The 57,671-nt window shown below is 42.3% G+C and carries 45 protein-coding genes and 2 tRNA genes; 26 read left to right on the top strand and 21 right to left on the bottom strand.

All coding sequences use genetic code 11. The features are described 5' to 3' along the window. Nucleotides 1-255: 255 nt before the first annotated feature. The gene (locus JMW90_RS10155; protein ID WP_201563804.1) at nt 256-1,872 is read left to right on the top strand and encodes an efflux MFS transporter permease; all 1,617 of its coding nucleotides are present in this window, start codon (nt 256-258) and stop codon (nt 1,870-1,872) included. Nucleotides 1,873-1,973: 101 nt separating this feature from the next. Then, a complete protein-coding gene (locus JMW90_RS10150; protein WP_201563802.1) occupies nt 1,974-3,365 on the top strand; it encodes an HlyD family secretion protein in 1,392 nt (463 codons plus the stop codon). 119 nt (nt 3,366-3,484) lie between these two features. Here the strand turns inward: JMW90_RS10150 and pdxH are convergent, their stop codons facing one another. The 5 genes from pdxH to cysS form a co-directional block, all read right to left on the bottom strand. Further along, nucleotides 3,485-4,135 (bottom strand): pyridoxamine 5'-phosphate oxidase, encoded by a 651-nt coding sequence (gene pdxH / locus JMW90_RS10145; RefSeq protein WP_201563800.1) that lies wholly within the window; start codon nt 4,133-4,135, stop codon nt 3,485-3,487. Nucleotides 4,136-4,201: 66 nt separating this feature from the next. Continuing rightward, complete coding sequence (gene glmM, locus JMW90_RS10140; RefSeq protein WP_201563798.1) at nt 4,202-5,569, bottom strand: phosphoglucosamine mutase; 1,368 nt, start codon at nt 5,567-5,569, stop codon at nt 4,202-4,204. 250 nt (nt 5,570-5,819) lie between these two features. Then, a complete protein-coding gene (gene guaB / locus JMW90_RS10135) occupies nt 5,820-7,292 on the bottom strand; it encodes an IMP dehydrogenase (protein ID WP_201563796.1) in 1,473 nt (490 codons plus the stop codon). A gap of 402 nt (nt 7,293-7,694) precedes the next feature. Beyond that, complete coding sequence (locus tag JMW90_RS10130; protein ID WP_201563794.1) at nt 7,695-9,641, bottom strand: mechanosensitive ion channel family protein; 1,947 nt, start codon at nt 9,639-9,641, stop codon at nt 7,695-7,697. A gap of 123 nt (nt 9,642-9,764) precedes the next feature. Continuing rightward, nucleotides 9,765-11,231 (bottom strand): cysteine--tRNA ligase, encoded by a 1,467-nt coding sequence (gene cysS, locus JMW90_RS10125; RefSeq protein WP_201563792.1) that lies wholly within the window; start codon nt 11,229-11,231, stop codon nt 9,765-9,767. A 267-nt stretch (nt 11,232-11,498) separates the two neighbouring features. Between cysS and JMW90_RS10120 the strand changes: the two genes are divergently transcribed. After that, nucleotides 11,499-12,143 carry a cob(I)yrinic acid a,c-diamide adenosyltransferase gene (locus JMW90_RS10120; RefSeq protein ID WP_201563790.1) on the top strand — a complete coding sequence of 215 codons (645 nt, stop codon included), beginning with the start codon at nt 11,499-11,501 and terminating at the stop codon, nt 12,141-12,143. Between the two features lie 115 nt (nt 12,144-12,258). Here the strand turns inward: JMW90_RS10120 and JMW90_RS10115 are convergent, their stop codons facing one another. After that, a complete protein-coding gene (locus tag JMW90_RS10115) occupies nt 12,259-13,236 on the bottom strand; it encodes a hypothetical protein (protein ID WP_201563788.1) in 978 nt (325 codons plus the stop codon). Nucleotides 13,237-13,633: 397 nt separating this feature from the next. Between JMW90_RS10115 and JMW90_RS10110 the strand changes: the two genes are divergently transcribed. The 8 genes from JMW90_RS10110 to JMW90_RS10075 all read left to right on the top strand — a co-directional run bounded on the left by JMW90_RS10110 (nt 13,634) and on the right by JMW90_RS10075 (nt 23,928). Continuing rightward, complete coding sequence (locus tag JMW90_RS10110) at nt 13,634-14,362, top strand: glycerophosphodiester phosphodiesterase (RefSeq protein ID WP_201563786.1); 729 nt, start codon at nt 13,634-13,636, stop codon at nt 14,360-14,362. 449 nt (nt 14,363-14,811) lie between these two features. Beyond that, nucleotides 14,812-15,990, top strand: coding sequence for an acyl-CoA desaturase (locus tag JMW90_RS10105; RefSeq protein WP_201563842.1), 1,179 nt, complete (start codon nt 14,812-14,814; stop codon nt 15,988-15,990). A gap of 409 nt (nt 15,991-16,399) precedes the next feature. After that, the gene (locus tag JMW90_RS10100) at nt 16,400-17,866 is read left to right on the top strand and encodes a protein adenylyltransferase SelO (RefSeq protein ID WP_201563784.1); all 1,467 of its coding nucleotides are present in this window, start codon (nt 16,400-16,402) and stop codon (nt 17,864-17,866) included. Between the two features lie 320 nt (nt 17,867-18,186). After that, nucleotides 18,187-20,505 (top strand): NADP-dependent malic enzyme, encoded by a 2,319-nt coding sequence (locus tag JMW90_RS10095; RefSeq protein ID WP_201563782.1) that lies wholly within the window; start codon nt 18,187-18,189, stop codon nt 20,503-20,505. Nucleotides 20,506-20,663: 158 nt separating this feature from the next. After that, the gene (locus JMW90_RS10090) at nt 20,664-21,851 is read left to right on the top strand and encodes a tRNA nucleotidyltransferase/poly(A) polymerase-related protein (protein ID WP_201563780.1); all 1,188 of its coding nucleotides are present in this window, start codon (nt 20,664-20,666) and stop codon (nt 21,849-21,851) included. A gap of 59 nt (nt 21,852-21,910) precedes the next feature. Then, a complete protein-coding gene (locus JMW90_RS10085) occupies nt 21,911-22,714 on the top strand; it encodes a pteridine reductase (protein ID WP_227691935.1) in 804 nt (267 codons plus the stop codon). Nucleotides 22,715-22,796: 82 nt separating this feature from the next. Further along, nucleotides 22,797-22,873: transfer RNA gene (locus JMW90_RS10080), tRNA-Ile, on the top strand. 98 nt (nt 22,874-22,971) lie between these two features. After that, nucleotides 22,972-23,928: an IS256 family transposase, variant Zn-binding type gene (locus JMW90_RS10075; protein ID WP_420825322.1), complete on the top strand. Its 957-nt coding sequence runs from the start codon at nt 22,972-22,974 to the stop codon at nt 23,926-23,928. A 148-nt stretch (nt 23,929-24,076) separates the two neighbouring features. Here the strand turns inward: JMW90_RS10075 and JMW90_RS10070 are convergent, their stop codons facing one another. Next, entirely contained in the window at nt 24,077-25,759 is a 1,683-nt protein-coding gene (locus JMW90_RS10070) for an NAD-dependent malic enzyme (protein ID WP_201563776.1), read from the bottom strand. 897 nt (nt 25,760-26,656) lie between these two features. Here JMW90_RS10070 and bhcA point away from each other — a divergent pair. The 6 genes from bhcA to JMW90_RS10040 all read left to right on the top strand — a co-directional run bounded on the left by bhcA (nt 26,657) and on the right by JMW90_RS10040 (nt 35,643). Then, nucleotides 26,657-27,832 carry an L-aspartate--glyoxylate aminotransferase BhcA gene (bhcA, locus tag JMW90_RS10065; RefSeq protein ID WP_201563774.1) on the top strand — a complete coding sequence of 392 codons (1,176 nt, stop codon included), beginning with the start codon at nt 26,657-26,659 and terminating at the stop codon, nt 27,830-27,832. A gap of 213 nt (nt 27,833-28,045) precedes the next feature. Beyond that, the gene (bhcB, locus tag JMW90_RS10060) at nt 28,046-29,026 is read left to right on the top strand and encodes a beta-hydroxyaspartate dehydratase BhcB (RefSeq protein ID WP_201563772.1); all 981 of its coding nucleotides are present in this window, start codon (nt 28,046-28,048) and stop codon (nt 29,024-29,026) included. Between the two features lie 129 nt (nt 29,027-29,155). Next, nucleotides 29,156-30,307 carry a 3-hydroxy-D-aspartate aldolase BhcC gene (gene bhcC, locus JMW90_RS10055; protein ID WP_201563770.1) on the top strand — a complete coding sequence of 384 codons (1,152 nt, stop codon included), beginning with the start codon at nt 29,156-29,158 and terminating at the stop codon, nt 30,305-30,307. 145 nt (nt 30,308-30,452) lie between these two features. Further along, nucleotides 30,453-31,475, top strand: a complete 1,023-nt coding sequence (bhcD, locus tag JMW90_RS10050; RefSeq protein WP_201563768.1) for an iminosuccinate reductase BhcD — start codon at nt 30,453-30,455, stop codon at nt 31,473-31,475. 497 nt (nt 31,476-31,972) lie between these two features. Continuing rightward, nucleotides 31,973-34,141 carry an FAD-dependent oxidoreductase gene (locus JMW90_RS10045; protein WP_201563766.1) on the top strand — a complete coding sequence of 723 codons (2,169 nt, stop codon included), beginning with the start codon at nt 31,973-31,975 and terminating at the stop codon, nt 34,139-34,141. Nucleotides 34,142-34,824: 683 nt separating this feature from the next. Further along, nucleotides 34,825-35,643: a sterol desaturase family protein gene (locus JMW90_RS10040; protein WP_201563764.1), complete on the top strand. Its 819-nt coding sequence runs from the start codon at nt 34,825-34,827 to the stop codon at nt 35,641-35,643. A gap of 66 nt (nt 35,644-35,709) precedes the next feature. On the opposite strand, the gene JMW90_RS10035 is transcribed toward JMW90_RS10040, so the two are convergent. Then, entirely contained in the window at nt 35,710-36,318 is a 609-nt protein-coding gene (locus JMW90_RS10035) for a TetR/AcrR family transcriptional regulator (RefSeq protein ID WP_201563762.1), read from the bottom strand. A 201-nt stretch (nt 36,319-36,519) separates the two neighbouring features. On the opposite strand from JMW90_RS10035, the gene JMW90_RS10030 reads away from it, so the two are divergent. Together JMW90_RS10030 and JMW90_RS10025 are read left to right on the top strand one after the other, a co-directional pair. After that, a complete protein-coding gene (locus tag JMW90_RS10030; RefSeq protein WP_201563760.1) occupies nt 36,520-37,215 on the top strand; it encodes a haloacid dehalogenase type II in 696 nt (231 codons plus the stop codon). A gap of 191 nt (nt 37,216-37,406) precedes the next feature. Continuing rightward, a complete protein-coding gene (locus JMW90_RS10025) occupies nt 37,407-37,940 on the top strand; it encodes a DUF2058 domain-containing protein (protein ID WP_201563758.1) in 534 nt (177 codons plus the stop codon). 515 nt (nt 37,941-38,455) lie between these two features. Here the strand turns inward: JMW90_RS10025 and JMW90_RS10020 are convergent. Continuing rightward, on the bottom strand, nt 38,456-40,126 hold the full coding sequence (locus JMW90_RS10020) for an alpha-keto acid decarboxylase family protein (protein ID WP_201563756.1): 1,671 nt from the start codon (nt 40,124-40,126) through the stop codon (nt 38,456-38,458). A gap of 261 nt (nt 40,127-40,387) precedes the next feature. Here JMW90_RS10020 and JMW90_RS10015 point away from each other — a divergent pair. Continuing rightward, nucleotides 40,388-40,462 (top strand) — tRNA-Gly (locus JMW90_RS10015). A gap of 429 nt (nt 40,463-40,891) precedes the next feature. Here the strand turns inward: JMW90_RS10015 and JMW90_RS10010 are convergent. Next, nucleotides 40,892-41,116: a helix-turn-helix domain-containing protein gene (locus tag JMW90_RS10010; RefSeq protein ID WP_011513304.1), complete on the bottom strand. Its 225-nt coding sequence runs from the start codon at nt 41,114-41,116 to the stop codon at nt 40,892-40,894. Nucleotides 41,117-41,312: 196 nt separating this feature from the next. Here JMW90_RS10010 and JMW90_RS10005 point away from each other — a divergent pair, with 196 nt between their 5' ends. Further along, nucleotides 41,313-41,528, top strand: coding sequence for a hypothetical protein (locus tag JMW90_RS10005; RefSeq protein ID WP_011513303.1), 216 nt, complete (start codon nt 41,313-41,315; stop codon nt 41,526-41,528). 17 nt (nt 41,529-41,545) lie between these two features. Next, nucleotides 41,546-42,790: a site-specific integrase gene (locus JMW90_RS10000; RefSeq protein ID WP_201563754.1), complete on the top strand. Its 1,245-nt coding sequence runs from the start codon at nt 41,546-41,548 to the stop codon at nt 42,788-42,790. 66 nt (nt 42,791-42,856) lie between these two features. Here the strand turns inward: JMW90_RS10000 and JMW90_RS09995 are convergent. From JMW90_RS09995 to JMW90_RS09955, 9 genes are all read right to left on the bottom strand, one after another. After that, nucleotides 42,857-44,022, bottom strand: a protein-coding gene (locus JMW90_RS09995; protein WP_201563752.1) for an IS3 family transposase whose coding sequence is annotated in 2 segments (ribosomal slippage) — nt 42,857-43,764 and nt 43,764-44,022 — 1,167 coding nt in all. Because the reading frame shifts where the segments join, the coding sequence is not laid out codon by codon here. Between the two features lie 21 nt (nt 44,023-44,043). Then, entirely contained in the window at nt 44,044-44,211 is a 168-nt protein-coding gene (locus tag JMW90_RS09990; RefSeq protein ID WP_201563749.1) for a hypothetical protein, read from the bottom strand. Between the two features lie 77 nt (nt 44,212-44,288). Further along, nucleotides 44,289-45,527, bottom strand: coding sequence for a PDDEXK-like family protein (locus JMW90_RS09985; RefSeq protein ID WP_201563747.1), 1,239 nt, complete (start codon nt 45,525-45,527; stop codon nt 44,289-44,291). 21 nt (nt 45,528-45,548) lie between these two features. Then, on the bottom strand, nt 45,549-46,016 hold the full coding sequence (locus JMW90_RS09980; protein WP_201563745.1) for a DUF1810 domain-containing protein: 468 nt from the start codon (nt 46,014-46,016) through the stop codon (nt 45,549-45,551). An 81-nt stretch (nt 46,017-46,097) separates the two neighbouring features. Then, the gene (locus JMW90_RS09975; protein ID WP_011513288.1) at nt 46,098-47,099 is read right to left on the bottom strand and encodes a leucine-rich repeat domain-containing protein; all 1,002 of its coding nucleotides are present in this window, start codon (nt 47,097-47,099) and stop codon (nt 46,098-46,100) included. A gap of 74 nt (nt 47,100-47,173) precedes the next feature. Next, a complete protein-coding gene (locus JMW90_RS09970) occupies nt 47,174-48,262 on the bottom strand; it encodes a helix-turn-helix transcriptional regulator (protein ID WP_227691934.1) in 1,089 nt (362 codons plus the stop codon). 53 nt (nt 48,263-48,315) lie between these two features. Then, nucleotides 48,316-49,173 (bottom strand): PP2C family protein-serine/threonine phosphatase, encoded by an 858-nt coding sequence (locus JMW90_RS09965; protein ID WP_201563743.1) that lies wholly within the window; start codon nt 49,171-49,173, stop codon nt 48,316-48,318. Between the two features lie 123 nt (nt 49,174-49,296). Next, a complete protein-coding gene (locus tag JMW90_RS09960) occupies nt 49,297-49,881 on the bottom strand; it encodes a YqiA/YcfP family alpha/beta fold hydrolase (RefSeq protein WP_201563741.1) in 585 nt (194 codons plus the stop codon). A 46-nt stretch (nt 49,882-49,927) separates the two neighbouring features. Next, complete coding sequence (locus JMW90_RS09955; protein ID WP_201563739.1) at nt 49,928-50,860, bottom strand: hypothetical protein; 933 nt, start codon at nt 50,858-50,860, stop codon at nt 49,928-49,930. An 860-nt stretch (nt 50,861-51,720) separates the two neighbouring features. Here JMW90_RS09955 and JMW90_RS09950 point away from each other — a divergent pair. The 4 genes from JMW90_RS09950 to JMW90_RS09935 all read left to right on the top strand — a co-directional run bounded on the left by JMW90_RS09950 (nt 51,721) and on the right by JMW90_RS09935 (nt 56,045). Further along, complete coding sequence (locus JMW90_RS09950; RefSeq protein ID WP_201563737.1) at nt 51,721-52,770, top strand: TRAP transporter substrate-binding protein; 1,050 nt, start codon at nt 51,721-51,723, stop codon at nt 52,768-52,770. A gap of 17 nt (nt 52,771-52,787) precedes the next feature. Beyond that, nucleotides 52,788-53,315, top strand: coding sequence for a TRAP transporter small permease (locus JMW90_RS09945; protein ID WP_201563735.1), 528 nt, complete (start codon nt 52,788-52,790; stop codon nt 53,313-53,315). Then, entirely contained in the window at nt 53,312-54,601 is a 1,290-nt protein-coding gene (locus JMW90_RS09940) for a TRAP transporter large permease (protein ID WP_201563733.1), read from the top strand. Before JMW90_RS09945 ends, JMW90_RS09940 begins: the two co-directional genes overlap by 4 nt. A gap of 679 nt (nt 54,602-55,280) precedes the next feature. Then, nucleotides 55,281-56,045 carry an IclR family transcriptional regulator gene (locus JMW90_RS09935; RefSeq protein ID WP_201563731.1) on the top strand — a complete coding sequence of 255 codons (765 nt, stop codon included), beginning with the start codon at nt 55,281-55,283 and terminating at the stop codon, nt 56,043-56,045. 75 nt (nt 56,046-56,120) lie between these two features. Here JMW90_RS09935 and JMW90_RS09930 read toward each other — a convergent pair whose 3' ends face one another. Together JMW90_RS09930 and JMW90_RS09925 are read right to left on the bottom strand one after the other, a co-directional pair. Further along, complete coding sequence (locus JMW90_RS09930) at nt 56,121-57,359, bottom strand: CaiB/BaiF CoA transferase family protein (protein WP_201563729.1); 1,239 nt, start codon at nt 57,357-57,359, stop codon at nt 56,121-56,123. Nucleotides 57,360-57,513: 154 nt separating this feature from the next. Then, on the bottom strand, nt 57,514-57,671 hold a 158-nt coding region (locus JMW90_RS09925), incomplete at its 5' end, for an acyl-CoA dehydrogenase family protein (RefSeq protein ID WP_265089232.1).

The following is a 57,671-nucleotide window of genomic DNA, read 5'->3' as shown; positions in this document are numbered from 1 at the left end:
CACTGTAGCGTTTTTGAGATATTTTAACTATATATGGGGGCGACACGTCTCATGCTCTACAGTTAATAGACACAGATATTAAACCCTCAGCAAAAACCATGATAAAATGTCTCAAGCAGCTTTTAGGCGCTTCTTTTGGTTATATCACTCTATTACATAGCAGTAAGCTTAATGGATGCCACTCCAACTGTCGCAGGTCTCGTTTAGGAGCTGTTCTATGTTACTCAATTCCCCTATACAGATCGACCCCGCCTTATGAGTACCGACTATCAGTTTAAGCCTCATGAACAGCCGTTCATGCTGGGCTCCCCTGCCACACCCGACCATCCTACTTATCGAAAGGTATTTTACTTATTGATTGGTATTTTTATCGGTATTACTGCCAGTTTCCAAAACGGTCTACTGGTGGCTAATCTTTCTCAAATTCAAGGGGAAATGGGCTTAACACCTGTTGAAGGCGGCTGGATATCAGTCGCTTACAATATGACCAACGCTGGTGTCACTGTACTGCTATATAAAATTCGTCAACAATTTGGTATGTCGCTATTTAGCAAAATCACTTTATTTTTTTTGCTGTCAGCGACCAGTATGCAGTGGTTGGTCAGTAGTCATCTGCTCAGCTCAACCACCGGTATTGACATTGATCCTTATTATTTAGAGCTGATTGCCCGTGGTTTTAGTGGCGTGGTTGCCAGTGCTATGACGGTGTTGGCTATATTTTATTGTCTGCAAGGCATGCCAACAGCTCGGCGTATCAGCGGGCTGATCTTGGGCTTTGGATTGGTACAGTTTGGGGTACCTTTATCACGTATCATCTCGCCTTACCTAGCTGCTGACGGTCAACTTGAAGGTTTGTTTCTATTCCAAGTAGGCTTAGCATTGATATGCTTTGGGTTGATTAATATCCTTGAGCTGCCACGCGGTAATATGGAAAAAGTCTTTGAAAAGCTTGATATCATCAGCTTTGCTTTTTTTGCGAGTGGTCTTGCGGCATTGGCAGTATTTTTGGTACAAGGTCGTATCTTATGGTGGACAACGCCTTGGCTCAGTTACCCGCTTATCATTGCTGTCGTGACAATTTCTATTGCTTTATGGATTGAAACTCACCGTAAAAATCCGATGCTGCAAGTACGCTGGATGCGTAGTCGGACGATTATTGCCTTTATGATAACCGGTGCTGTGATGCGTATTTTGCTGTCTGAGCAAAGCGTTGGCGCAGCAGGATTATTGGCAAACCTTGGCTATGGCAACGATCAGCTGATTGTCTTTTACGCCATTATTTTGGCAGCCAGTGCACTTGCATTGGTGCTTAGCATTTTTACGACCAATGCGATGGACCTACGTCGACCGGTGATTTTTGCGGTTACGCTGATTGCGATTGGCGCTTGGATAGATACGGGTTTGTCGCTGAATTCTACACCGGCGATGTTTTATTTTAGCCAGTTTATCATTGCCTTTGCTGCCGTCTACTTTATGGGTCCAATGGTATTTGAAGGGATGTTCCGCGCCATTGCCAATGGTCCTGCTTATATTATTAGTTTTTCAGTGATTTTTGGTATCTCACAAACCGTAGGCGGTCTGGCAGGTGCAGCCGGCATTCAAGCCTTTACCACTATTCGCACGCAGATGCACTATGCAGACATGGTCAGCTCGATGACTGCTGGCAATCCTGCTCAGATGACCCAAATGCTGCAAGGTATTCAGCGCCAAGCGACCGTCGCCGCTTATGATGACTTATTCTTTTTGATGGCAGTGAGCGCTACGATTACTGCGATCTATTTATTAATGGTTTATTTTTATTATTTGTATCATAAGCGTAATCCACTTGGCAAAGAGCTTGCCGCGTTAGCAGAAATGATGGGGAAAAAATAGCAGATAGTGCAAATTTTATTGTGTATTCTACACGTATTACTCTCTCTGACTATTTTTTTAAAGTTATCTATTATGTATATTAAAATCCGTAGGAGCGCGTCATGAACGAAGACAAACCGAGCCGCTTTGATGACGCAAGCGCACCTGACAAAGTGGCTAACGCCATTGAAAATGCTCAATCTAATGAATCATTATCAAAGCAAAACGTTGCGGATACGCCATCACAGTTGACTTCCAATCATGATGCAAATACCAATACAGCAACCATTCAACCTGAATCTACTATGCCTGAAGCTCGAGTTCAAACAGACCCCTCTAATGACGTACTTACTAATGCTAATGAGCCTATAAATGCCACGGATACTGGTACTGATAAAATAAACAGCACTGAGGCAGACAATGGCAAAGATGAGACGCCGATGCCACCCACTGAACCTATTCCTGCGCCGGCAGGTTGGTCGCCCAAAAAGAAGTCGTTTTTTAATTTAGGTTTACTGATTGCGCTGATTGTTATTGGTGTGGCGCTCATTCTCTATGCGTGGAAGCTGCCACCTTTTACCCCAACCGTGCAGCAAACCAACAATGCTTTTGTGAAAGGGCAAACCACCATTATCAGTCCGCAAGTATCAGGTTATGTGACAGAAGTGGCGGTAAAAGATTTTGCTAATGTTGCAGCGGGTGACTTACTAGTAAAAATAGATGATCGAACTTTTCAGCAGCAGCTTGAACAAGCGCAGGCGAATATCGATATTGCCTTGACCAATCGCTCTAGTAATGCGCAAGATACGGGCACCAGCCAAGCACAGATTCAAGCACGTGAGGCAGATGTTTATAGCGCTAAAGTGAGTGTTGATAGTGCCCGCGAGGACGTTAACCGTTATCAGGGTTTGGTTGCCATTGGCGCAGTATCGAGAGCAGATGTTGCTCATGCTGAAGCTCAATTAGCAAAAGCGCAAGCCGGTGTCCAGCAAGCTGAGGCCAATTTACAAGTGGCAGTTGAGGGCAGCAAAAAAACAACCGCTAGCCGTTCCTCTTTAGATGCCAATATCAAAAATGCTGAAGCCGCCGCGAAACAAGCACAGATTAACGTAGACAACACCATAATCCGTGCCCCTGAATCGGGACAACTGAGTCAATTAATCGTTAAAACAGGGCAATATGTTACTGCTGGTACGCAGCTTATGTATATTGTGCCAAAAGGCGTATGGATTATTGCCAACTTTAAAGAAACGCAAGTGGCAAATATGACGATTGGTGAAGCTGCGACCATCCACGTGGATGCCTTAGGTGGTACACAGTTTAGCGGACGGGTCAGCAATATATCACCCGCAACAGGCAGTGAATTCAGTGCTGGCGCTGCCAATCCTGCGACCGGTAACTATATTAAAATCGCTCAGCGTATTCCGGTACGCATCGACTTAGACTCTAACCAGCCAGAGCTTGCACGTCTACGTCCTGGTATGTCTGTGTCGGTAGAGGTTGATACCAAATAGCTCCACTATAAAATCAATGAAAAAAGCCACTTTCTTTGCCATATGAATATGACATGTAAAGTGGCTTTTTTGTAGATATGAACTTCTTATAAGCTCATATCATCCGTTATCTGTTACGCTTAAGGCAATAAGCGTTTGGTAACAAAGCTACCATCCGCCTCTTTATGATACACAATGCGGTCATGCATTCGATTGGCGCGACCTTGCCAAAACTCGATTTTCTCAATCCTGATCTCATAACCACCCCAAAACTCAGGCGTTGGTACGGCGGCACCTTCTGGGTAATCTGCTTGCAACTGCTCAAACGTCTGCTCCATCAAATCACGACTGGCAACTTCACCGCTTTGTGGCTGGCTGACCCATGCACCTACTTGGCTATCGTGCGGACGTTTTTGAAAATAAGCCACAGATTTATCAGCATCAATTTTAGCAATACTGCCACTGATACGAATCTGACGCTCAAGCTTGTGCCAAAAAAACAGCGCTTCGGCATTGGGGTTTTCAGCGATATCTTGACCCTTGGCACTTTCATAATTGGTATAAAAAACGATACCTTTACCCGTAATTTCACGCAATAGAACAATACGCACGCTCGGCTTACTATCCGCCCCGCAAGTCGCTAAACTCATCGCATATGGTTCTTGTACTTGCGCCTCTATTGCTTCATGCATCCAAGCATTTAATAGCTCAAACGGTGATACTGGTACTGACTGTTGGTCTAGTTGACCTTTTTCATATGACAAACGCTGATCAGTAAAGTCCATACTCATGACACTTCCTTTTTTTAATAGCTTATTTTAATAGCTTATTTTAATAGTTTTATATTTAAATATTGGTTAGCCCAATACAGCTTTGATTTTATCTGCCAAATCATTCGCCATTACATCACACTCTATCTCATCATCTGACTCAACCATGACTCGAATCATTGGCTCTGTGCCGGATTGGCGAATAAGCAAGCGACCGCGACCTTCTAAAGTAGCACGAGCTTTATCAAAAGCAACCACTAGCTCTTCATGCTCAAAAGGATCTTGCATTTGGGACAAGCGCACATTGACCAGTTTTTGTGGTAATACCTCAAAGCCTTCGGTTAAATCGCTAAGCGCTTTGCCTCTTGCTTGCATGACTGCAAGTATCTGCAAACTTGCGATAATGGCATCGCCGGTTCGGCTTTTATCCAAGCATAAAATGTGACCTGATGGCTCACCGCCCAATATCCAACCGTTTGCCTCAAGCTCTTGCATCACATAACGATCGCCTACTTTTGCACGCGTAAACTCAATGTTAGCCGCTTTTAGCGCAAGCTCTAAACCCATATTGCTCATTAGGGTGCCAACGACACCTGCCGCCTTTGTCTGACCTTGAGTAGCTAGCACATACAAGATACCATCACCGTCAACCAAATTACCGGCTTCATCAACCATCACGATACGGTCACCATCACCATCTAGAGCTATACCTACATCGGCTTCGTACTTAAGAACGGCTTCTTGTAGACCTTTAGGATGGGTCGAGCCGCAGTCCTCATTGATATTGACGCCGTCAGGCTTATTGTTAATAGCGATGACATTGGCACCTAGCTCACGCATAACTCGAGGCGCCACGCTATAACCGGCGCCATTGGCACAGTCGACAACCACAGTCAGATGATCTAAATCATATTGATAAGGAAAACTGCCTTTACAGAATTCAATATAGCGACCTTTTGCATCATCGATACGATTGTTTTTACCCAATTGCGCCGGATCAAGGATAGGCATGAGGGCATCATTATTACCATCAGCCGCCATGATAGCGTTCAATTTATCATTAATGGCGTTTTGCATCGCATCAGTTAATTTTTTGCCGTCGCCTGAGAAAAACTTAATGCCATTATCATAGTATGGATTGTGTGAGGCAGAAATGACTACGCCTGCATCCGCATTAAAGCTACGCGTTAAATGCGCGATAGCAGGTGTTGGCAAGGGTCCTAACATATGGACATCGACGCCAGCGGCATTAAAGCCTGCTTGTAATGCGCCTTCAATCACATAGCCTGACAACCGCGTGTCTTTACCAATCACGACGCTTGGCTTACGCGCCGTATTTTGATTGTTTTCTATTAGGACAAGTCCTGTGACATAGCCGAGCTTTAAGATAAAATCTGGCGTAATTGGCAGCTCACCAAATTTACCGCGGATACCATCAGTGCCAAAGTAGCTCATTATTATTGTTCCTTAAATCTAAAAGTAAAAGACCAGACGCGGACGTAGGCTAAGTAGTTTCAATTATTCACTGTCATCGATGGTTTTGATAAGACAAGCAGTTATCAATTATTATTAGAATAATCTATGATTGTATTTTACAAAAAAAACAGCCAACAATAACGGGGCATTGTTGGCTGTTTGTATCTTGACGTCACTTGATACTGTACGGTTGCGAGTTATAGCATCCTACAGTAGCAAAAAAATGCTCTTAGTCGACTCGATAGTTAGGCGCTTCTTTGGTAATCTGCACATCATGAACATGTGATTCTTTCATGCCAGCTGACGTGACTTTGATAAACTGAGGCTTGGTACGCATCTCTTCAATGGTTGCACAGCCGGTATAACCCATAGATGAGCGCAAGCCACCAACCAATTGGTTGACAATACCAGCGACTGGACCTTTATACGGCACACGGCCTTCGATACCTTCTGGTACCAATTTTTCCACACCGTCTTTGGCGTCTTGGAAGTAGCGATCTGATGAGCCGTTTTGACCTGACATCGCACCCAAGCTACCCATACCGCGGTAAGCTTTATAGTAGCGACCTTGGAACAGCTCAACTTCACCTGGTGCTTCTTCTGTACCTGCCATCAATGAACCAATCATGATACATGACGCACCAGCGGCAATGGCTTTTGCCATATCGCCTGAGTAGCGAATACCGCCATCAGCAATCAATGGAAGGCTGTCTTGCAAAGCATTTGCGACATTATCAATCGCAGATATTTGCGGTACGCCAACACCTGCGATAATACGTGTGGTACAGATGGATCCTGGACCGATACCGACTTTTACCGCATCTGCGCCAGCATCACGTAACGCTTTAGCGGCGTCACCTGTTGCGATGTTGCCGCCGATAACTTGCACATGAGGGAAGTTCTTTTTAATCCAAGATACTTTATCAATTACCCCTCTTGAGTGACCATGCGCCGTATCAACAACGATGATGTCGACGTCAGCGGCAATCAATGCTTCAACGCGTGCTTGAGTATCAGCGCCCGTACCAACTGCTGCGCCAACACGCAGGCGACCTTGCTCATCTTTACAAGCATTTGGGTTATTTTCAGCTTTGGTAAAGTCATTAACGGTAATCAGACCACGCAGACGAAAGTCGTCATTAATAACGATTACTTTTTCGATACGGTGTTCATGTAGCAGTCTTTTGATGTTTTCATTGCTCTCACCTTCTTTGACGGTGACGAGCTGCTCTTTTGGCGTCATGATATGGCTGACAGGCAATGATAGATTGGTTTCAAAGCGCCAGTCACGATGAGTGACGATACCAACTACTTTGTCAGTGCCCTTCTCAACCACTGGCACACCTGAGATATTATTGTCTTGGGTCAGTCTTAATAACTCGCCGATGGTCATCTCTGGATGCACAGTAATAGGATCAACCACCGTACCAGCTTCAAATTTTTTGACACGGCGCACTTGCATCGCCTGCTTATCGATATCCATACTCTTATGCAAGATACCTAAACCACCAAGCTGTGCCATGGTAATGGCCATCTCAGACTCAGTAACCGTATCCATAGCAGCAGAGATTAGGGGTAGATTCAGCGTAATACTTTTTGTTAGGCGGGTCGTTAGATTAGCAGCTTTTGGTAGAATTTCAGAATAAGCTGGCAATAATAAAACATCATCAAAGGTTAAGGCTTCATCGACAATTCGCAACATACAGACCCCTAGTAGTGGTTATTTTGATGGGTGGGCAATACAGCATCAAGACAATCAACGATTGTTTTATCATAACCATCAGGCTATCAAAACCTAGTAGAGAATAATAAAACCGTGGGGAACAAATACTAACTACAAACATTCGCTCGGCACATCATCAATTTATCATTGCTAACTAAATTATTGGCTCAGTAGACTCTCTAATACAGCGCCTTTACCTGTCCCAAAATCTAACTATACAATGCCTAACAGCTGAATTATCCCTTAAAAATAACGCCATATTATAACAAATAATACAAGCATTCGCATAACATATTTGTCAGCTTATTTCCTTGATGCTGACATCGCATCCTAAGAATAAAAGCGTTACGCCATTTCGCTATTATTAGCTGTCATGAGCTGTCATGAGCTGTCACCGACTTTGACGATCAAACGCTCAGCCGGTAGATAGGCTTTTTGTTTCTCATATAAATAGCCTAGCATCTGCTCACGCACTGCACATTCAAGCATCCATGCATCAATAGGACTATTAGCAGCTTGGCTACAACGAAGCTTAATCGTTGTTTCTGATACAGACACCGTAAACATTTCAGGCTCTGTTTCACCATCCCACAACGCATTTTCTTTTACCAATTCAATATATTTCTGCCGAATGGCGTCGATATCAGCGCCATAATCAACATATAAGTAAATCACGGTTATTTGATGCGATTCGGTATGCGACCAGTTTTCCACAATTTCAGTAACAAAATGCCGCATAGGTACGATTAATCGGCGTTCATCCCATGTCTTTAGTACTGCATAGGTATAACCCAAATCCTCAATCGTACTCCACTCGCCTTCCATCATCACGGTATCGCCGATACGTACAGGCTGGGTAATCGCAACCTGCATTCCTGCGATGATATTACCTAAGATAGGCTGTGCGGCAATACCAAGGACCGCACCTGCAATCCCTGCTGAGGTTAGTAATGTCTTGCCAAGCCCATCGATATTGGTAAATTCGCTCAAGCCAATCCAAATCCCGCCCAGAATCATGACAAAGATAAAGACGCGGCGAAAGATGGACATATAAGTGCGGCGGCTGCGACTTTTATCAAAATTCTCCTCGCTTAGATTTTCGATTTGCAAGTCTTTATAACGGTTGGCAAAAAAGTTAATTACTCGGATACCAAGCCACATTGCACTAAATACCAGTGCTACCCAGATAATGGGGCGGGTTGAAGAAGCCAAAGCATCCAGATAAGGAAAGCCGCCCGAAACCAAGCTGTAGACCGATGAGAAACTGAGAGTAAAGGTCAAAGGTACTGTCAGCTTATTGACCAAATCCTCCACACCGTTGTGATGAAGTGTACCAAGACGATTGCCTTCTTTATCCATGACATACCAATTGAGGAGCTTGCCAGCGGCGGTACTTAATAGCCAGCCAATGCCCATGGTAAAGGAGAAGAATATCAATAACGCCAAAAATTCCCAGATAGCAATATTAAAAATCTTTAGCTTGGTCCAACTCGGCAAATAGCGTTCAAACTTTGCTGGATGATATTGCTCATAAAGCTTATCGATATTTGCCACCGTCTGCGCTGAAAAGACCCAAAAAGGCGCACCATCGCCGATACGTACACGCTCTAGATGCAGGGGTACTCGGCGCTCTCGATAATCAATATAACCCAGCTGAATCGAACGTCTAGGAACACCTTGAATGCTACTCGTACTGCCAAGCGGCGGTTCAATCAAGCCATCAGGACGATCGGGCAACTTGTCAAACACATATAGATGTTTTTCGACCAATAAAAAGTCGAGCTGTTTGACCAGATCCATTGCTTGACTCGACTGCGACTCATCATCAATCAGATTCATATTTAGTGCATAAGCGGCCAAATCATATTGCTGCTTCATGACTGCCGATTGGAAAAACTCTAATGTGGCAAGGGGTGTCGACAAATTCGGCGGCTCAGATAAGGGCGGCAAGCCTGCATTTAGCTTATCTAAGGTATAATAGCTTTCATTATAATCACCAGTGAGACCAGAATCTCCTTGTAGCACACCAGCTTGCTGCACTGCCTTTTTTTCTAGTGGGCTAATCACCTCTGCTGCAACGGCTGAGACAGTGACGCCTTCTTCTTTTAACGTATCGATTTTTTGCGCGGCATACTCCACCAAATTCTCTGGTTTTGTCGTAATCGCCGCTTCACTATTTTGCCTATCTACTTCCTTAATATCGCTTGCTGCATAAGCAGGGATGCACGTAATATTTAATAGGATAAATAAGGTGCCCACTATAAATAGCAACCGTGATAAAAACTGGGTTTGAGAGTGAGACCTGAGAAATTCGGAAGGAGTTTGCATACAAAAAACTTTTATTATAGGGATGCTATTAAGCTAATGCAGAAGACCAAAAAAAGCCAGCAGATAGCTGGCTTAATTTATTACCGTTTGTGAGTAAACAAAAGCAAAAAACGAATGCTTACATTAAGCACGGCGCCAAGTGGTGCCAGCACGACTGTCTTCAAGCTCAATGCCAGCATCTTTTAACTGTACACGTATCTCGTCAGCACGGGCAAAATCTTTATTGGTTTTGGCATCAGTACGCTCAACAATGAAACTATCAATAGCCTCATCTGTTAAACCGTCTTCAGCCGCTGCACCGATAACCGCTTGCAGAAACTGCTGAACAGGCTGCTGTAAAATATTGAGTGTTTGCGCCAAGGCTTTTAAGTGCTGCGCTAACTGCCATGCGGTTTCCACATCTTCTACTTTGCTGGCTTTGTTGATATCACGCGCCAAGCCGAACAGCACACTGATAGCCGTTGAGCTATTAAAGTCATCATTCATGGCTTTGATAAAGTCTTGTCCTGCCGCACTGGCATAGGCATTATTTATTAGCTCATCACTGATAATAAGTGCTTCACCTTTTTGTTGTTCAGCAACTTTTAGAGCTTGATACAACCTGCTTAGGCTATTATGCGCTTCATCCAATGCGCTATCAGAGAAGTTGACTTGGCTACGATAATGACTCGACAATAAGAAAAAACGTACCGTTTCCGGCAGGTATTTTGCCATTACATCACGAATGGTAAAAAAGTTATCCAATGATTTGGACATTTTTTCGCCATCAACATTGATAAAACCCACGTGCATCCAGTTACGCGCGTACTCACAGCCAGTAGCCGCTTCAGATTGGGCAATCTCGTTTTCATGATGTGGGAACTGCAAATCATGACCGCCGCCATGAATATCGAAAGTATTACCAAGGCATTTGGTCGACATCGCTGAGCACTCAATATGCCAGCCTGGACGTCCTTGACCCCAAGCTGATGCCCATTGCGGTTCGTCAGGCTTCGCCGCTTTCCATAACACAAAATCAAATGGGTTGCGCTTGTCGTTTTCGACTTCAACCCGTGAGCCTGCCTGCATATCATCAAGGTTACGCTTAGACAATTTGCCATAATCTGCAAAGCTATCGACCGCATAGTAGACGTCGCCATTATCGCCCGCGTAGGCATAGTCATTACGAACCAGTGTCTCAATCATCTGCTGCATCTCATCGATATGATCGGTCGCACGCGGTTCTGCATCAGGGGACAAGCAGCCAAGAGCGGTCGCATCTTCATGCATGGCGGTAATAAAACGCTGAGTCAATGCGCCAATCTTTTCGCCATTTTCGGCAGCACGAGCGATAATTTTGTCATCGATATCTGTAATATTACGCACATAATTTACGTCATAGCCCACTTGTGCTAGCCAGCGCACTGCCATATCAAAACCAACCATCACCCGTGCATGACCGATATGACAATAATCATAGACCGTCATCCCGCACACATAGATGCCAACTTTGCCCGTGGCAAGCGGTTTGAATGATTGCTTGCGTCCAGTAAGTGAGTCATAAATGACGAGCTGAGACATCGCGTCTGCAAGAGGTGTGGTCATAGTCATAAAGCCTTTAAATGAAAAGTATAAGAGAAAAACAAGTCTAACAATAATGCCCGTTTAGTAAATACAGACACGCTCATAGAAGCAAATAATGCCTAAATGCGCTGTAAACAGAAAACCGATATAAAACTTAACCCATTATCTTAGCGAAAATGCTCGTAAAATACTACAATGAGCGCGCAAGTAACTTTTTTTAAGCACGTAAGAGACATGCTTTAAACAAATGAGATTCCTCAATAATTAAAAATAATGACCGTTAAGGATGTAGAGATGGGCAATCGTTTAAGCAAAATTTATACGCGTACTGGCGACGATGGTAGTACTGGCATGGCAGATGGCAGCCGTGTTAGCAAGGCGGACAGCGTATTTAGTGTGATGGGTGATATCGATGAGCTAAACTCGCACATTGGTTTGGTACGTGCCCAGCTTACTCAAGCGTTAAGTGCGGAGACCCATATTTCAAGGAACTGCCAACAGCTACCTGAACGCTTGCAAACAAAGCAAGAAGTCGACTTTGCCCAAGCTTTGGTGATTATTCAACACTTATTATTCAATATCGGTGGTGAGCTTGCTATGCCGGAATATGAAGGCGTCAATGCGACTCATATTGAGTGGCTTGAGCAGCAAATCGATGCGATGAATACGACGCTGCCACCGCTTAAGGACTTTATCTTACCGACAGGCTCACTATTGGTCAGCCAATTACACGTGGCACGTACTGTTTGTCGCCGCGCTGAGCGCCAAGCGGTGTTACTAAAACAAGCGCAGCCACAAGCCATTCGTCCGACAGCAGTGAGCTTTATCAATCGTTTATCTGATTGGTTGTTTGTCGCGGCACGCTTCTGCACAGATCCTAAACAGGTCTCTGAAGTCCTATGGGACAGTCAGGTATTACAAAAATTTGCTGATAGTTGAGCCATTTAACAAACCATAAAAAACGCCCGCAATAGACATATTGCAGGCGTTTTTTTATTGAAATGTTGACTTGAAATACTGAAACGATGCTTATCGATGTTTATTAGCAATAAGATTAATAAGTTGCTTCTTTGTCTTCAATAATCACCATATCGATGCTTTCGTCTTTAGGCGTTGCTTTCGGTGCTTCTGGAGCAGCAGGTGTAGGCGCTGCGGTACTAGGTATGGTGGTGCTAGGTGTGGTATTACTAGGCGCTGACGGAGTGCTGCTTGGCGTCTTTGTACTTTGACTGCTATTTTGATTGCTTTGGTTAAGCACTGGCGGCTTAGCAGGTTGTGCTGGGCGCACAGGCGTTGCTGCTCGTGGCTGACTGACAGTATTATTGTTCTGTGCTGGTTCACGGCGGCGTTCAGGTTGCTGAGTGGTACGTTGGGCGCGCTGCTCTTCCATTGCTGACTGGAGCGTTGAGCTGGCGACCACTTCTGATACCACTGTCAGTAATGCAGGCTGTCCTGCGATACGTGTGCGAACTTGACCAGCTTGCGTACCAACGACATAGGTGAAAGCGTCATCAATAAGCATGTTGTTATTGATACGGATATTGTCATTGGCTAAGCGCGATTGCAAACTTGGCTGATTGTTTGCTGATTGCACTTGGCTGGCTTGATATAAGTCTTCACTTGGCAAAGTCATACTGACGCTTGCCTGACAGGTTGTCAGACCATTTTCATTGGTCGCTTGCAATACGGCGGCATTTTGTATATCGATGACGATACCGTTTGCTTTAGTAGAGACCACACCACTTCCTAAGCCAATCTCTGCATCGTTGGCATAACTGAGCGCTAAAGTTTGCGCTTGCTGATTGAGCGTATTTTTTAGAGCAGATTTGAGGCGGTCTTGTACCATAGGATCATCACAGCTCACCGCCGTGGCAGTAGCGTTTTCACTAACCTCTGCTTCTTGTTCGGTCACTTCCACTGTTTCAGCATCGTCTTTTTCTGAGCGATCACAACCAGCAAGCGCTAAACCACATACCATGCCGATACCAGCAACTTTATACCACTTGCTCACACTTTTATTTGCTACGCTCATATCTCTTTTGCTCCAATTCACTGATTCGTACCGTCGCTCACGGACAGTATTTGACATTTAAACTATAAAACTCAAATCTAACCGAAACAGGCACTGTGATAGATTTGAAAACCCCATTATTATACGGTGTTTGCAGGAGATGGTCATCCATGTAGCCTACTGATATACAAATAACGCCCAACATTGTGTCCGAAATCTGGCTTTGGTTGCAAAAAAACTACAAATATATATTTGCTTGAACAAATATTAAGATGATGATAAAAACTTTTATCAGCCCAAAATTTTTTATAGATATTTTATTCAATGCGCTTTGATACGTGATAGCGTTGGATGCAGTTGATAACAGACGATATAATATGCCAATTGTAATGCTTAAAATATGTGATGGTTACTGGTTATGATAGAGCTTAAGAACACCTTGCTACTCGGCCATCGCGGCGCGCGTGGTGAAGCATTAGAAAACACCTTATCAGGCTTTGAGTATGCGCAAAATTTGCAACTCTGTGGCTTGGCAGGCGTAGAGTTTGATGTGCAGCTTAGCCGAGATGGACAGCTCATGATCTTTCATGATGACACGCTTGAACGCATGTGCGCGCAGCAATCACGTCTAGATCAGCTAAATGTGAGCGAAATACAGCGTCAGCGACAGTTTGGTCAGCCAATCGTTACGTTGCCTGATATTGCCTCTGCCCTAAATACTTATACTTATATTGAGCTTGAGGTTAAAACCCATAGCCGCACTGATTATGCCAAGCTCGTAAAAGCCTTGATGCGCGACCTGATTGATAGCCCACTTGCCAGCCTACCGATTGTGCTAACCAGCTTTGATGTTGAGCTGCATGCCCATTTACAAAGCAGTATTTTCATGAGGCATATACCACGTGGGCTGCTTATTCGAGAGCCTAAACTACTGAAACAGGCTCCCAATACTGCCTTACAGCTTGGTTGTAGGCAATTAGGTATCTACTATCCGCTTTTGAATCATAAAGTCATACAGTCTTGTCATCGCTATGACTTACCTGTAAGTGCATGGACGGTCAATGATATTGAGACCATTAAGCAGCTTATAGACTGGCAAGTTGATGTGATTATTACCGATTATCCAAGCTATTTACTACTGCCTTAGCGCACTACTCCTGTTTCTAGACTCGCTTTTGTGATCTACATATTTATTGTTTTACTTACATTTTTACCTTATAGCTGATAAGTCACGCCTTATTTGCCATAACACCTACTATAATTCATACAAGTTATTGTTATTTAGCAATATTTTTATAGTGTATAAGTGTTCACTTTACTAAGTTTTTAAGGTAATATAGACGCTTAAATTAATACCGTTAGGGATATTATATGATTGCAAAAAAAGCACTTAGCTTACCGCTTAAAGGCTTACGTTTCGCTCTCAAATCTGGTGACACACTTGTCAAAACTGCCAGCACTCAAGTCACACGTTTTAAAACACGTTTTGATGAGAATAAAGCAAAAAACTCACTTGATGAGATGCCTGTTGCCAAACGCAACTATGCAAGCGCCTCTGAGCACACTGAACTGCCTACCGATGTAGACAGTATCGATATGCGGGAGTTTGAGTTCACCAAAGCACCGATTAACTGGATTCCAGCGACTATTCTGGTAGCTACGCCTATTGCTGCGGCTATCATTACGCCATGGTATCTGTTTACTCATCAAGTCAGCGCACCGGTTTGGGGCGTATTTGGTGCGTTTATGGTTTGGACAGGCATCAGTATTACTGCTGGTTATCACCGTTTATTGTCGCATCGTGCTTATAAAGCGCATCCAATCGTCAAAAACTTTTTATTGCTAGGTTCTACCTTTGCGGTACAAGGTTCAGCGTTTGATTGGGTTTCTGGTCATCGTACGCATCATCGTCATGTCGATGATCGCTTAGAAGACCCGTACTCAGCGAAACGTGGCTTTTTCTTTAGTCATATGGGCTGGATGCTACGCAATTATCCTAGCGGTAAATTTGACTATAAAAATATCCCTGATTTGACCAAAGATAGAACGCTACAAATTCAGCATAAATATTACGGTTTATGGGTTGCTGCATTGAACATCGGTGCAGTCGCTGCGATCGGCTGGTTATTGGGTGACGTTTGGGGTACTTTGGTCATCGTCGGTTTGCTACGTTTGGTACTGACGCATCACTTTACCTTCTTTATCAATTCGCTATGTCATATGTTTGGGTCGCGTCCTTATACCGACACCAACACTGCCCGTGATAACTTCTTCTTGGCTCTATTTACGTGGGGTGAGGGTTATCATAACTATCATCACTTCTTCCAGTACGATTATCGTAATGGCGTAAAATGGTGGCAGTATGATCCAACCAAATGGTTAATCGTTGGCTTATCGAAGCTTGGCTTAACCAGTGAGCTACGTACCGTTGATGACACCACCATCAAACATGCTGAAGTACAAATGCAATTTAAAGCGGCGCAGCAGCAGATTGATACGGCAACATCAAGTGGCATTGATATTCCTCATGCAATGAAAAGCTTCCAAGATCGTATTAAGTTTGAATATGATGCCTTTACGCAAACGGTTGAAGAATGGCAAGCATTAAAAGCAAAAACCATTGAGCTGAAAAAGACCGAATTTGCAGATCGCTTACATATAGTTGAGGATGAGTTGAAGCAAGATTACGCCAAGATTGAACAAAAAATACTGGCGCATAACAGCAACCTGAAAACAGCGTTTCGCTCTATCGGTGAAAGCCCAAAAGCAGCTTAAGACTGAACGGTTACTTAATCATTTAGCATTCCTATTGTGACGTTTCTCCTTCCCTCTATCTATAATAGATAGGGGGATTTTTTTGTGCGGTATGACATATCATGACTATTGAAAAATATAGTCAAAATACTCTAAAAACGCTACGCTACTGCTGGCACAAATTTTTTGCAGCCTCTGTCTGCATGGGCACAGCAAGCAAGAAAAATTGATACCAGCAGTACATCATGTGTCGATATTACTTTTCACTGACTATAGTGATATATAACTAACCATGTAATAAATAACCCTGATTTACAAGAGAGGGACAGAGTGCAATGCTGCCATATCAAGGCTATGTTATAGTGCGTTTATTCTATTCATATCTTAAATATCCTCTCCTAGCTTTTATCTCTCAATTGGAACGGCTCTTATGCGCTATCAGAATACTTATGTCAAATTAGACACGCGTCTTTATCACAAACAATTGCCAAACCCATTAGACAATCCTCGTATCGGTCATTTTAATAATCAAGTTGCTGAGCAGCTTGGCTGGACGGAAGATGTGGATTTGATGGCACGTTGGGTTGATATACTCGGTGGACAGTACGTGCCAGCTGAATTTCAGCCTTTATCGATGGCGTATGCCGGTCATCAGTTTGGGCAATGGGCGGGGCAATTGGGCGATGGGCGCGGCTTACTGATGGCGCAAGTGCTTGATAAAAACAACCAATTACAAGACTTGCATCTAAAGGGTGCAGGCTTGACGCCCTACTCGCGTATGGGCGATGGACGTGCGGTATTACGCAGTACCATTCGTGAGTATTTATGTGGTCATGCGTTGACTCAGCTTGGCATCGCCTCCTCTAACGCCTTGGGTTTTGTGGTATCAGATACCAAAGTGCGCCGCGAGCGAATAGAAGCAGGAGCGGCCTTAATGCGAGTCGCTGACAGTCATATTCGCTTAGGTCATGTTGAGTGGATTGCCAGCTTTGCGCCTGATTTGCTGGGCGAATTTACCGATTATATGATTGACACTTACTACCCTGAGTGCCGTGATAGTGACACGCCAGTCTTAGCATTTTTGCAGGCGGTGGTTGAGCGTACAGCACGCATGATAGCCGACTGGCAGCTGATTGGTTTTGCGCATGGCGTTATGAATACGGATAACCTGTCTATTACTGGCAGTACCTTGGATTTTGGTCCATTTGGTTTTATGGAGCGCTTTAACCCTGCTTGGATCAATAATCACTCTGACCACAGCGGACGCTATGCCTATCAAAACCAACCTGCTATTGGTCATTGGAATCTAAATATTTGGCTACCACACTTTATGCGTCTAGATGGTGTGACGCGCGAAACGTTAGCAGATTGCCTCGCGCCTTATGAGGCGACCTTTATGCAGCATTATCAGCAAGGGCTGTGTCGTAAGCTTGGATTACCGCATCAGCGTGAGAGCCTAGGCTTGGCGTTCGAATGGTTAACGTTATTAGAGGACAATTTACTCGACTATACCAATAGTTTCCGAGCATTATTAGCATTAATCGCACCGGACCAACATTCTTATGAGCAGCAGTTGCTTGCAACCATGACGGACGAGCTGAACCCTGAAGCACAGCAAGTCTGGCAAGCGTGGTCAATGCGTTATTTGGCACAAATACAGCAGGTATCGATTACTCAAGCGATTGAAGAGATGCAAACCAGTAATCCAATTTATGTATTGCGTAACAGTATGGCTCAGCGCGTTATTGTTGCCGCAGAGCAAGGACAGTTTGAAGAATTGAATCGAGTATTTGATCTGCTTGCTAAGCCCTATACGCGACAGGATAGCGCCATTGACCTTGATACCTTGCCGCCTGCGCCTTATGCACCGCAAATGCCGATCAGCTGCTCTTCTTGATAGATATTTTTCTGTAATATTTTGAAATATTTTACATTTAGGGTTGATATTTGGGTCAGTTTTTTGGCATTATCAACTGGCTAAATAATGAATATCAATTTATTATATTGTTTGTATAGTTCACGGCGCTTAGCTAGGCAAGTAATTGGCAATAATGTAGAATACCTATTTTGCACTATTGTTGTTTTTTTGCTGATGTCTAAAAGACGCGTATCACCCCATAACACTCAATGTACACTCATTAATCATATTCAATGATTTTTGAGAATTAGGCATTAGTTTTTATCACCATTTAATTTATCCTAACCATGGCAATTATTATGAATGACGATATCACTTTGAATACGGACACCCCTAGTACGGAGAAAGAGCAGTTTGAACAAGCTGCCTTACATTACCATGAGTTCCCCCGCCCCGGTAAAATCTCAGTCACCCCTATCAAGCAATTGGCAAACCAACGTGATCTGGCGCTCGCCTATTCACCAGGTGTGGCAGTACCTTGTCTTGAGATTCAAAGAGATCCGTCTCTTGCGGCAAAATATACCGCACGTAGTAACTTAGTTGGTGTTATCACTAACGGTACTGCTGTGCTAGGGTTGGGAAATATCGGTCCATTGGCATCAAAGCCTGTCATGGAAGGCAAAGGGGTTCTATTTAAAAAGTTCGCTGGTATCGACGTTTTTGACATTGAAATTGCACAAAACGATCCGGACAAATTTATTGAGGCAGTTGCCTCTTTAGAGCCTACGTTTGGTGGGATTAATTTAGAAGACATCAAAGCACCAGAGTGTTTCAAAATCGAGCGCGAATTGCGTAAGCGTATGAACATTCCAGTATTCCATGATGACCAACATGGTACGTCAATCATTGTTGCAGCGGCGATGCTCAATGCATTAATCATCACGAACAAAAAAATTGAAGATATTAAAGTCATCTGTTCTGGTGCCGGTGCTGCAGCGATTTCTTGCTTGGATATCATTTGCGCCCTTGGTGTCAATAAAAACAATATCTACGTATCAGACTCACGTGGCATTATCTCTACTACCCGTGAAAACCTTGATGAAACCAAACAGCGCTATGCTCGTGAAACCACTGCCACGACTATTGAAGAGCTGATGGATGATGTTGATATGTTCTTAGGCTTATCTATGCCTGGCACATTGACAGAAGACATGGTTCGCCGTATGGCAAAAGACCCTATTATCTTTGCACTTGCTAACCCAACACCTGAGATCATGCCAGAGATTGCCCATGCCGTTCGTCCGGACGTCATCATGGCAACCGGTCGCTCTGATTATCCGAACCAAGTTAACAACGCTTTATGTTTCCCTTATATCTTCCGCGGTGCATTAGATGTGGGCGCAACGACGGTTAATGAAGAGATGAAAATTGCATGCGTACGCGCCATTGCTGCTATGGCACATATGGAAGCGACGCCAATGAGCAACATCAAAAATGTTGAAAGCACGCCAAGCTTTGGTCGTGATTACCTGATCCCAGGACCACTTGAGCCAAACCTAATCATTGAAATCGCCTCTGCAGTCGCAAAAGCGGCAATGGATTCAGGCGTTGCAACGCTGCCTATCGCTGACATGAAAGCCTATCGTCAACGTTTATCTGAGTTTGTCTATAACTCAGCGTTTGTGATGAAGCCTATCTTTGCTCGCGCAAAAGACGATCCTAAGCGCATCGTTTATTGTGAAGGCGAAGACAGCAACGTATTGTTAGCGGTACAAGTGGTCGTCGATGAACAATTGGCGTATCCAATCTTGGTCGGTCGCCCTTCAGTGATTGAAAACAACATCGCCAAGCTAGCACTACGCCTAAAAGATGGCGAAAACATCACTATTGTCAATATTGATGATGATCCGCGCTATAACGATTACTGGAAAGGTTACTACGAGAAAAATAAACGTACTGGCGTCAGTATCGAGCTTGCTCGCCGTGATGTGCGCCGCAAGACTTCTTTAATTGGTGCTCTTTTGGTTGAAAATGGCGATGCTGATGGCATGATTTGTGGTACATTCGGTCATTATCAACTGCATTTAAAATACGTTAGCAGAGTGATTGATAAAAAAGAAGGTATTAATGATTTTTATGCGATGAATGCCGTACTCATGCAAGATCGTAATATCTTTATTGCTGATACGTATATCCATGAAGATCCAACTGCTGAGCAATTGGCTGAAATGACTGTATTGGCAGCCGAGCAATTGCGCCGCTTTAGTATCACTCCGCGTGTGGCGTTGGTGTCACATTCAAACTTTGGCACCTCTGATCGTGCCAGCGCCGTCAAAATGCGTAAAGTACATCAACTACTGACCGAGATGAATGTTGATTTTGAGTTCGACGGTGAGATGCAAGGCGACGCCGCACTTGATGAGCATATCCGTGCCAATGATTTGCCATCAAGCAATCTTAAAGGGTCAGCGAACCTACTCATCTTGCCAACGTTAGATGCTTCAAACATTGCCTTTAACTTGCTTAAGACAGCAACGGGTAGCGCGTCTATTGGTCCTATTTTATTAGGTGGTAGCAAACCTGTACATATCCTGACGCCATCAGCGACAGCGCGCCGTGTGGTCAATATGACGGCGCTTGCGGTGACTGAAGCTCAAGACTTAGAAAGCGAGCAGTAGTAGTCGATTACGCTCTGTAAAGTGCGCAATTAAGACGGTCTCTAGCGTTTTTTATAGGGACCATCTGCTATACTAAAACCCGCCAATACTCTTAGCATTGGCGGGGTTTTTTTTGGCAAAAATTTAGGTCAATTGGTAGTAAATATAAAGAGAATATTATGCAAGTGTATCTCGTCGGCGGTGCAGTACGTGATCAACTATTAGGACGCCCTATTAAAGATAAAGACTTTGTCGTCGTTGGGGCAACAGTTAATGAGATGCTTGACGCCGGCTTTCAGCAAGTAGGCGCAGATTTTCCTGTATTTTTGCATCCAGTGAGCCGCGAGGAATATGCGCTAGCACGAACTGAGCGCAAGCAAGGTCTGGGCTATCAGGGCTTTAGCGTCCATGCCAGTCCTGATGTCAGCTTAAAAGACGATCTACAACGTCGCGACTTGACGGTCAATGCCATGGCTATCGAGGTTACCAGCCTAACTGACGATACGCCAATAAACGATGGTGTGATTGATTATTATGGCGGACTGAACGACATACAGCACAAGACTTTGCGCCATGTCTCAAGCGCCTTTAGCGAAGACCCTTTACGAGTGCTGAGAACGGCGCGCTTTTATAGCCACTACTATGATTTGGGTTTTACCATCGCTGATGATACGCTAGCCCTGATGCGTAAATTGGTTGCTTCAGGAGAGCTTGCCCATTTAAGTAGTGAGCGTATTTGGCAAGAGTCAAGCCGCGCGACGCTTCAACTCTCCCCTCAAGTGTACTGGCAGCAGCTATTTGATATCGGCGCCCTTACAGAGTACCTTGCGCCACTACATCAGGCTTGGAATAATACTCAGATACGAGAGACCGTACAAACAGCGCTCTATTTTTCCGGTCAAATGCAATTGAATCTATCACAGCGTTGGGCGCTATTAATGGCTAGCCTTAAGCCATCGTTATTTCAGACCAAGCCTAGTGATTTAGGAATTCCTGATACGACAGTGTCTATCAAGAGTATTAATGACATCGGCAATATGGCTAAAGCACCAAAAGCACAAACCCAGTTTGCCAGTTTATTCGTACAACAAGCTGAAAAATTAAGCGCTATAACTCATCTTAGTGCTGCTGATAAAATAGATCTTATTCAAGCTTGTAGCGCCCATAAAGAGCCCGAAAAACTCTCGCAGCTCTTGGTCACAAGCCAAGTATTGCAGTTAGCTCTACAGCACCGTCAGATGATGTTAGCATTAAATAGCTTTCACAGTATTGGTATGAATGATATTGCTCAAAGTCTCAAAGGTCCAGCCATTGGTAAAGCCTTGCGTCAATGCAGAATTGAGCATTTACAAACGCAAACGGCCTGACAAAAAAAGATTAAACACGCTTTAAAATTTTAAAACCATATCCTAATTAAAACTCTATTATGACTCAAACATCTAAAAATACTCAGCCTATGATGGCATCTGCCCCTGTTATGCTTGTTACAGGCAGTGCTAAGCGTATTGGCGCGGCGATTATTCGTGCGGCTCATAAGCAAGGCTATCGCGTCATTATCCATTGTCATCATAGTGAGCAAGAGGCATATGCATTAGCAGACGCACTGAATAATACTTGCGCTCATAGTGCTGTGGTTATTGTCGCGGATTTGGCAGTGGTCAATCATATCGACACTCTAGCGCAATTGACTAAAATTATCATGCAGGCATTTGGGCAACTAGATGTATTGGTACATAATGCTTCTCGCTTTTACCCTACTCTCCTTGGCAGTATTAATTATGACCAATGGGACGAGCTGCTCTTGACCAATGCCAAAGCGCCATTGTTGTTAAGCCAATCGCTATATCCTTATCTAAAAAATCAGCAAGGCTGTATTATTAGTCTGCTTGATATTCACGCGCATGATAAGCCGTTTGCCAATTATACGGTCTACAATATGGCAAAGGCGGCGCATCGGATGATGGTGCAGTCTTTAGCGCTGGATATGGCGCCAGATGTGCGCGTTAATGGTATCGCGCCTGGGGTCAATATTTTACCCGATGCAGATAGCGATCAAGCACTTGATAGCGAGCAGCAAAGTAATATTATAAGCTCCATTCCTATGCAGCGAATAGGTATCCCTGCTGATATTGCTCATAGCGTGCTCTATTTGGCGCAAGCCAGTTATGTGACGGGTGAGATAATAACGGTGGATGGTGGCCGTAGTTTGACGCTAGCGGGTGGCAATTAGTAATAATTTATCAAATAGTATGGCATTCTTGCTAAGTTTTACTTGAAAATATATAAAAATCAGGTATGATTGTGCGACTAAAGGGCCCATAGCTCAGTTGGTTAGAGCAGAGGACTCATAATCCTTTGGTCGTAGGTTCAAGTCCTACTGGGCCCACCAAATTCAAACCCCGCAAACTTAATGTTTACGGGGTTTTTTATTGCTTAAATTTTCGGTGTAATGGACAAAATTCATGCTGGTGTAGGCTCTGAAGCTATATACTGTCTATATTTGCAAGGAATCAACGTCATGAATCAAAAAACTGCCCTTTTTGTCGTGACAAACACACCAAGAAGAACGGGCGCAAACTAGGCAAACAGCAGTATCAATGTCTATCTTGCAAACGGCAGTTTTTAGGTGGCACCAGACTCAACAACCAAACCCTTTGGACTGAATATACCCAAGGAAAACAGACCTACAAACAACTGGCTGATAAATATAATTGTAGTCTTAAAACCATCCAAAGACGCTTAGACAAAATCAGTATTGAGTATCAGATTAAACGGCCAAAGACTGCTAATATCATCATGGACACCACCTACTTTGGTCGCAAGTTTGGTTTAATGGTCTTTATGGACAACACCACTAGAACCGTTCTTTATTACGCGATAGTGAGTCATGAAACCAACAGTGCTTATAATCAAGGAGTGGATCACCTAGCATCGCTAGGCATTGATATACAAAGCATTACCTGCGATGGCAGACGAGGACTTAGGACGCTATTTACCAGTATACCTTGTCAGATGTGCCAGTTTCATCAAATACAAATAGTGACCCGCTACCTGACTCGTCGCCCTAAGAACAGCGCCAGTATCGAGCTTAGACGACTTACTTTAGAAATAACAAAGCTTGATAAAGCCACATTCACAAAATACTTGGATCACTGGTACTTGACTCATGAAGGCTACCTAAGTGAGCGTAGTGCTAATGAGGTTACTGGTAAAACATGGTACACGCACAAGCGTCTTAGAAGTGCTTACCGTAGCCTGCGAACCAATAGCGATTGGTTATTTACTTATCGAGAGTATGAGCATTTAGACATACCAAACACCACCAATTCTCTTGAAGGGTTGTTCAGTGAGCTAAAGCGACAATTACACAGTCATCACGGGCTAAATGAGCATCGTAAGTTACGGTTTATTAAAGACTTTTTAGGCTCGAAGTCACTCAAATAGCATGAATTATGTCCATTAGCGACTACCTTCTACTTTTTAGCATGAATTTTGTCCATTACACCAAATTTTAGTGAAATCTAAACAATAAAAAAGCCGAATGCTACGATTAAAAGTAGTATTCGGCTTTTTTATATGTACTGTCTAACAGTTAGAAAGAAGTACGACGATAGTTGCGGTATTTAGGTAACCAGAAATTGGCTTTTAATCGACGTTCAAAATTTTCTGCCGTGATAGGTAATGCCAATCTATCTTCAATCGCTTGTAATGCAACTGCACGGGCTATTTTTTCACTAATCTCTCTAATAACTTTGATTGGCGGTAATATTGCACCTGGTGCTTTTTCATATTCCATCGATATATCTGCCAGTGCTTGGCTTGCAGCCATCAACATATTATCGCTGATACCCGTCGCACGCGATGCTAAAACACCTAGGCCAATACCTGGAAATATATAACTGTTATTACATTGGGAAACTTCGAAAGACTGACCTTCAAAAGTTGTATTAGGAAAAGGACTACCGGTTGCAAGGATTGCCTTACCTTTGCTCCAGTTAGTCACTTCTTGCGGTGTTGCTTCAACACGAGACGTTGGATTTGAAAGCGGTAATACAATGGGATGTTCAGTATTAACACATAAAGCTTCGATTACCTCTTGGGTAAACAGACCTTTTTGTCCGCTTACACCAAACAATACGGTTATTTTTGCTTGTTTAACCACTTGCGCTAAACCGAGTTTCTGACTTTTATCCCAACTTTCAATAGTAGATTCTTTTTGTACCAACGGTACTTGGAATTCTTGTAGCTCTGTCATGCTATCGGTTAGCAAACCATAACGATCAACCATAAATACTTGTCTGCGTGCCTGCTCTTCTGTTAACCCTTCACGCTGCATTTGACGAATAATATGCTCAGCGATACCGCAACCTGCCGATCCTGCACCTAAGAAAGCGATGTTTTGTTGACTAAGTTTCTGACCTTTATTTAAACACGCTGCAATCAAAGTACCGACTGAAACAGCAGCAGTCCCTTGGATATCGTCATTGAAGCAACATAGTTGATCACGATATTTATTCAATAATGGTGTGGCGTTCGTTTGTGCAAAATCTTCAAATTGCAATAACACTTCTGGCCAACGACGCTTAACAGCCTGAATAAATAAGTCGACAAATTCATTATATTCATCGCCAGAAATTCGTGGATTTCTCCAGCCCATATACATAGGGTCATCAAGCAGCTGTTGATTATTGGTGCCTACGTCTAATAATATGGGTAGACAATAAGCCGGGCTAATACCACCACAAGCCGTATATAAAGATAATTTACCAATGGGAATGCCCATTCCTCCAATACCTTGATCGCCTAAGCCCAAGATACGTTCGCCATCAGTAACAACAATCACTTTTACTTTTTGTTTGGTGGCGTTTTGCAGCATGTCATCGATTTTATGGCGCTCAGGATAAGAGATAAATAAACCACGTTTCCGGCGATAAATTTGTGAGAATTTTTCACAAGCCTGCCCAACTGTTGGGGTATAGATGAGCGGCATCACTTCTTCAATATGCTGCTCAATCAAATGATGAAATAACGTCTCATTGGTGTCTTGTATATTACGCAAGTAAATATGCTTATCCATATCGCTGGTAAATGAGCTAAGTTGATGATAAGCGCGTAATGATTGCTCTTCAATTGTCTCAATATTATGAGGTAATAAACCGGTTAAATTAAAGTTATCACGTTCTTCTGATGAAAAAGCACTACCCTTATTTAACAAAGAGGTTTCTAACAGTGCAGGACCTGCAAAGGGGATATATAACGGACGTTGGTTTGGCATGATAAAATCTTCTTATTTAAATATATGATGGTACGAAGTTAAGGGTTTAAATATTTTTATAAATGCATTAAATAACATAAATTGATATCTTGATCTAACTTTCTTAGAATCATTCAAACTCACACACTTAAAAGTGATAGCTATAAGAAATCCAATGTCTTTCATAAGCCCCTCAGCCTTGATAATAAAGGGTTTCTTTTATTGTGATTGCTTTATTGAATCAGTGGTTTTTAGTAGGTTAGAGATTAAGCGATACTGAATAAACTGTAAAGCTATAGTACAGAATTTGAAGCAGAAGCGGTCAAAAAGATAACAGACAATAACGCTAACGTAAGTGTAACGGCGCAGTAATTAGCAGTAGCAATACAAGCGTTATCCAACTGACATAACCAATCAAGGCAAAAGTATCGGCACGGAACCATAGTATACTGAAGTTATGGCAGCTCTTAAATAAATCATGCAACTGAAATTGCAATCATGAATCATTTCTGTCAAGACATAAAACCATAAATAGGACTAATGTCAGCTATTCACGAAAAACAGTCACTGTAATAGTCTAGAGAAGTCTAGCACAAAGGTTATTTAAAAACACCTTGTTACAACTTACTATTAGTGCTATATTTTAATCAGTTGATGAGTATCTACACTTTTCAACCAAAACCTCTTAGTTTATCCTTCGTAAAAATCGTTACCGCAAGAACACCATAAAAAGAACGCAGTAAGTAGTAAAGTGACCAATCACCTGCAACTCCTTTCTTTGACATGGTTAATTTTTTAAATCTGAAAAACACACAAACCAAACTGTATGAGTCAGGAAGACTCTTGCATTAAATTCGCATGAACCCCTGCTTATACAACTATTGTGCCCCTTTATATGCACTCACAAGGATGTCAATCATGTCGCTACAAAACCCAATTTTTATTCCTGGCCCTACCAATATCCCTGACAGATTACGTCGCGCGATGAACGTGCCGACGCAAGATCACCGTGCGCCTGATTTCTCAGACACGTTCTTACCCGTGCTTGCTGATTGTAAAAAAGTATTTGACACCCAAGATGCCGAAATCATCTTGTTTACCTCTAGCGGCACAGGCGGCTGGGAAGCGGCTATTAGCAATACCTTATCACCTGGTGATAAAGTTCTGATTGCACGCTATGGTATGTTCTCACATCGCTGGATCGATATGTGTCAGCGCCACGGACTTGATGTACAAGTTGTCGAATGCGATTGGGGAACAGGCGCACCTGCTGACCAATTTCAAGCTATTTTGAGCGAAGATACTGCACACGAAATTAAAGCCGTTATGGTCACGCACAACGAAACAGCGACAGGTGTTTTAAGTGACATTGGTGCGGTTCGTAAAGCCATGGATAGCAGTGACCACCCTGCTTTGTTATTCGTCGATGGTGTCAGCTCAATTGCGTGTGTGCCTTTTGAGATGGACGCTTGGGGCGTAGACGTTGCGGTTGCTGGCTCGCAAAAAGGCTTTATGCTCGCCACAGGTATGGCAATATTGGGCGTCAGTCAAAAAGCCTTGAGTCATATGGATGAAGCTGAGTTACCACGTACCTATTTTGACTTCCGTGATATGTTGAAAGCCAATGCCAACGGCGGCTTTCCTTATACGCCACCATTAAATCTTATCTATGGTTTAAGAGAAAGTCTTGAGATGTTGTTTGACGAAGGTCTTGAGAATGTCTATGCACGTCATTACCGTTTAGCTGAAGGCGTACGCCAAGCTGTTAGCGCTTGGGGCATGAAGCTATGCGCAAAAACGCCTGATCTTTATTCTAATACCGTCAGCGCCATCTTTGTTCCTGAAGGCTTTGACAGTAATAAGCTGACCGATCATGCTTTTAATAAATATGGTATCTCATTTGGTATTGGTTTGGGTGAGATGAATGGTAAGGCTTTCAGAATCGGTCATCTAGGCTCGTTAACTGAAGTGATGGTACTAGCAGGGCTTGCCACGATTGAGATGGCGATGGTTGATTTGGACTACCCTATCAAACTGGGTCAAGGCGTTGCTGCTGCGCAAGAGTATTATCGCCATAGCGCACCAACCAAATAAATAAAAGCTATTATCGTCGATTCATTTTAAAAACGATACAGTGCTATTGGCTACAAATTTTTTGCAGCCTCTGTCACGCCTGCGAACAGCAAGCAAGAAAAATTATAGCCAATAGCACGTTATTACAATCGTATCGCTTTTACTTTGAACTGACTATAGATAACCAACCATTAAATAACAAGTAATTAAACAAAAGATGAAGGACTATTTTTTATGATCACAAACGAAGACGGATTAGTGATTCCAACCCTTGATGATATGTTAGAGGCGCATGAGCGCATTAAGCCATACATCCATCGCACCCCTGTTTTGACCTCTCGCTTTTTAAATGAGCTGGCAGGCTGTGAGATGTTCTTTAAATGTGAGAACTTCCAAAAAGCAGGTGCTTTTAAAGTACGCGGCGCATCAAACGCGGTGTTCGGTCTGTCTGACGAAGATGCCAAAAATGGCGTTTGTACGCACAGCTCAGGCAATCATGCCCTGTCTTTGTCTTATGCAGCAGGTCGTCGTGGTATACCTTGTAATGTCGTCATGCCGCACAGCGCACCAGAAGCAAAAAAAGCCGCAGTACGTGGCTATGGCGGTATCATCACCGAATGCCAGCCATCAACCACCTCACGTGAAGAAGTCTTTGCTAAAGTTCAAGCAGAAACCGGCGGCGACTTTGTCCATCCGTACAATGACCCACGCGTCATCGCCGGACAAGCGACTTGCTCACGTGAGTTTTTAGAGCAAATGGAAGATATTGGCGAAAAACCTGACATGGTTGTCGCACCTATTGGTGGTGGCGGTATGATTTCAGGTACTTGCTTGACGTTATCTAATTTAGCCCCTGACGTAAAAATCTATGCAGCTGAGCCAGTAAACGCTGATGATGCTGCACGCTCATTTAAAGCCGGTCATATCATCGCTGATGATGCGCCAAACACGGTTGCTGATGGCCTCAAAGTACCGCTTAAAGATTTGACTTGGCATTTTGTCAGCAATTACGTGACTGATATTTTGACCGCGACCGAAGAAGAAATCATTGAAGCCATGAAGCTGACTTGGACTCATATGAAAATCGTCATCGAGCCAAGCTGTGCCGTACCGCTTGCTGTTATCTTGAAGAACAAAGACGTTTTTGCCGGTAAAAAGGTTGGCGTTATCATCACTGGTGGCAACGTTGATCTTGACAAGCTGCCTTGGAACTGATAATTGGCAACTTATAATCAGCAATTAGGTATCAATAACTGATTACAAATAAAGCGTTAACTCAGCGCAAATAATGCGCAAGTTTAAACGGCTTTTCATAACACTCACTAACCACATGGAAGAATTAAAATGATTACTGAAGAATTAGAAGTAGGTTACAACGTACCCGCCGCTGTTGGTATGGACGAAGCTGACATTCAAACCCCTTGTTTGATCTTGGACTTAGATGCCCTTGAGCGTAACGTCAAAAAAATGGGCGATTATGCGAAAGCGCATAATATGCGTCACCGTAGTCACGGTAAAATGCACAAGTCAGTTGATGTACAAAACTTGCAAGAAGAGATGGGCGGCGCTATTGGTGTTTGCTGTCAAAAAGTCTCTGAAGCCGAAGTATTTGTACGCGGCGGCATCAAAGACGTATTGGTATCAAACCAAGTACGTGAGCCTGCTAAGCTTGAGCGTTTGGCCAATTTGCCTAAGATGGGCTCAAAAATTACTGTTTGTGTCGATGATGTCGATAACGTCGCTGAGCTATCAGCTGCTGCAACCGAAGCAGGCACTGAACTTAATTGCTATATCGAAATCGACTGTGGCGCTGGACGTTGTGGTGTTACTACCACTGAAGCGGTTGTTGAGATTGCCAAAGCGATTGCTGCCGCTGAAAATTTAAAATTCACTGGTATCCAAGCCTATCAAGGTGCGATGCAGCATATGGATAGCTTTAGCGATCGTAAAGCTAAAACACAAATCGCGATTGATCAAGTACAAGAAGCAATCGATGCATTAGACGAGATTGGTCTAAAACCAGAATTCGTTTCAGGTGGCGGTACGGGTAGTTATTATTTCGAAAGTAATTCAGGTGTTTTCAACGAATTACAGTGTGGCTCTTACGCATTTATGGATGCCGATTATGGTCGCATCTTAGATGAAGATGGCAACCGTATCGATGCTGGTGAATGGGAAAATGCGTTATTTATCCTAACCTCTGTGATGAGCCATGCCAAACCTGACAAAGCCATCGTTGATGCCGGTCTAAAAGCTCAGTCGGTTGACAGTGGTCTACCATTCATCTACGGTCGTGACGATGTTGAATATGTTAAATGTTCAGACGAGCATGGCGTGGTCAGCGATCCAAATGGCGTCCTTAAAGTCAATGAAAAACTAAAACTGGTACCGGGTCATTGTGATCCTACTTGTAACGTACATGATTTTTATATTGGTGTGCGTAACGGTAAAGTCGAGACCGTATGGCCAGTATCTGCACGCGGTAAAATGTACTAAGAACTGTACCAAGAGCTATAAGCTAAATTAATATGATTCTATCAGTTTAGTTTAGATGGGCTGTTGTAGCTTTAGCCTACAGCAGCCCTCATTTATTTAAAGTATTCAATAATTACAAATTAAGCAGTATAAAAAGGAATTTATCATGAGTGAAGAAAATAGTGTGAATGCTAACAATGCTAACAATGCTAACAATGAAGGCTTGTTGATCGTATCAGAAGACGCTTGCAAATCGGTGATTGATCGCCCTTCTGCCTTTATCGCCGTTGAAAATGTTTTTGCATCAATGTCACGAGGCGACGCCTATAACTTCCCTGTCATCCGTGAAGCCATTGGCTATGCTGATGCGCTATATGGCTTTAAATCAGGTTTTGACCGCGCTGGCAAATCATTAGGTCTAAAATCAGGTGGCTACTGGCCAGGTAATGCAGCTAAAGGTTTGACCAACCATCAATCAACGATTTTTTTATTCAATCCAGATAATGGTAAATTGCGTGCACTGGTCGGCGGCAACTACCTAACAGCAGTACGTACAGCCGCAGCATCAGCCGTATCAATCGCCCATCTAGCGCGTAAAGACAGCAAAGTGCTTGGTATGGTTGGCGCTGGTCACCAGTCTACGTTTCAGCTGCGTGCCGCTCTTGAGCAACGCAACTTTGAAAAAGTAGTGGCTTGGAATAAGAATAAAGATCGTCTTACGAATCTCCAAGCAGTCGCTGAAGAATTAGGCGTACCGTTTGAGTCTGTTGAACGCGAACAATTATGTGCCGAGGCGGATGTCATTATTACTATTACTTCAGCGTTTGAGCCACTGCTTATGAAAGAGTGGATCAAACCGGGTACGCATATCGCCTGTATGGGTACCGATACCGTTGGGAAGCAAGAAGTTGATGTCAACTTAGTAGCTGCTGCTACTGTATTTACAGATGAAATCGCGCAATCAATCACTATTGGTGAAGCACAGCATGCTATTAAATCTGGGGCTATTAAAGAATCTGATATCACCACCCTTGGCGATGTCATCAACGGTGAGCATCCGGGTCGTAGCTCAGCTGAAGAAATTACCATTTTTGATGGTACCGGTGTTGGCTTGCAAGATTTAGCAGTAGCTTCCGCTGCGGCTAAGCTTGCTGTCGAGAAAGGTGAAGCTCAGCACATCTCGCTATAGTTTTCGTTATAACTGTCATTATAAATATGATACTAGCCACTGTATTTTAGATACCGCCAAATAATGAGTTTATTTGGCGGTTTTTTATAATACGGATATAAGCAGAGGACAACTATCACTACCTTCTTCTATATCACTTTGAAATTTGTCTCAAGCCATTCACAATACTATATTTGAACAATCACTCAATAACGATTACAATGAATAAATGTCATATTTTACGTATATCCATGACTAAATTTTGAACTGTCATTCATAATACAACTATAGTTAAAATATCTCAAAAACGCTACAGTGCTGCTGGTATAAATTTTTTGCAGCCTCTGTCTGCGTAGGCACAGCAAGCAAGAAAAATGAATATCAGCAGTACTTGATGTATCGATATTGCTTTTCCCTGACTATATATGAAAAACTAGCTTACAGTAGGAATACAGCGTTATTCTTTGCTAAGTGATTCTTTACTACATGATGTTTTATATTATTTATCTGGATAATCCATGATTAAAAAAATAGTTTTGATAGTAGCGGTCTTAATTGGCGTCATTGGTTTTTTTTATTTTGACCTTAATAAATTATTAACGCTTGAGGGCTTAAAAGGCTCGATGGATCAGTTTGAGCACTATAAAACACAGTCGCCATGGTTAGTCATCGGCGGGTTTTTTGTAGTCTACATCTTAGTCACGGCATTATCCTTACCCGGTGCCGCTATTTTAACCTTGGCAGCCGGTGCTTTATTTGGTTTAGCACAAGGTATCTTGGTCGCCTCATTTGCCTCAAGTATTGGTGCCACCCTCGCCTTTTTGACCTCGCGTTATTTGTTACGCGATACCATCAAACAGCGCTTTCCTGATCGTCTTGCCTCTATCGATTCTGGGGTAAAAAAAGAAGGCGGATTCTACTTATTTACACTACGTCTGGTACCGATATTCCCCTTTTTTCTTATCAATTTATTGATGGGTCTGACGGCTATCAAAGCACGGACCTTTTATTGGGTCAGCCAAATCGGTATGCTTGCCGGCACCTTTGTATTTGTGAATGCCGGTACGCAGTTGGCACAAATCGAGCAGTTATCTGGCATTTTGTCCTTTAATCTGCTGGCTTCATTTGCATTATTAGGATTATTTCCGCTGATAGCAAAAGGCATATTAACGATACTTAAAAAACGCCGTGTCTATAAAAATTATCATAAGCCAAAAAAATTCGACCGTAATATGATTGTGATTGGTGCCGGTGCTGGCGGACTCGTTACCAGCTATATTGCCGCGACCGTCAAAGCAAAAGTCACATTGATTGAGGCAGGTGAGATGGGCGGCGACTGTTTAAACTATGGCTGCGTCCCCAGCAAAGCGCTGATAAAAAGTGCAAAAGTGCTTGAGCAGATACGCCATGGCGAATGTTATGGACTCAATAATAGCCAACCCGATTTTGCATTTAAGAACATCATGTCTCGCATCCACAAAGTCATTGCTGATATCGCCCCAAATGACAGTGTCGAGCGTTATACAGAATTGGGTGTCGAGGTATTAAAAGGCTATGCAAAACTCATTGACCCATGGACAGTTGAGATTGCCCTTAATGATGGCAGTACTCAGACATTAACGGCGCGCTCTATCGTTATCGCGACGGGCGCACGTCCCTTTGTCCCAGGCTTGCCGGGTTTAGAAGAGACAGGTTATGTGACAAGCGATACTCTTTGGGATAAGTTTGCAAAACTTGATAAAGCGCCGAGCAAGCTGGTGGTACTTGGCGGCGGACCGATTGGCTGTGAGCTGGCACAAGCTTTTGCTCGTTTAGGCTCTACTGTGACCCAAATAGAAAGAGGCGCGCGGCTGATGAAAAAAGAAGATGCCGAGGTTTCTGTATTTGCGCAAGAAGCACTGACTGAAAGCGGTGTTACTATCTTGACCTCACAGCAAGCGACTCGCTGTGAGATTCGCGACGGTAAAAAGTATATTATCGTCGCTCCAAAAGACGGTAATGATGACCAACAAGAAACTGCCATTGAGTATGATGAGTTGATTTGTGCAGTCGGTCGTAGTGCGCGCTTAAAGGGCTACGGACTTGAAACATTAGGCATCGACACTGAGCGCACCATCAGTACAGATGAATATCTTGAGACCCTTTACCCCAATATTTATGCGGCAGGTGATGTCGTGGGTCCTTATCAATTCACCCACGTGGCTTCCCATCAAGCATGGTACGCTGCGGTCAATGGCTTATTTGGTCATCTTAAAAAATTCAAAGTAGATTATCGCGTGATTCCGTGGACGACTTTTATTGATCCAGAAGTAGCACGAGTGGGCTTAAATGAGCAAGAAGCGATTGATAAAGGTATCGATTTTGAAATCACACGTTATGACTTTAAAGACTTAGATCGGGCGGTAACCGAAAGCGCCAATCATGGCTTTATCAAGGTCATTACCCCAAAGGACAAAGATAAAATCTTGGGTGTGACCATCGTCGCTGAACATGCTGGTGACTTGATGGCTGAGTTTGTATTGGCCATGAAACACAATCTAGGGCTAAATAAAATACTGGGCACCATTCATACCTACCCAACATGGGCAGAAGGCAATAAGTATGCAGCTGGCGAATGGAAACGCAATCATGCACCTAAAAAAGCGCTACAGTTGCTTGAAAAGTATCATACTTGGCGTCGAGGTTAATTCATGCATCCTACTGGCTTGCCAGCAGCTTTGACAATATAGTCAATTCAATTTGAAAGTGATACAAGGCAACTGAATGTAGAGGTATATTAAATACTTCAAGTGAGATTAACGCTATGACAATTTTATAGTGGATTTACTACACGCTGTTATTCTCGCATTTCTCAGTTGCAGGTAATATTGCCTTTGCGATGCCTAAAGGCAATAAAGTGCTAGCGGCTATTTAGATATTACCTTATATTTTTTATGCTATGCAGGGGTGCCACTTGGTTTTATATTGGGCAATCCCGAGCAAAATGCCATTGCAGGCGCATTGTTGTTAGCTGTCTTTAAATGGTCTCACTGAGGGCACTAAAACGATTATTTTATTTATCGCCTTTTGTATTTGGCTATGGTTAATCCACTTTTAAAAATTTATCCACTTTTAAAAAAGTACAGAACTGCTGAAATTATTTTTTCGCAGCCTCTGTCTGCGTAGACACAGCAAGCAAGAGAAATTAACTTCAGCAGTGATTGATGATATTTGTATTTCTTTTATTTAGGACTGACTATACCTACTTTGTGGTATTGGCCAGCATTTTTGCGGCGGCCTGCATGGTTACTATTATGACTTGTATATACGGCGGTTATCAGACGCTCAAACGACTCGAATCTGATGTACAAGCCCTTCAAGGAGGTCAATAATGGCGAATGAGATATGGTGGCGTTTGGGATTTTTCTTTGGCATATTGATTGTTATGATGCTCATTGAACATAGGCATCCCGCACGTCAATCGCCGGTTAATATCAACACACGTTGGTTTGCCAATCTTGGACTGGTATTTGCCTCTTCTTTTGTTGCCCGTTTGGCAGTGCCTATTGGGCTGACAACGGTAGCCGTTTATCATCAAAAAAACAGTATCGGTTTATTTAATTTAATTGAGATACCGAATATCGTGGCTATTATTTTAAGCTTCTTGTTGCTTGATATCGTTATCTACTGGCAACATCGCTTATTTCACCGAGTGCCGCTTCTCTGGCGCTTGCACCGTGTCCATCACGCTGATGCGCATATCGATGCCAGCACGGGGCTTAGATTTCACCCTATCGAGATTGTCTTAAGCATCTTGCTCAAGCTCGCTGTCATTAGTGTGCTTGGCGTCCCTGCTATAGCGATACTGATATTCGAGATTGCCTTAAATGGGCTGTCTATGTTTAATCATGCCAATATTCGCCTGCCACCAGTGATTGAGAAGCCATTACGCTTGATTCTAGTGACACAAATCTTACATCGCATTCATCATAGCAAACGGGTCAGTGAGACCAACTCCAACTACGGTTTTAGTGTGACTTGGTGGGATAGGCTCTTTGGTAGCTATAAAAGTAACGCCTCAAAATCTGATCAAGCATTAGATATCGGTCTAATCGAGTATCCTGATGCCAAACAAAATGCCTCGCTATGGGGATTATTGCTCATGCCATTTAAAGATAAACCCTCTATAAATCAATCCAATCAAAAGTAAATACCGCATCTAACCATCAGCTAAGCCGATGAATACGGAAAAACAATCTCAATTTTATAACTCCACTTAATCAGCAACCATACCCTTGCGTAACGCCTCTATAGAAGACGCTATATCATCTGCAACTGCCTGCACTGCCACGCTATCGACATCACGCTGAGCAAAAGCGCGTATGCCCATGATTTCTGCCTGCAAGCGCCGTCCAAGCCTGACAGCATCTAGCTGATGATCCAGCTCACCTAGCTGCTGAGCATGAGCAAAGCACTCTACAAAGCGCGTCTCCATGCCAGCCAATAGCTTCTCGACCTTTTCAAGTGCTGACTGCTCACGAGCACCAAGCTCAAGTAAGCTTTTGACCAGCATACACGCTCGACTGGGCAGATTTTTTTCGCGAATACTGCCAAGTTGACGCACGTAAGCCGCCAATCCTAATAAAGGAGACTCATAGCTGCTCAATATGCGCTCAAGCTCCTTTAGGGCTGCCTGCGCATAGTAATCAAGCGCTTCTTGAAACAGTCCATCTTTATTACCAAAAGCGGCATAAATACTGCCTGGTCGCATATCAAGCGCTTGCTCAATATCCTTTAAAGAGGTTGCATGAAAACCTTTTTGCCAAAACAGCTGTATGGCCCGCTCTAATGCTTCATGACGATTATATAATGTGGTACGCGACATAATATTCCAATTTTTATCCCATGATTTTAGACAATAAAGTAAACATGGCTATACAATTTGAATGACTACTCAATTTTATCTTGAATGATTACTCAAGTCCAGCTAAAGTAAATTTACCGACTGTCATTGTTATATTATGAAATCTCGCTAGTACGACTTACTTTTATTGCAAAAGGAACTTTTATTGCAAAAGGAACTTTTATGTCCTATATCTACTCAGCTCCGATTATCGTATTCGATGTCAACGAAACCTTACTCGATATCGATACGCTCACGCCCTTATTCACGCGGTTATTTGGGGACAAAAACAGACTTAGAGAGTGGTTCGCGCAATTGGTACTTTACTCGCAAACCATGACTTTATCTGGTCTTTACACGCCTTTTGGCGAGCTTGGTGCTGGTGCTTTACAAATGACAGCAGACATTCATGCCGTTAGGTTAACAGAAGAAGATGTTCAGGAATTCAAGCAGCGCATGAGTGAGATGCCAGCTCACACTGACGCTATCCCTGCTTTGACCAAACTGCGTGATGCAGGATTTAGATTGGTGACGTTGACCAACTCAGCACCTAGCCCCTCTCCGACGCCGCTTGAAAAAGCAGGATTGAATATGTTCTTTGAGCGGAATTTTAGTGTTGCCAGCGTCAACCAATTCAAACCTGCAGCGGCGACCTATGAGATGGTCGCCAGCGAGCTTTTGGTTGAGACCTCAGAGCTATGTCTTGTCGCTTGCCACCAGTGGGATGTTATCGGTGCTCAAGCAGCTGGCTGCCAAGGGGCTTTTATCACTCGACCTTATAATGCACGCCTTTCGGCAACCAACGTCCCAAAACCAGACTTTATCGCTTCAGACCTTATCACACTGGCTAAAGAAATTATTAATTATAAAAGTCCTTAAGTAGATGGGTAAGAATCCATAACCATGATCCCAGATACGTACATTCCATTTTTTACCGACATTTTCTTTAGTGATAAGCGCTGAGACGGCCTTATTTGATGACATTGGACATTGCTTGGCAGAATTTGTTACCATGACTGATGACGATTCAGTTTATTTCACTTAGGTAGTTTCATTTAGGTAATGCAGATATGGCAAAAAACGCCCTACAGGCTCAACTTCTAAAAGCAGGTCTAGTTGATAGCAAAAAAGCCAACAAAATAAGCAAGCAGGCGCAACACGCTAAGCGTACTGGCGATGCATCAAATATCGACGCTAAAAAAGCCTTGGCAGATGCTCAAGCTAAAAAAATAGAGAAAGATCAAAAACTCAATCAAGAAAAACAACAGCTTTTAGAAGAAAAGATGTTAAAAGCCAATATCATTCAAATGATTAAGCAGCATCAACTGACTGAGACAAACGGCGATATCAGCTATCAGTTTGTCGATGGCTCTAAAGTTAAAAAACTTTTTATTACTCAAAAGCTGTATGATCAAATCGTGGCAGGTCACGTGGTCATTGCCCGCTTAGACGATAGCTATGCGCTACTACCGCGTCCACTTGCTGATCGTATTAATTCAAAGCTAGAAGGCTTTATGGTGGTATCGAACGATACTGCAGAAGATGAGCTGGCAGAAGACGATCCGTATGCCGCTTACGTAATTCCAGATGATTTGATGTGGTAGTCGCTGCTCCTAAAAATAATACTATCAATAAAAAGCTCTATTCATGATGAATAGAGCTTTTTATTCTTTACCCATCTCATCTGTCATTTGTATGTAGTCGATTCAATGTAAAAACAATACTATACAGTTCTAAAGCTAAAATAAGAAAAAATCAAATGCTGTTTGAGAGTTCCAGATATTTTAAGCCAATCGTGTAATGGTCACCTAATTTCGGACACCTGATAAGAGGTTTTGATTAACGTATCGTCGCTCTTTCTCTGCTGGTGATAAATAATCATTAACACGGTACGGTCGCACGGTTTGATAGTAGCGCCAACTATAATCAATAATGGCGGTCTATGCCTCAGCGATATTTTCGTAACCGCCCTTCACTTCGCTATCGCTACGTCTTGCATCACTAAAACAGTCTCCCAGACTGTTTTTTAATGTTCTTCACCACTCGGTTTTTTAGCTTCTAAAAAAGCGCTCAGTAGGCGCATTGTGGCTTTTTATAATTGAAACTTAATTAAATAGACTTAATTGGCTTTTGGCTTAAGCGCGGCACTGATATCGGCTAATAGTGGCGGGATATCATGCTTGCCAGCGATAACCTCCAACATGACCAGCTTATCTTTTGCAGCCGCCGCTTGCTTGAGAGCATCTTTTAACTCGCCTGCTGTCTCTGCTTTTAGTAGCAGACTATTATCATCATTGGCACCAAACGCTTTTGGCATCAACTGCCAGTCACATTTAGGAATGTCGTTATAGTACTGGTTTTCACCATGAATCGCGCGCTCAACGGTATAGCCATCATTATTAATCAGCACAATCACAGGATTAATGCGCTCCTGAATCATCACCGCAATCTCTTGGATGGTTAATAAAGCAGAACCATCACCAATGAGTAAAATACTACGCTTATGCGGTGAAGCAATGGCACCACCTAAACTCGCAGGCAAAGTATAACCAATAGAACCCCACATCGGCTGACCATAAGACGTCACACCTTCTGGCAGACGCACATCACTGATACCAAAATAGGCAGTACCTTGTTCTGAAAACACCAAGTTTTTATCATCGAGCGCATCGGCAATGATATGCCATAAATCATCTTGACGGATAGCCTCATCATCCTTGCCATGTTGCTCATGCGGCTTTACCTCTTCACAGAATTTTTTAGGCACAATATTAATATCTGAAGTCATTACCTCATGCAGTGTTTTTAGAGCATCTTTTAGGGCAATGGGCGCAAAGTTTTTGCCTGCGATACTCGCACGCTCATAATGCAGGTCAACCACCACGTTTTCATCAATATCTTGGCTAAAACCTGCAGTAGTAGTATCAGTATATTGCACACCAATTTTTATCAAACACTCACAGTTTTCGACCATATCCTTAACCACAGGACGCGATGCCACACCTGCATAGGTGCCTGCCCAACGCTCACTATTTTCATCAAGCAAAGTTTTGCCCCACGATAACGTCGTATAAGGAATATCGGTATCGGCAATCAAAGCCTTAAGCTGATTTTGCAGTCCCAAACGATGCACCATCAAATCTGCCATGAGGGTCATGGTTTTGTTTGGCAAAAACTCTATGAGCGCTTGCTTAAAATCTGCCAGTGCTGCTTGACTGGTGATGTCTTCTTGGCTGTCATCAAGCTTGGTCGTCGGTGGATAAATAGGTTGACGAGCAACGTCAGGCGATAGCATTAAGTAACCAGGACGATGCTTTTTAAGAATCAAGCGAATCACTCGGTCGATTTCTGAAGCAGCATTTTCAGGCGTAATCTGTGCCCGTGCGACCGTGACCGGCTCTACCATTTTGATAAAATGATTGAATACGCCATCACCAAGTGAATGATGGATGCGACGCTTTGAATCTTGTAATGCTGTACTTGGCGCACCTACGATATGAAGCACTGGCGCATACTCAGCAAACGAGCCTGCCGTGGCATTGATAGCGGACAGCTCCCCCACTCCAAAGGTCGTCACCATTGCCGCAAAGCCACGCTCACGTGCATAGCCGTCAGCTGCGTAACCTGCATTTAACTCATTGGTATTACCCACCCAACGCAGCTTATCAGAGGCGATAATATTGTCCAAAAAAGTTAAATTAAAGTCACCAGGTACGCCAAATATCTCTGACGCACCCGCTTCTGCGATACGATCAAACAAATAGTCAGCGATGGTATATTGTTGACTCATACTACTTATCCTTAAGTGTTATGTTTATAAATCATGAATATGATAAAACTAATTGTAAAACTGCAGCCCAGCCTATTTATGAAAAGGAAATATTTTGGAATACATATGATAACAATCTGTTATAACATGATTGATGGATAAGATAATATGCCAATTTACTATCTTTTGCTTTTTTTTATGCTAGCTGTTGACAGGCTCAAAAAACTGCGTATAATACGCCATCATCATCTAGACTATATTTAATAGCCAGTTGGTAAATTAGCGGGAATAGCTCAGTGGTAGAGCATAACCTTGCCAAGGTTGGGGTCGAGAGTTCGAATCTCTTTTCCCGCTCCAAATACTTAAAAAGCCTCACTTAACAGTGAGGCTTTTTTTTGTCTAATTTTCGGGGGTTGTAGCTATTTTCATTATTGGCTATTCAGTCTGATTGCTAAGTTTATCTAACATATTAAAAGCTCAAAAATCAGCACCGTGACCAAAACGTGACCATTTCGTGTCCACCATATAAACACTGATTCTATAATTGACCCCAACTTATTACTCTTATCTTTATAAAAAACGATGCTAAGAAATATTTTCTTAGCATCGTTTTTCCTTTTCCAATGCTTTTTTTAAATTAAGCTCATAGCGTGACCAAAACGTGACCAAATCATGAAAAAGTAGATATAAAAAATAACCCCAACCTTAATTTCATGCTTTGGAACGTCATATATATAAGGCTCTGCCACTTATTCCTCTGCGCATCTTTTTCAACTCTGTATATCTTCAAGACTCTTCATCATCTTTAGGATTTGGCGTATAAATAAATAAGTCACCCACCTGTACGTCTAAAAACTCACATAACTGGTCGATAGTATTGAAATCAATTCTTGATGACTCTTCATTGTATAGCTTATGAAGTGTTGATTTACTCATGCCTGTTGCCCTTACAACATCTGCTACGCGCAGTTTTTTCTCTGCCAGAATAACAGGGAGTTTAGACACAATCATAATTATTACCTCTTTTCGGGTAAAAATGCTTTACATTGAGGTAAAAAGATAATATAGTACACAAATCGGTTATTAATTACCTTTAAGCGGGTAAATAATTACTGATTACTTCAAGGTGCATTCTTACAAGTTGATAAAATAATTTTTATTCTATCACTTAATGCGATGACTTAATAACTGAAAAGAGGTAAATACCATGAGCAATACTTATTTAACAACTGATGAGTTAGCTGAACGCATCAAGTACGACGCACGTACTATCCGCAATCAAATGAAAGACACCGTTTTGATTGAGAACATTCATTACATTCGTCCTTTTGGCGGTCGCAAGATTTTATATGTATGGGAGCGTATCGAAGAGGATATGTGTAAACCTGTTATGAGCGCTATCAATGGTATGGCACTTCAATAAAAATAAGGAGATTTATCATGGCTACTATACAAGGACGGTTTGGCAAACTAATTGCCGACTTCTACTACCTAGGTATACGTTGTCGAGAAAAGACTAGCTTAGAAGATAACCCAGCTAACAGAAGAAAATTAGCGACTGTTTTGAAAAAAATAGACGCAGAAATAACCCTAGGCATCTTCGACTATGGCGCCTACTTTCCGAAGAGTACTCGTCTAAAAGAGATGACAGCACTGGCCGATAGAGCGGAAGCTTGTATCAGTCGCAATCCTACCTTTAGACAGTTTGTCGATATTTGGTATGAGGAGAAGAAGATTGAATGGCGGCCAAGCTATCGGCAAAAGACACAGATTATTCTTGATAAGTACTTATTGCCTGAGTTTGGTGGTAAAGCAGTACATGCTATAAAAAAATCAGACTTGCTGACCTTCCGTAGCTCCCTCGCCAAAGTTCGTTACGGTAAAGATGGTCAGTCAAGTCTGTCAGTAGCACGAATCAATCAGATTATGATACTACTTCGTATGATACTAGAAGAAGCATCAGATCGCCATGAGTTTGAGATGCCTTATAAAAATATTAAGAATCTTAAGCAAGCTCGTCCGGATGTAAATCCGTTTACATTGAGTGAGGTATGGCTGATTTTAAAGCATGTCCGTGCTGACTATAAGCCCTACTACACCATTCGCTTCTTTACCGGGATGCGTACCAGTGAGATTGATGGGCTTAAGTGGGACTGTATTAATTTTGATCGCCGTGAGATCAGTATCCGTGGTGCATTAGTAAATGGTGAGATGGGTCCAACGAAGACGTTAGGCTCGCAACGTGATATTGCGATGTCACAGTTAGTGTATGACGCCCTACTAGAGCAGAAGGCACGCACCTTTGGTAAGTCAGAGTTTGTGTTTTGCAACTCACAAGGCAATCCGATGGAGTATCGCAATGTGAACCGGCGGGTGTGGAAACCCACGCTTGCCCTACTCGGTCTGAAACATAGGCGGGCTTATCAGACTCGGCACACGGCAGCGACGCTTTGGCTGGCTGCTGGTGAGAGCCCTGAGTGGATTGCTCGGCAGATGGGTCATAGTAGTACGGAGATGCTGTTTCGGGTGTATAGCCGCTATGTACCTGACATTACCCGTCAGGATGGCTCAGCGATGGATAACTTGCTACTCGCGAGCAAGGAGAAGCTAACCAGCGCATCGAATAGCTCTGAAGGTGAAGCACTAATCAGGGACTCACAAACTGACAAGGAGACGTCACAATGAAAATCATTAATTATGAAGAGTGACCCCTGCCGTCAAATCCGTACACATAGACTTGGGAGATTTTAGTTACGCAGCCTGACGATAAAAGTCAAACCACACCTGTCTTGGCGACTTATAGCCCAAGCCCTTTTGAATCCTCGTTTGGTGATAGTACAGCTCAATATATCCAATGATATCGCTGATGGCTGCAAACCTTGTTTTATAGTCTTGGTGATACACCAACTCATTCTTCAACACGCCCCAGAAGCTTTCTATTGGCGCGTTATCAAAGCAATTACCTTTACCACTCATCGAGCCTGTAAACTGCTGCTGCTTGATGATCTTATGGTACGCGTGGCTACAGTACTGACTGCCTCTGTCTGAATGAACGATTAGCCCTTTGCTTGGACGTTTGTTCTTGATTGCCATATTGAGTGCACGGCATACTAAATCCGCTGTCATGCGCTTATTAATGGCGTAGCCGACCAGCTCTTTGGTGTAGAGGTCTTTTAGTCCAGCTAAGTACAACCAGCGCTCGTTGGTCCAGATATAAGTAATATCACTGACCCAAGACTCATTAGGACGCTTAGCATTAAACTGCTGTTCCAGCACGTTTGGATAGACTAGCTTGTTATGGTTTGAGTCGGTGGTGACTTTAAAGCGTTTATGACGACGGCATTTGATACCATGTTCATCAAAGATGCTTCTGACCATGTATAAGCTAATATCAAACCCTTGCTCTATCAGCTTTGCATGCAATCGATCAACACCGTAGCGCTCACAAGTTTCACTGTGAGCGGCTTTAACCAGTAGCTCACAATGGTTGCGATGTATTTGTTGGTCGCTGATATCACGATTAATCCAATCGTAGTAGCTTGACGACTTAACACTCAGTACACCGCACATAGAGACGATACTAAAGACCTGTCTATTAGTTTTTATAAAGGCGTACTTCACTAACTGTTTTTCGCAAAGTACGCGGTGGCCTTTTTTAGTATCTCGCGCTCCTCCTCAGCTACTTTGAGTTGTCGTTTGAGACGCTTGTTTTCTTCCATCACTGCCATAAGCTGCGGATCGTACTGTTCAGTTCCTGCAAGCTTGCCCTGATTGGCTTTATTGTGCCAGCTAGATAAGGTTTGCATGGCTATACCAAGCTGCTTTGCGGTAGCTGAGATATTGCCATTATTGTCTTCTATCTTCTTAACCGCTTCAGCTTTAAATTCTGTACTGTAGGTTCTTAATTTCTTGGGCATGGTAAACTCCAGTTGTTGTGCTTAGTTTACCAAGTTTATCTCTACGGTTTCTTCAGCATAGCTCACCTCTTGCAAAGCCTCTTTATCCATAGTGTCGAGATCGACGTAATCAGTATCCTCTGTTACGATGGTCTGCTCATCAAGTACCTGTTGTTTGGCTAGATAGTCTTGAATAGTTTTAGTAGTCATAGTCTAGCTGTCTCTATTTTGAAGGAATTAGAGTTGATATTGTGTACTGTTGTAATAGTTTCATCTAGGAGACGAAATCAATGATTAAAACAACTATTTTCATTCAATACTTGATAAACTTTGTCCATTTCTTCCAATATTTTATCTGCCATTGTGTCGTTATTAATCATAAGCCACGCCTCGCTTGAACCTTTCCAGTCTTGGGGTTGAAAATTGTAGCCGGCTGGCCAAAGCTTCGTATTCCAAATTTTCTTATCACTAAAAGCAATATCAAATACTGTTTTGATTTTCTCCTTATTTAAAGAAGATTTCACCAAATCCTCTGAAGCAAATCTAATCCCTAAACATGGACGATCAAAATTTGCGCCTTGGAATTCAAAGCAAATATACCCGATATCATAGTTTGGTATTATAAAATTAATCTGCTCGTAGTTTTTACCTTTTCCAAGATTACTGATATCTAGTTTATAATGAGTCTTCTCACATTTTTTTAGTAGGTCAGTTTTTAGCTTTTTTATGAGTTCTCTTTTCATCTGATCAATAGTATTAGAAACTTTAATACTAGCATCAATAGTCTCAGAATTTTTTCCAATAATTTCCACAACTGCATTACTTTCGCTCATATCCTCTATCCCCATAAATTGCTTCTGAATAAACTTAATTAGCTGCGCAATAAACTCACTAACGCTGTGATTTTGGCACTCGACTTGACATGCTTTGAGCCAACCTACTAAATCACTAAACTTTACAGCGCTAAATTGATTTTCATCAGTCAAAACTTTTAACTCATTAGCTTTGATACTATATTCGCTTGGGCCATAATCAGACTCACTAATATAAATAAGATGCCAAGCTTTAGAGTGTCTCTTCTTAAGCTCAATAGCATAATCTTTTAATTGTTCGAACTGATCTGTTGCATAAGGCTTATTTTCAATGCAGATGCCATAGCTATCGCTGCCTACCTGACAGTTCAGATAAATATCCATACGGCGCGAGCTATTAATTTTTTCAGTGACTACTTCCAATAAAACCTTTGTCTTCTCTATATTATTAAGAAAAGACTGCCATTCAGGTGCTTTGTGTATAGTAGATAAGCAGTGTTCAATAAATAGCTTAAGAAAAATCTCTTGCTGAGCATGGCTACCTTTTGGATCAAGTAAAGCTGCTAATATACGACTAAGTCCCAATTCATCAGTGTTGATGTATTCAAAGGTATTAAAGTCTGGTGAGAGCTGTCTGCTATAGAGTGCTTGCGCGGTCTCTAAGGCCGTAACCTTTTGGCTTACTTCATTTATTAATTTTTGAACTTCACTCATAGTCATTTCTCCTTTAACAAATTATGATTTTAATAGAGTTTGTTTCCAATCACTTAATTGCATTAACATTCTGATGGTATTTATATCGTAACTGCTTCGGTAAAACTGATCCAAAAGCTCGTCAAAAACACATTTTTTATTAGAGGAAGCCAAAGTAAACAACGTAAGCGAAGAGTGTAATTTCAGCGTATCGATTGATCCGAAAATTTCTAAAGCGCTTTTATCAGGATGTAGCAATAGTAATTCAGCACACTCTCTCAACCGTGCTCCAAGCACATCGTGCTGCAAATACTCTTTTGCCTGCTCTAGACTCTCAATTGCAAAACGCCGAGCCATTGTGCTGTGTCCCAACCCTTTCACTTGCGGGAAAATAAACCACATCCAATGGGTCCGCTTACGCCCTTCGGTTAACTCTTTAATAACCGATGGATAAACAGTATTTTGAGCTTGAATAAAATCATCAAATAGATGCTTATTTGTAGTTTTCATTTCCTGTATTCCTTGCTACTTAATAATAATCATTTGCAAACGATGTCCACAATTTCATTCAAGCCATTACCTTACGCCAAACTACCCAACCATATATATCATACCCATCCAACAGTGCTCAGGCTTATCGACAACTTTTGCACTATAGAAAATATGTTCATCCTCTGCACCCATATTATCAATAGTATCTGACATAACTTTGAACTCATCCACTGTAAAATAACGGTTACTTTCCACTTGAAACATCACAGATTTTACGGTTATCTCTTTAGGAATTTGATCAATAATCTGACTAAATACTTTGTCTGATTCAGACACTTCTAATGCACTAGCTTGTATAAATTTAGCAGGTTTCGCAAAATTTATTGCTTCTCTAACATCTCCAAAGTCTATAGCCATCACAGAATAGTCGAAAGTAGTTTCAAACATATTTATTATTTTTTGTACTTCATCAGGCTTGCAAATGATCACGCCATCCACCACATCAAAATCATCAATAGTTTGTTCAGTGGTTTGCAAAACGAGTAAGAACTCTAATGCTGCTTTGAACTTTAAATCAATTAGTGCTTTTTCATTCCAATCATCACTAATAAGAACAAACCCGAAAAAGGATAAGCCATAATTCTTTTCCAAGGGGCTATATAACGAAGTGAAAGCCATACGCTCTATATATAACGTTTCATTTTCATTATGATACTTATCCATAAGAGTCGTGGGTAGCTGATTGCTTAAGTGAGTAGGAATATTTAGCGAACTCAAACTGATTAGCCTAGCAAAGCTCTCAGGAAGTTGCTTAACCTCATCACTAGTAATCGTCAATCGCTCTAACTGACTTAATTGACCTATAGACTCTGGCAAACGTTCAAGCGCTTTGCAGTTTAGGGCTAAATGGGTTAGGTTGTGTAAGTAACCAATACTTTCAGGCAGCTCAGTAATCTGGTCAGAGCAGATCTCCAATTCTGTTATCGTCAATAGATGCGCTTCGTTTCGTGGTAAATCCTTTTCAGAAATCCCATACTCATCGGCCCATGTCCACAGCTCTGACATCCATGGTTTTGCAGTAGTAGTATTGTTTGTTATCATTTTAAACTTCCTGTTAAAGTTGAGAATCAACTCTTCGTTAAATAATTTAAGATCACATTATTAATAACTGAATCTTAATCTCCATATAACTCTAACGCACTATGTAAGCGCTCTAGAATTACGGTTTTTAGCACTGGTGGCTCAATGACAACAGACAACTGTGACATACTTACCAGCCAATCTTGCAGACGAAGCGTATTAGCAACCGTGGCACTGACTTGATTCCAAGTGTCATCGATAGCAATAATTTTTTGATCTATCGATAACGGACGCTCGTATAAATGCTGACAGGCATATCTTTGTACCTCTAAAACCAGTTTGATCTGTGCACTATCAGTCGGCTCTAACCTACCCAGTTTATGCAAATGCTCTAATGAAAAAGTATCTCGCCCTACCCAGTCAGGTATCGGCTTATCTATGACTACTGCCTCGGTAATACGATTGATTGCAAAATTACGATGCGCTTTTAACAGTACTTCATCATCGATATGATCATCAGTAGGATCAAAGCCTGTGAGATAAACCATATTGTCAATAAAGATCAGTCCTTTAGGATAAACAACTCTTTGAGTTGGTTTTTCTTCCCATTTACTTTGATAGCTTATTTTTAATTGACGATTTTGTAGCAAAGCTTGATGAATACTGCCAAGCACGTCATTATCAAGCTTTGGTGCTTGCACGATACTAGGTAAAGTGATGAGATAATTTTGCCATTGCCCAAGCTCGCTTTGATGGAAACTCTCCTTATCCTGTCGACGTAGTTGAGTGAGCTTAGCTGTGATCCCTTGTTTAAAAGACACTGGTAAATAGTTTGCAGTATATTTATCAAGCATCTCCCAAAAGAACACTGTTTGCTCGTTAAGAACGTCGATACTAAAGCTCGGTTCAATATAAAAGCGTGCTGTTTGTCCGCTGATATTTTGCCCCCATTCCGGTACTCGAACTAATGCATCACTATAAAAAATACCGTTAAAGATTTGATTTAAGCCAATCAGATCGTTCTCTAAGTTTTTACGCTCATTAGCGAAATTATCTGGATTATCACCATAACCAATCATCAACTCTGTCAGTGACACAGCATCCGCTTCACTACGAGGCAGACATTGATATAAAGCAAATAGACGTGTCGACTTTGTATAGCTGGCCATTGGATGCGTGGGCATAGCATTTACCCTATTACGTGATGAGCTCATCACTTCATTATTAAAATAAGTGTTCAATAAAAACGAACCAAAATGGCTGTGCCATTATCATAAGCATTGCCATCTGAATCATAGACCTGATTTTTAAGAGTGATGAGCCACTCCTGTAAATCTGTCTGTGCACTGACAGTTTGCCAATCATAACTTGGCACTAAGTCATGAATACCATCCGTACAGACCAAGAGACAGTCGCCACTATTAACATCAATAGTGCAAGAGTTGGCTTCTGGTACTTCACTGCTTATATAGCTGTCATCAGCCGTCAATGCAAAGCATTCGGTAATGCTATACAGACTTCCCGCCATTCCTTCTCGGTTATAGTCAGAAAACTTAGCTTGCCGACCTTGCTCCTGTGCCTGCTGATCAATGAGTTCATTTAGCAAGTTATGATCGCGAGTCAGACATTGCCATTGTGACGCGCCTTCGGGCAGCCAATAAACACGACTATCCCCTACATGGGTTATCGTTGCCTTTACTAAGCCTTCACTATTTACTTCTCCCACTACCATCGCGAGGGTTGCCGCTGCACCATGACGCTTAGATGAATGCTTGGCTTGATTAATCGATTGATGAATAGCATCGGCCGTTAGCTTTCTATGATTCCTCCATAACCGGCTAATTGCTTTCACCACTGCCTTTGAGCAGTGCTGCGATTGATTGGAGCTTGCCACACCATCAGATACTGCTAAGCAAAAAGGAGATGCCACTGGTGTCACCGCCATCACACCTAAGTCTTCTTGATACCAGTTATCTAAAAAGAAAAAAGCATCTTGCTGCAGGTTATTACTGGCATTACCCTGAAAGGTAATCGCACAGGCTTGTGCTACTGACTTGGCAGATTTTGGATAGCGGTCATTTGAGGAAGTATTCATAGCGGTAAGCCCTTACGGTTATCATAGAGGCCAGTATAACGGACAACCTATAATTTTATTTTCTAGGTTAAGATATAAAATGAGTCAAATGCCAGGCGATTAAACCAATAATTATAGTATCGGCTATTCTTCCCCATGATACGTTGCCTCGTCCATCCAAATAATAGGGTCTTCGCACAGATGGACTAAGTGATACCAAATAGCTTCACTACGGGCAATTCGGTGATGACCATTCTCAAAGTACTCCACCTCCCAGCTGTCAGGTAAGTTCACCAGCGTTCGTCTGGCAACCGCTACATCCAAACATTCGTCTTCTACCTCAATCATCACTCGCATCATTTCAGTGTTTGAGGTGGGAAATGACAGCTTCATATCAGCCACTTGCGGAATACGATCGGCTAATACCTCACTAGGATAAATACAGGGTGCAATCAGTAGCGCACGCAAGTTATATTTATGAGCGAAGTGATTGGCAAACCATCCACCAAGTGAGTGCCCTGCTAATACTACTCGCGGATACTGCTTCATTTTTTCTTGAATTAATGTGTCATAAATATTGAAAATCTCTTCGAAATCATCTCTATAATTGACGGTTTGGCAATATTTGGGCTCACGTTTAATACAGGTGTATTTATTGGTCTCACAGCTTGAATCAAGACCGTGAAAGAATAGTAAAAATGTGTCGTTATTTTCAATGGGAAACATCATATCTTTCTCCTTTTTAGGTTTTTTTTATTGATAGTCAATTGCTCGCTCATAGGTTTGGCTTCAATGAGAGCGTGTTTTTATTAGCAATGTATGTCTTATATAAATCTAAAATCTCCGTGCAAGCCTCCACTGGAATATTCTTAGCAAAGCCCTTGTTAAACCAGAAATCATAAACGTCTTGTATAATCTCTTTTACCGCATCAGCATCGTTAGGCTTTAGCTCCTGTAATTTATGAGCAATGTCTTTTGCCTGTATATCAGATTCATTGTAGGGCGCGCTCCAACCCACACAATAACGGTACAGTACATCATTAATAGCCAGTATAAATATGGCATCAGCCACTCCAAGAGACTGGGTCAGACTATCTAATACCCAACAGCGTTCTTCATACACTGAAGGCTCTATCGGTATCTCACCCCGCTCAGACATACAGTCACAACTGACCATATGTGAGGGCTTACTAAAGTCATCCCACAATAGTGGATAGCTCTGACCAATCCCACCTTTTTCAACCACGTTAAAGCGCCAAATACCATAATGGGTATCAAGCCCCTTAAACGGAACATGAATAAAGTGCTGTATCAAATAATCACTGTCATAAATGATATGAGTACTATCAATACGCACGCCTTGATTGGGAAGTACGTCAGTGTATAACCGGTCCATATCATTGCTATAAAACGTCACTTTATTTAGATTTTCAACACTGACATCACCGAGCTTGGCACCCGCTTCATTTAAGTTCTGATATAGCTTAAATGGCGCTACAAAGTGTAGCGTCTGATCGGTATTATTAACAAAATAGATATCATCTTCATAGTCGTTAACAGACACGCTAGTCAGATAGAACAACGGAGTTTTAAGTGGTGGGGATTTACCATCATTCGGTAGTGACGGTAAACTTGAGAGTCTTGATACACCTGACCACTGTACATTGTCTATGCGTTTTTTCTCGAAAATACATTTTATATTCGTCATAGGATTGTCCTTATTATTTTAAAGGCAGTTTGGTAGTAGCGTTTTTTAATTATGGTAGTCAAAGCTTTAAGTCAGCCGTGTCTACTCGCAGCTTTTTGAGCAACGTTGTAGGGGCAAGATGAGTGAGTTAATTTGTTTAAGCTTATTTTTTTGACAAAAAGAGGTTTATTACCAGCATTTTCATGCAGGCTATATCTAAGTATTTTTTTGTGTTTATTGATAATCAGAATGGTGATGGTTAATGCAGGTCAAGAAGTTGTTGGGTTTAACGAAAATAGCAGAGTTATAAGGTGAAGCGTTGCGCTTCGAGGGTTAACTCTATGTCACGATATTTATTCCTAACTCAATAACTATAGTATAAAAACCAGTGGAAAGAAAGAGAATAAAATAGGGTGTACGACAACTACTGTCGCTTAGCCATAGTAAAATCTCCCAAGTTAATTTCTACGGATTTGACAATAGAGGTCAAAAAAGATTTAGCCTATAAAACGCCAATACAGATGTGGCTTGATTACTATCGTCAGGCTGCGTAACTAAAATTTCCCAAATTTGTTTCTACGGATTTGACAGCAGGGATCAAATCTAGGTTTGCTAGCTTTAGCATATTTATTGACATAGTAACGCTCCTTGTTATTAAACTTATTTATCATTAGGTATTAAGAAAATGATTATTAATGATTGATAAGCATCATATTATTCAATATACTGAATAGTAATTCAACATACGAATTATATGAAGCTCTATTTATCAATCAACGCTAAATTTGGTTCAAAGGATATTGAATTAATAAACGCGTAATTATTTAGATATTTAATAGAATAACTTCTTACTTTCCAAACACTATCAAAAGGAATCAATAGTGAAAATTGTCCCTCTATTCTCTGTAGCTGCGCTTGCAGCCGTTAGCCTACTTGGTTGTTCTAATCAGTCTGACAATGGCGATACCTCATCCTCTCAAGAAACCACCGTTCTGCGTTTTTCGCATTTTTATCCAGCAACCGCTGATGTCAATAAAGAAATCTTTGAGCCATGGGCTAAAAAAGTTGAAGAAGACTCGAATGGACGCCTCAAGGTGGAAGTATATCCATCGGCAACCCTTAGTAAAGCAGATACAGCTTATGAGTCTACAGTAAAGGGAACGATTGACATTGGTTCTCAAGTACAGGGTTATACAAGCGGTCGATTTCCATTGACTCAAATTGCAGAACTTCCAGGCTTGTCTAACTCGTCGACGCAAACAGGTTGCATGCTGCAAACTCTTTATGAAAATGGCACTATTTCTAGCGAATATGAAGATTCTCACCTGCTCTTTATGTTCGCTACTGGGCCTGGCACTCTACATACCACTGACAAGCTTATTCGAACCCCTGAAGATATGAAAGGTATGCGTATTCGTAGGCCTTCTGCTGTAGCAGGTGATATTATTGAAAGTATGGGTGCCTCTCCGGTAGGGTTGCCTGCAAACGATATATATACGTCTCTACAGCGTGGTGTCGTTGACGGGTTAAGTTTCCCATGGGAAGCGATCACAACTTTTAAACTCGATGAACTAACCAAATATCATACTAATATCCCGTTCTATAGTTCTGCTCTTATGATGACTATGAATAAAGATAAATATGAAAGCTTGCCCGATGACTTAAAAAAGGTGATCGATGACAACTCAGGTATGGCGCTTACTAAAAAAGTCGGTGAGATGTGGGATAGGACTGATTTAATAGGGCTTCAAGCTGCTAGAGATAGAGGTGATGAGATTATCGACATTCCGGATCCACTTAATGATCCAGACTGGAAAGGCCCTCTTCTAAAAGGCACCCAAAAATATCTCGATGATGTAAGCGCATTAGGACTCGATGCTGAAGGTGTTTATAAAAAAGCCAAAGAGGCTAGTGTTGCTTGTAAGGTTTAATCTATCGGAGGTTTCACATGGCATTTTTGATTAGAATCAGTCGCTTTATTGCAAAGATGTGTGAGTTCATTGGTGGTGTCAGCTTAATCATCATTGTGGTCTCCACTATTGCAGATGTCTTCTTCCGCTATATGTTCAAGCTCACTGGTGGTGAGCTTGGATTTACTATCAAAGGTGGCGTAGAGATTGTCTCTTATTTTATGTTTTTTGCATTGCTAGCCGCTTTTGCCGCTTATGTTGAACGTTCACAAATCATCGTAGACGTTTTCACCCAAAAAATGCCGCAGTCTATTAAAGGCTACATGATGGGCATCTTCATGATGGGTTTTTTCTTAATAGGTATCGTGTTCACATGGGGTTTATATGAGAATGCAGTCGATGCCGTCCATTTCGGTAAAGTGACACAAGATCTAAGAATTTCAATGATGCCTATCTATGCATTAAGTTCATTTTTAAGTGCCTTGCTCGCTATTCGAGCTCTCATCGAATCCATCAATATTTTCACAACGGGCGAGTTTTTTGACGCCGAGGAGACAGGAGCATGAGTCCAGAAATTGTTGGTGCTATCGGTTTAGTGTGCATGATTTTATTGGTCATCGGCAGGGTGCCTGTTGCTTTAGCTATGTTAGGGGTAGGACTAGTAGGTTTTGGGGCAGTGACATCGCCTAGTGGCGCGTTACAAATGCTAAAAGATATTCCAGTAGATGTCTTAGCAAAATATGATTACAGCGCCATTCCTTTGTTTATATTAATGGGGGTATTCGCTACTCATTCTGGTATGGCGAGCAAGCTTTTTGAGTCTACTCGCACTATCTTTGGTGGCGTCAGAGGCAGTCTTGGTGTTGCTGGTATTGGCTCATCAGGTATCTTTGCTTCTATTTCAGGATCTTCGTTAGCCACTGCGTCTACGATGGCTCGAGTGGCATTGCCACAAATGGAAAAATACGGTTATCAACCTGGTTTTGCCTGTGGCGTTTTAGCCGCTGGCGGTACTTTGGGGATCATGATCCCACCGAGTATCGCGCTGTTGGTATATGCTATCTTGACCCAGCAGTCGGTTGGCGATATGTTTATTGCTGGGTTTTTACCTGGTGTTTTAGGCATGGTAATGTACTCTATTACCGTCATGATCATGGTACGCTGGAAGCCACATTTAGCGCCACGTGGCGAGCGAACCCCGTGGAAAGCCAAAATAATTTCTTTAACTGGCCTTATTCCCTTTAGCTTTATTTTTATTATTATTATTGCCGGTATTTTCTTTGGATTATTTACGCCCACTGAAGGGGCAGCAGTAGGGGCATTTGCCTCTTGGGGCTATGCAGTTTTTAAAGGTATGCGTTTTGCAGGATTAAAGCAGTCGTTAATTGAGACCTTGGCGTTATCTGCGGTCGTATTTTTTATGCTGTTAGGTGCAGAAGCTCTTGGCTACTTTATTTCTGTGTCGCAGATGTCTAATACGCTAGCAGCGTGGATTGGTGGTTTAGACGTTAGTCCAATGATCGTTTTAATCTGCATCTTGATCATGTATTTTCTGCTTGGGTTGTTTATGGATGCCTTAGCGATGTTGGTCATTACTATTCCTGTGGTATACCCAATTATTCTAGCATTAGGTTTTGATCCCGTTTGGTTTGGTATCATTGCGGTATTAACTGTAGAGCTTGGGCTTATTACTCCTCCAATGGGCATGAATATATTTGTGATTAAAGCGGTAGCACCGCATATCAAGCTTGCTGATATGTTTCGTGGAGTAGCACCTTTTATTGTCTCTGACTTGATTCGATTGATTGTTTTGGTGGCCTTCCCAGTGATATCGGTTGGGCTATTAAACTAGGGATTGTTTATGGCTTATAGATAAGTAAATTATTATTTTAGTCGTTAGCGTCAAAAGGTTAGTCTTAATTATTCTTGCCATAGTGTCGTAATGACACTATGGTTCTTTTATGGGGTTAAGGTTATAACTGTAGTAGTCAACTCTTTTCACACACATTAGCTAAATCTATATACTATCTGTATTTGCAAGAAGTTACAGCTATAAATAATCACTCGTTGTCCTAAAACTATCGCAAGCAGGCAGCTTAGACGATGGTCTTCAGCACAGTACGACAAGCTAGGTTTCACAGAACGATTATATGGCTGGTATATCATTCATCAACTCTAATGAACGTAGTGTTAACATTAGAAAAAATAAAATATCGTATACCCATAAGCGATTTAAAGGTGCTTATGGGTATACGAACTAATATAACTGGTTGTTTACTTATAGGAATACGAGCATTTAAATATACCAAATACAACCAATTTTCTTGAAAGTATGTTCAGTGAATTAAAAGAATAACTGAATAGTTATGATGGTCTAAATAACAATATAAGCTGCTGTTTATCAAAAACTTGTATTGTCAAAATAGCTCCACCAACATGAATTGTGTCCATTAGTTAGTCGCTATCTTCTACTTTTTAGTATGGATTTTGTCCATTACACCTTTATTTTTGATTCAACTTATGGGTAAATTATGAGTACAATAACTGTTCCATCACTGGAAAAAACCTTCCAAATCCTAGATCTAATTACTGCCAGCCCGCAGCCATTAACTGCAGCGCATATCGCTAAGAAGTTGGCGTTACCACCAAGCTCAACCCATAATATTTTGCAGAGCTTATTGACCAAACACGTCATATACAAAGACGCCGATAGTCGCTTTCATTTAGGCTCCTATCTACTTTATTGGGCAGGTAAATACGAACAGCAACAAGGGGTCATACATTTATTTAAAGATCTTATTGTACAATATCCTATCCTGCTGCAGCATACCGTCACTCTATCTAAGTTGGACTTGGGCGAGGTGGTATTTTTAACCTGTCACGATGCACCTGCACCGCTTGGTTTCACCTTCCGTTCCGGTGTACGGGTGCCTGCGGTATTTTCAGCGTCTGGAAAAGCGATGCTTTCAACGCTATCCATGACTACAATTGAATCGTTATACGAAGGTCATTTCCCTAAACCAGTAACACTTAATGGCGTAGATAACTTTGATGACCTATCCACTGAGCTTACCGCTATTCATAACTGCCGTATCTCACTCGATGATGGTCAGCTGCGCGATGGTATGTATTGCTTGGGCACTTATATTCGTAATGCATCGGGTAGCGCCACCGCGGGTATGGCTGTCAGCTTTTTGCAGGCAGAATATGAGTCTAAGCGCAATGAAGTCAGCGCCGCGCTGATTGAATTAGCTGAACAAATAGAGCAGCGTTTAGGCTTTAAGCCTGCCCGTTAATTATAGCTCGACCTTTTAACTAATCGCTTTATCTCATCGTTGTCCTATTTTTCCAGTTACCTCAAATATAGCTTATCAAACAATCCCATCCGCTTTGAGCTTGGCTATCATATCGCTATCATAGCCCAAACCAGTAAGCGTACTGTCTGTATGCTCGCTTAGTTTTGGTGGTGGCGACCGGTAAGTGACAGGTGATGCAGATAATTTAATAGGATTACCAAGCGCTCTGACAGGGCTACCTTGCGCGGCAAAATCAACAATCATCTCGCGTGCTTGTACTTGCGGCATAGCCAAGGCCTCAGCCGCATTATGAATCGCCCCGCATGGAATGCCCGCTTGATCTAAAACGTCTAACCAATAGCTGCGTGGTCGCTCGGCAAACTGCTTGGTTAATTCATCGCACAGCAGCTCACGATTGGCAACGCGTTGCGGATTGGTCGCAAAACGGTGGTCACTATACCAATCAACGCCTAACACACCACAAAGCTTGGCAAATTGAATGTCATTGCCACAAGCCAAGATAAAGTGTTTTTCTCCTTCAGCTTCAAATACTTGATAAGGCACGATATTAGGATGCTGATTGCCCAGTCTTGGCGGAACTTTTCCGGATGCGAGATGGTTCATACCGACATTGGCTAACATGGCAAGCGCACTGTCTAGCAATGCCACATCGACATGTTGCCCAAGCCCAGTGTTGTGGCGTGCTAATAATGCTGCTTGGATACCGATAGTAAGCTGTAGTCCAGCAAATAAATCCACAACTGCTACACCAACCTTGTGCGGTTCACCATCACTAGGCCCAGTGATACTCATCAGACCTGACAATCCTTGAATAATATAGTCATAACCGGGGCGCTTGGCGTCTGGACCTGTTTGACCAAAACCAGTTAATGACGCGTATATTAAACGCGGATTATCTTGTTTTAGACTGTCGTAGTCTAAGCCGTATTTTTTAAGACCACCTACTTTAAAGTTCTCAACGACGATATCGCTGCTAGCGATAAGTTGCTTGATAATGGTCTGCCCTGCTAGTGTGTTGATATCGACGGTGAGGGATTTTTTATTGCGGTTAATGGTGGCGTAATAAGCGGAGGTGTTATCACTGAACGTTGGCGGTGCCCAATGACGCGTTTCATCACCAACACCGGGACGTTCAACCTTAATGACTTCAGCACCAAGGTCTGCCAATACCTGTGTACAAGAAGGGCCAGCCAACACTCTCGACAAATCAAGTACCTTGATACCGTGTAACGCGCCTTTTTGCACATTATTATTAATAGAATCAACCTGCTCCGACTGTGATATTACGGTCATAATAATCCCTTATTTTTTGACTCTTATTACTCATTTTGTCTTTGATGAATACTTAATAGCAACACGCGCCAACGATCAGAATCCACACTTAGCCACAATTTAACAGCAACGGCATAAATAAATCGCGGCTAAGCGCTTATTTCAATAAAACAGGTTAATAAAACGCCTGAATACCAGTCTGCGCACGACCTAAGATAAGCGCATGAATATCATGAGTGCCTTCATAAGTATTGACCGCTTCTAAATTCATCACATGACGAATGATATGGAACTCATCAGAGATACCATTACCGCCATGCATATCACGGGCAA

It is taken from the genome of Psychrobacter glacincola, assembly GCF_904846215.1.
In the GTDB taxonomy this organism is placed as follows: domain Bacteria; phylum Pseudomonadota; class Gammaproteobacteria; order Pseudomonadales; family Moraxellaceae; genus Psychrobacter; species Psychrobacter glacincola.
This window is presented reverse-complemented; position numbering and strand designations above follow the sequence as displayed.

What these genes read in the sequence shown, in the direction of transcription:
- JMW90_RS10110 (WP_201563786.1), top strand. Translation starts at nt 13,634, where the DNA reads ATGATAGAGCTTAAGAACACCTTGCTACTCGGCCATCGCGGCGCGCGT.
- JMW90_RS10005 (WP_011513303.1), top strand. Translation starts at nt 41,313, where the DNA reads ATGAGCAATACTTATTTAACAACTGATGAGTTAGCTGAACGCATCAAG.
- JMW90_RS10150 (WP_201563802.1), top strand. Translation starts at nt 1,974, where the DNA reads ATGAACGAAGACAAACCGAGCCGCTTTGATGACGCAAGCGCACCTGAC.
- JMW90_RS10085 (WP_227691935.1), top strand. Translation starts at nt 21,911, where the DNA reads ATGACTCAAACATCTAAAAATACTCAGCCTATGATGGCATCTGCCCCT.
- guaB (WP_201563796.1), bottom strand. Translation starts at nt 7,292, where the DNA reads ATGTTGCGAATTGTCGATGAAGCCTTAACCTTTGATGATGTTTTATTA.
- JMW90_RS09985 (WP_201563747.1), bottom strand. Translation starts at nt 45,527, where the DNA reads ATGAGTGAAGTTCAAAAATTAATAAATGAAGTAAGCCAAAAGGTTACG.
- JMW90_RS10040 (WP_201563764.1), top strand. Translation starts at nt 34,825, where the DNA reads ATGGCGAATGAGATATGGTGGCGTTTGGGATTTTTCTTTGGCATATTG.
- JMW90_RS10130 (WP_201563794.1), bottom strand. Translation starts at nt 9,641, where the DNA reads ATGCAAACTCCTTCCGAATTTCTCAGGTCTCACTCTCAAACCCAGTTT.
- JMW90_RS09975 (WP_011513288.1), bottom strand. Translation starts at nt 47,099, where the DNA reads ATGATAACAAACAATACTACTACTGCAAAACCATGGATGTCAGAGCTG.
- JMW90_RS10010 (WP_011513304.1), bottom strand. Translation starts at nt 41,116, where the DNA reads ATGATTGTGTCTAAACTCCCTGTTATTCTGGCAGAGAAAAAACTGCGC.
- JMW90_RS10100 (WP_201563784.1), top strand. Translation starts at nt 16,400, where the DNA reads ATGCGCTATCAGAATACTTATGTCAAATTAGACACGCGTCTTTATCAC.
- JMW90_RS09945 (WP_201563735.1), top strand. Translation starts at nt 52,788, where the DNA reads ATGGCATTTTTGATTAGAATCAGTCGCTTTATTGCAAAGATGTGTGAG.
- glmM (WP_201563798.1), bottom strand. Translation starts at nt 5,569, where the DNA reads ATGAGCTACTTTGGCACTGATGGTATCCGCGGTAAATTTGGTGAGCTG.
- JMW90_RS10105 (WP_201563842.1), top strand. Translation starts at nt 14,812, where the DNA reads ATGCGGGAGTTTGAGTTCACCAAAGCACCGATTAACTGGATTCCAGCG.
- JMW90_RS09940 (WP_201563733.1), top strand. Translation starts at nt 53,312, where the DNA reads ATGAGTCCAGAAATTGTTGGTGCTATCGGTTTAGTGTGCATGATTTTA.
- cysS (WP_201563792.1), bottom strand. Translation starts at nt 11,231, where the DNA reads ATGACTATGACCACACCTCTTGCAGACGCGATGTCTCAGCTCGTCATT.
- JMW90_RS09960 (WP_201563741.1), bottom strand. Translation starts at nt 49,881, where the DNA reads ATGATGTTTCCCATTGAAAATAACGACACATTTTTACTATTCTTTCAC.
- JMW90_RS10025 (WP_201563758.1), top strand. Translation starts at nt 37,407, where the DNA reads ATGGCAAAAAACGCCCTACAGGCTCAACTTCTAAAAGCAGGTCTAGTT.
- JMW90_RS09930 (WP_201563729.1), bottom strand. Translation starts at nt 57,359, where the DNA reads ATGACCGTAATATCACAGTCGGAGCAGGTTGATTCTATTAATAATAAT.
- JMW90_RS09965 (WP_201563743.1), bottom strand. Translation starts at nt 49,173, where the DNA reads ATGAATACTTCCTCAAATGACCGCTATCCAAAATCTGCCAAGTCAGTA.
- bhcA (WP_201563774.1), top strand. Translation starts at nt 26,657, where the DNA reads ATGTCGCTACAAAACCCAATTTTTATTCCTGGCCCTACCAATATCCCT.
- JMW90_RS10155 (WP_201563804.1), top strand. Translation starts at nt 256, where the DNA reads ATGAGTACCGACTATCAGTTTAAGCCTCATGAACAGCCGTTCATGCTG.
- JMW90_RS09990 (WP_201563749.1), bottom strand. Translation starts at nt 44,211, where the DNA reads ATGACTACTAAAACTATTCAAGACTATCTAGCCAAACAACAGGTACTT.
- bhcB (WP_201563772.1), top strand. Translation starts at nt 28,046, where the DNA reads ATGATCACAAACGAAGACGGATTAGTGATTCCAACCCTTGATGATATG.
- JMW90_RS10000 (WP_201563754.1), top strand. Translation starts at nt 41,546, where the DNA reads ATGGCTACTATACAAGGACGGTTTGGCAAACTAATTGCCGACTTCTAC.
- JMW90_RS09980 (WP_201563745.1), bottom strand. Translation starts at nt 46,016, where the DNA reads ATGAAAACTACAAATAAGCATCTATTTGATGATTTTATTCAAGCTCAA.
- JMW90_RS10030 (WP_201563760.1), top strand. Translation starts at nt 36,520, where the DNA reads ATGTCCTATATCTACTCAGCTCCGATTATCGTATTCGATGTCAACGAA.
- JMW90_RS10035 (WP_201563762.1), bottom strand. Translation starts at nt 36,318, where the DNA reads ATGTCGCGTACCACATTATATAATCGTCATGAAGCATTAGAGCGGGCC.
- JMW90_RS10070 (WP_201563776.1), bottom strand. Translation starts at nt 25,759, where the DNA reads ATGCCAAACCAACGTCCGTTATATATCCCCTTTGCAGGTCCTGCACTG.
- JMW90_RS09955 (WP_201563739.1), bottom strand. Translation starts at nt 50,860, where the DNA reads ATGACGAATATAAAATGTATTTTCGAGAAAAAACGCATAGACAATGTA.
- JMW90_RS10045 (WP_201563766.1), top strand. Translation starts at nt 31,973, where the DNA reads ATGATTAAAAAAATAGTTTTGATAGTAGCGGTCTTAATTGGCGTCATT.
- pdxH (WP_201563800.1), bottom strand. Translation starts at nt 4,135, where the DNA reads ATGAGTATGGACTTTACTGATCAGCGTTTGTCATATGAAAAAGGTCAA.
- bhcD (WP_201563768.1), top strand. Translation starts at nt 30,453, where the DNA reads ATGAGTGAAGAAAATAGTGTGAATGCTAACAATGCTAACAATGCTAAC.
- bhcC (WP_201563770.1), top strand. Translation starts at nt 29,156, where the DNA reads ATGATTACTGAAGAATTAGAAGTAGGTTACAACGTACCCGCCGCTGTT.
- JMW90_RS10090 (WP_201563780.1), top strand. Translation starts at nt 20,664, where the DNA reads ATGCAAGTGTATCTCGTCGGCGGTGCAGTACGTGATCAACTATTAGGA.
- JMW90_RS10095 (WP_201563782.1), top strand. Translation starts at nt 18,187, where the DNA reads ATGAATGACGATATCACTTTGAATACGGACACCCCTAGTACGGAGAAA.
- JMW90_RS10020 (WP_201563756.1), bottom strand. Translation starts at nt 40,126, where the DNA reads ATGAGTCAACAATATACCATCGCTGACTATTTGTTTGATCGTATCGCA.
- JMW90_RS09970 (WP_227691934.1), bottom strand. Translation starts at nt 48,262, where the DNA reads ATGCCCACGCATCCAATGGCCAGCTATACAAAGTCGACACGTCTATTT.
- JMW90_RS10120 (WP_201563790.1), top strand. Translation starts at nt 11,499, where the DNA reads ATGGGCAATCGTTTAAGCAAAATTTATACGCGTACTGGCGACGATGGT.
- JMW90_RS10115 (WP_201563788.1), bottom strand. Translation starts at nt 13,236, where the DNA reads ATGAGCGTAGCAAATAAAAGTGTGAGCAAGTGGTATAAAGTTGCTGGT.
- JMW90_RS09935 (WP_201563731.1), top strand. Translation starts at nt 55,281, where the DNA reads ATGAGTACAATAACTGTTCCATCACTGGAAAAAACCTTCCAAATCCTA.